The following is a 57,671-nucleotide window of genomic DNA, read 5'->3' on the forward strand; positions in this document are numbered from 1 at the left end:
GCATTGCCTTTGCTAGCATTTTTATTCATGATTTCATAGTAAAAAGGCGTACTTTTAACAGTCGTATATTTTTCGGTAAAATGTAATGGTAATTTTGCAATGGCAGGATCTAAAACTTCCGGCTCATCAATCATCATCATTTTAATAATGTTCATCTCTGGTGTCATTTCATCCACCGTACGATATTTCAAAGGCATGTTCACTAAAGATGCTTCGTGAATCGTATATTTACCAATATTGCGATTGGCAGTGTAAATAGCGGAATCATCAATTGTATGCAAGTGAGCGCCGACTTTACGAGAATACATTTCAATTTCTAAAAAATCCTCATAACTTAAGGTATAGCGTGAAATAATCGTATTATCTTTGGTTGCTTGGACAAGCGAACCGTTGTAGGTAATCACGAAATCATTTTCACCATATAAGGCTAATTCATCCAATTGTTCTTTCACGCCTGGCAAAGGACGGCCTGTACATAAAACAATACGAACGCCTTGATCATTTGCTTTTTGGAGCGCTTCTTTGACCCGTGGGGTAATCTTGTGTTGTGAATTTAGCAATGTTCCGTCGATATCAATAGCAACTAACTTAATTGACATAGAATCCTCCTAGAAAACCTATTTTTTTAAAACTAACGCACCATTATGAATGTAACTTGAAAACTCACGATACGTCTCATCAAATAAATCGTAATGTTTTTTATTTCCTTGGTCAAGCATTTCTTTAGGGAAATAGAAACGTTCATCTCCTTGACTCTGACCAGCAAGTGCTGCAACTAGGGGACTGACCGTTGCCAATTCCACTAATGAGCCATCTTTTTGCATCAATTCAATTTGTGTACGATGACGGTCTTTATTTGGACGATAAAAATCGTAAGGTAAATCATAGCTTGAATTAATGGCAGTATAATATTTAGGGTTGAAACCAACTTTTTCAATCAATTCCCTTAAATAAGCAATCGTTGCTGCGCTCTCTTTTTCGTTCGTAAAGGTGGCTGACTTCAGAGGCTTACGCATAAGGAAACGTTTGGCTAAATCACCTAGAATTGAATCAGGCACATCCATCCATTGTGTAAAGTACGTAGAGAGGACGCCATCATCCAATTTTAAATATTCTTGTAAGGTGAAGTCCCCTTTAAAGAATGGTACAAGCAGAGAGGCTTGTAAATCATAGTCAAATTCAGGGTTTTCAAATAATTCTTTCGCCCGATGCAATAAATGATCAAGAATCACTTCCATCCCACGAGAAACAGGGTGGAAATAGACTTGGACATACATTTGGTAACGACTAACGATATAGTCTTCCACCGCATGCATCCCATTCATAGCAAAGGCAATGCCTCCTTTGTAGGGTCGAATCACACGTAAAATTCTAGTTAAATCGAAGGTTCCGTATTCAGTCCCTGTAAAGTAAGCATCACGTAACAGATAGTCCATACGATCGGCATCAATTTGACTAGAAATCATTTGCACCACTTGAGGATTTGGGTATTGTTTAGTAATAACGCTGGCGACTTTTTCAGGAAAATCTGCCGAAACACGGTTTAAAATTTGATAGACTTCCGTTTCTGGTGAGGTGATGATTTGGACCGTGATTGCTTCATGGTTTGTATCAAAAATATGCTCGAATGTATGTGAATAAGGACCATGACCGACATCATGTAATAAAGCTGCGCAAAGCGTAATCAGGCGCTCGTCGTCATTCCAGCCGTTTTCACCTAATCGTTCCACAGAGTAGTTACGTTGGAAAATCTCACAAATCCGACGTGTAATTTCGTAAACCCCCAAAGAATGGGAAAAACGACTATGTTCGGCACCGTGAAACGTAAAAGAAGAAGTGCCTAGTTGCTTAATGCGACGTAATCGTTGCACTTCAGCAGAATTAATAAGGTCTAAAATCACTTGATGTTGGACATGAATATAATTATGGACGGGATCACGAAAAACTTTTTCGATTGGTAATCGTTGCTCTTTATACGGAATCGTCATACGATCTCTCCTTTAATTAAGGCGTTTCGTTGCGCCATTTTTTCCAGCTGGACAGTTAAATTTGTTTGGAACCATTCCGAGGTTATAATTGGTTCGGTTAAGTTTGGATCAATAGATTTTTCAAATTGTTGAGGTAATGCTTCGATTAAACGGGTTTTTACGGCGTCTATTGTTAATGGAGTCTCAATCAGGGTTTCTAAATTTGCCATCACTGCTGGATCAACGGGTGGATAGCCGTTTTCACCAAATTGTTCTTGTAACCCAGCAAGGTAAAAGTCTCGAACCACTTCTCCACGAGCAAGTTGATTGCCGTTAACGCTGATGTAAATCATGACAGAAATACCGTCTTTGACGCGTCGTTGGGCAATCCCAGCAAACTTTTGACCGTCAATACTTAAATCATAAGTACCGGGACAATAGGATGTAGTAATTTCAAAGGCGTCAATCTCTTTCTCTGGAAAACTCTGACGGAGCCAAGCCCACATTAATTCATAAGCCGCATCGATACTTAATTTGTGTTCAGAATTATTTGGTAAAATAAGTGAAACATTTAAAATACCCGAATCGGCAATCACCCCTAAACCGCCGGCATTGCGAACGACTACAGAATAATCGTTTTCTTGCAGAGAAGTGATGCCTTCTTTTAGATGAGGTACACGGGTATCTTTCATGCCAAGAATCATAGCTTGATCCAATTGCCAGAAATGAATGATTGGTTGGTGCTGCATTCCTGAAAAAGTGGTTAAAACATCGGTCAAGGCAAAAGGTAAAAAATAGTCACTGTTTGTTAAACAACCTGAATCAAGGAGCATAAATGATTCAGTGTGAAGGGGAAAAGTTGTGCTCATAAAAAACGTCCTGTCTATTTATAATTACGTCATTTAATACGTTTATTTTCTTACTCTCTCTTATATTATATACAAAAAACGCAAAAAAGCATGTTATATAAACGAATTCTGAAGGAATTCTCTAAAATAGTAAACGGTTTTCTTATTAAATAGATGAAACAAATGCTTGCAACCCGTGAAAAGAGCTTATACAATAAGAAAAGGTACATAAGCAAGGGAAAATTGACTTTAGTTGACAAATACATTGAAAAAGTCAACAATAAGAAAGTTATATTTTGGAAAAGGAGTGACCATTATGGATTTATCAACAGGCGTTCCTGTATCGATTCAACTAAAAACGATTGTCCAACAAGGCAACGAACAAAAAGATTTTTTCTTTGACTTAGAAGGTCAATTAGTAAAAATGGGTGATACATTATACATTCGTTACAAAGAAGAATTATTAGAGGATACAGAACCAACCCCCGTAACCATTAAAATTGAACCAGACGGGCATGTTCAGTTGATTCGTGCTGGCGAATTACGGATGCGTTTAAGATTTGGCTATCAGGAAAAATTAGATACAAGTTATCGAACCCCTTATGGCTTGCTACAGATTAGTACGTTTACACATAATTTGCGTGTTAGTTTAAAAGATCAACCAATGTCTGGTAAGATTTTAGTTGATTATGATTTATACTCTCAAACAGAGCGAATCGGAGAATATCATTTAGAATTAGAATTTACTGCATAAATATTGCAGAATAGAATTGATTTTTTTTCAATGTTTTTGTATGATAAGGAGTAGACTGTGAAAGGACGTGTACCTCTTGGAAATTAATGTATTTGAAGGGTTAAACAAAAAAGAATTATCCATGATTGAAGTAGCACACGCTATTTTAGAACAACATGCAGATGTAATGGATTTTTCTGATTTAGTTAACCAAATCCAAAATTATCTTGGCAAGTCTGATAGTGAAATTCGTGACCAATTAGCACAATTTTATACAGATTTAAACATCGACGGTAGCTTTATCTCATTGGGAGACAATCGTTGGGGCTTACGTTCATGGTATCCAATCGATTCAATCGATGAAGAAGTTACACATGGCTTGGAAGAAGACGAAGAAGATGCACCACGTCGTAGAAAACGTAAAAAAGTAAATGCCTTCATCACTAATCCAAACGATGAAGATGTAATTGACTATAACGATGACGATCCAGAAGATGCTGAATTAACAAATGATGATGAAGAAGACATCTTGTACGATGATGAAGAAGATGAAGATGAAGAAATCAAAGCATACAACTCTGACTTACAAGAGATTGGTGCAGATTCAGACGATGATGAAGAAGATATTCCGCAAATCGAAGAAGATTTAACGATCATTGATGACGATGATGTTGAAGATGAAGACGATTTTGATGACGAATATTCTGAAGAGTAAGAAACCAAAAAGCTTGATTCCTAAGAAGGAGTCAAGCTTTTTAGTTGAATGCCCAAGAAAAATGAGAAAATAGAAAAAATTATTTTCTTGAATAGAAGTACTTGACCTGATGTCCGTTTGCTTGTATTATACTACTTGGGCACCTTTAAGAAGGTCAGAAGTTTGAACGAACTTACAAGCTCCCTATTCGTAATGGATAGGGAGCTTTTCTATTTTTGTTTCTTTTTTATTTGGAGAAACGTAAGAGTCTCAAAGTTGTTTTACTTCTCTCTACAAAATATTATCAAAGAAAGGGTTTTTAACTATTATGACAAAATACATCTTTGTTACAGGTGGCGTGGTTTCTTCTATCGGAAAAGGGATTGTCGCAGCATCTTTAGGACGATTATTAAAAAATCGTGGATTAAAAGTAACGATTCAAAAATTCGATCCATATATTAATGTGGATCCGGGGACAATGAGTCCTTACCAACATGGAGAGGTTTTTGTCACAGATGATGGTGCCGAAACAGATTTGGACTTAGGTCACTATGAACGTTTTATTGATATTAACTTAAATAAATACTCAAACGTAACCACTGGAAAAATTTATTCAGAAGTCTTACGTAAAGAACGTAAAGGGGAATACTTAGGTGCAACAGTGCAAGTTATTCCACACATTACCAATGAAATCAAAGAAAAAATCATGCGTGCAGCGAAAATGACGGATGCCGATGTGATTATCACAGAAGTAGGTGGTACTGTCGGCGACATCGAATCATTACCTTTCCTAGAAGCATTGCGTCAAATGAAAGCTGATATGGGTAGTGACAATGTAATGTACATCCATACAACCTTGATTCCTTACTTAAAAGCGGCTGGCGAAATGAAAACTAAACCAACACAACATAGTGTCAAAGAATTAAGAAGTTTAGGGATTCAACCAAATATTTTAGTGGTCCGTACGGAATTACCTGTTTCTCAAAACACTAAAAACAAATTAGCACAATTCTGTGATGTTAATCCGGAAGCGGTAATTGAATCTCGTGATGTTGAAACGTTATACTCCATTCCATTAGCACTTCAAGCACAAAACATGGATCAAATTGTTTGTGATCATTTAAAATTGGATGCACCGGCTGCAGACATGACTGAGTGGCGTGCATTAGAAGAGAAAGTTCTTAACTTGAAAAAGAAAACAAAAATTGCGCTGGTTGGTAAATATGTTGAATTACCAGATGCTTATATTTCTGTTGTAGAAGCATTAAAACATGCTGGATTTGATTTTGATTCAGATATCGAAATTGATTGGGTTGATTCACAAGAATTAACTGCTGAAAATGTCGCTGAAAGAATTGGTTCAGCAGATGGTATTTTGGTTCCTGGTGGTTTTGGTGATCGTGGAATTGAAGGGAAAATTGAAGCGATTCGTTTTGCTCGCGAAAATGACGTACCATTCCTTGGCATTTGCTTAGGTATGCAAATGGCCTGTGTAGAATTTGGTCGTAACGTTGTGGGCTTAGAAGATGCTGGTTCTGCAGAAACTAATCCTGACGTGACAAATAACATTATTGATTTAATGGCAGATCAAGAAAACATCGAGAATTTAGGTGGCACACTACGTTTAGGTTTATATCCATGTAAATTGAAAAAAGGAACGAAAACTGCGGCAGCATACGGAAATGAAGATGTTGTCCAAGAACGTCACCGTCATCGTTATGAATTTAACAATAAATACCGTCAATTATTTGAAGAAAATGGCTTAGTTTTCTCTGGAGTTTCACCAGATAATCGTTTAGTTGAGATTGTTGAAATTCCTGAAAAACAATTCTTTGTGGCTTGTCAATTCCACCCAGAATTAATTTCTCGTCCAAATCGTCCACAACGCTTAATCAAAGGATTTGTTGGTGCAGCTTTGGCAAATAAAGAAAGTAAATAAGCAAAAATGGACGAAGTGATTCAGTTCACTTCGTCCATTTTTAATCTAAAAAAGTACGGAGCTCATGATGAGCCCCGTACTTTTTATGCTGCTTTATTTTCATCTGGTTTAGAACTACTTTCAGGTGGTTGCGGTGGTTCTTGTGAACTAGAACTTGATGGTTCAGGTGGTTGTTCCGATGTTGCCGGTTGCTCTGCTGAGGAAGAGCTTGCCGGTTGTTCGGTTGATGGTGGCGCTTCAGAGGAAGAAGGCGCACTTTCTGAACTAGAACTTGATGAACTTTCCGCTTCTTTTGTGGAAGAGGATTCCACCGTACTGCTAGATTCCGGCTGTGGTGCTGAAGAGGTAGTACTTGGTAAAACTTGTACATTTGGTACCTCATAGGCATCTTTCACGTATAATTCATTACCTACCCGCACAACACTGTCTGGCTGCACCCAGTCATCGTTTGAAACATTTTGAGACAAGTAACTCATTATTTCACGATAAACATCCGAGGCAATTCCATAGTATTCTTGATAGATTGGTGTATTTCGATCATTGTATCCAGTCCAAACAGAAACGGCATAGTGTGTTGTATAACCAACAAAGGTACTATCCGGGGCAATTCCTTTTTCTGTTGTCCCCATTCGTGCTAAATCTTCATCAGTATAGTTAGAAGTCCCTGTTTTGGCCGCTTGGATTAAGCCTGGAATGGCGCCGTTAAATCCTGTTCCGCCGTTTAAAACATCTTTTAACATATCCGTCATCATATAGGCGGTAGAGTCTTTCATTGCACGTTTGCCATCAGGTTGATAATCCACGCTAGTTCCATCATTGAAAACGACTTTGTTTACGTAATACGGTTTGTTGTAAATCCCGTTATTGGCGAAAGCCGCATAAGCTGCTGCTAATTTCAATGAGGAAATTCCATATTTATCGCCATCTACATCGCTTGTGTTACTTGAAATGGCATTCGAAGCTTCTAAGTTTTTATAGTCAATTCCTAGCCCTTTAATGAAAGGCATGATGTTTTCTTTACCAACTTCATCAAACGTCTGGACCGCGGTGGTGTTACGAGAACCCATAATCGCACGGCGCATAGTAATGACGCCTTGGTATGTTAAATCAGAGTTGAAGACATCAATGTCGGTACCAGGATATTTCGTTGGTTTATCCACCATGAGGCGACCTGTCGAATAATTTAAATTCTCAATTGCGGGACCATAATCCATGATTGGTTTCACAGTTGAACCAACATCACGTTGGGTGTTAACAGCTAAATTGTTTCCTAATTGTACATCATCAGGAATGTGACGACCACCAATCTGTGCTCGGACTTGTCCAGAGGCAACATCAATAACGGTTGAAGCCACTTGCATTTTATCATCTGGAAACGCAACGTATTGATCACTGTTGACAATATCGTAAAGTTGTTTTTGGGCATTCATATCTAAGTTTGTGTAGATATCTAGTCCGTCTGTGTAAACATTTTTACCAGTTTTTGCTTTCACTTCATTGATTACTTCTTTGACGTAATTATCTACGACTTTTCGATTGTCATCACTGGCTTTTAATGGAACTAAGCCTTCATCGATTGGGGTAGCTTTGGCTTTTTCGTACTCTGCTTTCGAGATTTTTTTATTGTCGTACATTGTGTAGAGTACGACATCCCGGCGTTCTTTAGCAGTATCTGGTTTTGTATAGGGATCGTATGAGTTTGGCGCTTGTGGCATTCCTGCCAGTAGGGCCGTTTGTGGTAAATCAAGTTCAGATAAATGTTTACCATAATAATTTTCAGCCGCTGTTTCCATTCCATAGAAACCATTCGCCATGTAGACTTTGTTAATGTAGTAAGTTAAAATTTCTTCTTTTGATTTTTCACGTTCTAAACGAACAGCCATCCATGCTTCTTGTGCTTTCCGTTTCAAGGTTTGGTCAGATTCTTTTGTAGAGAAGTAGGACAATTTAATTAATTGTTGGGTTAAGGTACTTCCGCCTTGTAATCCACCATTTTTGACATTTGAAAGGGCAGAACCGATAATCCGAATCGGATCCACACCAATGTGTTTATAGAAACGACGGTCTTCGACAGAAACAATGGCATCTTTTAATAATTGAGGCACATCATTTGGTTGAATTAATTCACGCTTTTCTGCGCCTAAATCCTCAAAAATTTCATTATTAATATCGTAAAGCTTCGATGAAACTGTCGCATTCAGTTTGTCATCTTCTAATTTTGGGGCTTGTCGTGCATAGAACCAAAAAAGACCAACGCCTGCTAAAAAAGCGACCATCCCAGCGATAAGTAAGCCAAGAAAGATTTTTAAAACAAGCCGTTTTTTCTTTTTCGGCGGTTGTGTCTTTTTCTTGTAACTCGACTTCGATGAGGTGTTGGATGCATGTCTAGCAGCTCGCGAGCCTGAATTTGCGGTTGGCATAAATAGCAACTCCTTTGTTATACTTTCAAAACTTTATGAATCTAGTGTGTCTGAATATATTGTTCCACTGCGTCGAGATAAGGGATTCGCGGTGCGATTCCAAAAGATAATTCAATTCCTTCTTTCTCGATGAGTGCAAGCGGCATAGATTTTTTTCCAGTAACTGTTTGGTTTTTCCAATGCGTTATTAGATTTTCACCACTAAAAAAGAAGCAGCGTTTTAAGCTTGAAAACCATAATAGCACAAAACAAATCCCTTGTTGTGCTATACATTGTTCCATATGATCAATTTGATGTTGATGAAAATTTTTAAAGGGAAAGGACGTGGTATTTTTCGTTTCTTTCGCTTCAAAATCTATGTAACGGCCTTGATATACACCGTTATAATCAGTCGTTGAAGCTTGTCTAAAGTAGGCCTCCTTAATAACAGCCGCACTTCGTTTGGGATAATCTACTTTAACAATTTGAACAGGAGTGGGTTTCTTATGAACGACTGCTTGCTTATTCAATAGATAATATTGATTGCTTTGATTGATCGCTTCTTCGAAATCCATCCCGCGATTACCAAATTCAACGGGGCGTTTCTTTTTTACTTGTTTTTTTGGTGATTGTGCTTCATGATGATTATAAGGTATTCCGTTAGGATAATGGAACGTCACGTTTATCACACTCCTAGCCTGTATTATACCAAAAAAAAGACCTGAAAGAAAAGGGATGACTTATGGAAATGATAAAAACCCTCTATGTCACCGGTTATCGCAGCTTTGAATTGGGGATATTTCAAGGAAAAGACCCGAAAATCACAGTTATTAAAAATGTCTTAAAAAAAGAGTTAGCCAGTTATATTGAAGCGGGAGTAGAATGGATTTTGATTTCTGGCAATTTAGGTGTTGAACTTTGGACAGCTGAAGTAGTTGGGGAATTAAAAACGGAATATCCAGAAGTCCAGCTAGGTTTGCTTTATCCATTTAAAGACTTTGGCAATAATTGGAATGAACAAAATCGAGAACTGTTAACGAAAGCGGAAAGTTTGGCTGATTATATCAACTCAGTAAGTCACCAGCCCTATCAATCGCCAGCACAATTAAAAATGCATACAAAATTTCTTTTGGAACATTCTGGGGGCAGCTTACTTATTTATGACAAAGAGTACCCTGGCAAAACGGAGTATTTTTTAAAGGATGCACAACATTTTTCGGAACGAGAACCCTATGATATTCGCTTAACTACAATGGATGATTTACAAAACTCGGTGATTGATTAGAGAATCTGTTTGATTTTCTAGCTATTTTTCGTTACAATAGTATTTGTGGAACTATGAAATTTTCTATCGTAAATAAACAAATGAGGTGTAAACATGGCAAATTTAGTATATAGTCCTAAAGACATTTTACAAAAAGAATTTAAAACGAAAATGATGAACGGGTATGACCCAATTGAAGTAGACGAATTTTTAGACAATGTTATTAAAGACTACGAAGCTTATAATAAAGAATTATTAAGCTTGCAAGAAGAAAACAGCCGCTTAATGGCAAAATTAGACCAATTATCAAAAGCCCAACCAACGCCTCGTGTTGCTCAAGAAGTACCAAAAAGTGCAGCAGTGACCAACTTTGATATTTTAAAACGTTTATCAAACTTAGAGCGTGAAGTTTTTGGTAAAAAGTTAGATGAAACACCTTCAACACCTGTAACGCCTTCTGCACCGTCAATGACTGCAGAACCAGCGAACCATGATGTTGATAATGCACAAACACGTCAATTTTAACAAGACAATTTAAGTCAAGTTTTCACGAGGAACAAAAAGCATTTGTTAGAATAGCGGACACTTGTTGTAGTGTGTAAATTTTTGCTGTTCGTCTAAACAGATTTGTAATTTTCGGGTGATCGCGGTTTGCTTTTGCAAGCTGAGGAAAGTCCATGCTCGCACAAGCTGAGATGCTTGTAGTGTTCGTGCTTAGCGAAATCATAAGCTAAGGTACTCTTTTAGAGTAACGGCAGGAAAAATGACTAAGGTTTCGACTATGTCAAAGTATCCTTGAAAGTGCCACAGTGACGAAGCGATGTGGGAAACTCCATCGGTGGAACGCGGTAAACCCCTCGAGCGAGCAACCCAAACAATGGTAGGGGCGCTCTTCTAAAGGAAATGAACGAGTAGAAGAGGCAGAGTTTACTCTGCAGATAGATGATGACCGTCACCAATTTTTCCTGAAGAATTGGTGATACAGAACATGGCTTATAGAAAATTACAAGTAATTCAGGAAGACCTTCCAACGTAGTTGTGAAGGCTTTTTTTACGAAAAGAATAAAAAAATGTTAAAATAAAGAAACTGAGATAAAAGTAGTAAGCTGTCTGTTCTAAAGAGGCCGGGACAGGCCCGTTTAGTTCAGAGAAAGCGGACAATTACAAAAAACAAGCGGAGCAGTAGTCGGCAGGACTGTTAGCTCCAGACAATAAAAAAGAGTCAAGAAGGAGTTTTTATGACGAAAGAAAAAACATTCAAACTTGTTGCAACGGCTGCTAGTGGCTTAGAAGCATTAGTTGGAAAAGAATTGCGTGATTTAGGGATTCCCTGTGAAGTAGAAAATGGTCGGGCCGTCTTTGAAGGCACAGTTGAAACAATTGCTACTGCCAATTTATGGCTACGAACAGCAGATCGGATTAAAATCGTCGTTGGCGAATTTAACGCCTATAGTTTTGATGAATTATTTGAAAAAGTTAAAGCACTTCCTTGGGAAGATTATTTGCCTTTAGATGCAGAATTTCCAGTTGCAGGTAAATCAATTAAGTCAAAATTGTATAGTGTTCCTGATTGCCAAGCCATCACCAAAAAAGCCATTGTTAACCGTTTAAGAGAAGTTTACCATCGTCCAGCGACGGTGCCTTTAACCGAAACAGGAGCTTTGTTTAAATTAGAAGTGGCTCTGCTAAAAGATAAAGTGACGTTGACGTTGGACACGACTGGGCCAAGTTTATTTAAACGGGGCTATCGCATTGAAAAGGGGGGCGCACCTCTTAAGGAAAACATGGCAGCTGCTTTAGTGATGTTGACCAATTGGCGCAAAGATCGTCCTTTTTATGATCCAGTTTGTGGTTCTGGAACAATTTGTATTGAAGCAGCATTAATTGGCCATAACATTGCCCCTGGCTTTAATCGTAGTTTCACTTGTGAAACATGGGATTGGGTTGATCCAGCAATTTTTGAAAAAGTACGTAACGAAGCCGAGGCAAAGGCAGACTACGATGTTGAATTAGATATCTGTGGTTCAGATGTTGATGGGCGAATGATTGAAGTCGCACGAGCGAATGCTGAGGAAGTTGGTTTAGGTGATTCAATTACCTTTAAACAATTGGCATTAAAAGATTTTACAACCGAGAAGGAATATGGTGTAATGGTAGCTAACCCGCCTTATGGTGAGCGTTTAGGAGAAGAGGAAAGTGTTCGTCGTTTGTATAAAGAAATGGGCCATGTTTTCCGTCCGTTAACTACTTGGAGCAAGTATATACTGACGAGTGATCTTGCTTTTGAAGAATATTATGGTGCCAAAGCTACTAAAAAACGGAAGCTTTACAACGGAGCCTTACGAACAGATTTATTCCAATACTGGGGAACACGTCCACCAAGAAAACCACGGGAAGACTAAGAAAGCTGGTGTAAAAAATGAAGGAAGCTGTATTTTTACAAGAAGTGAAAGAAATTCAATTACTAAAAAATGCCTTGACATTATTAGACTGGGATTCATCAACTGGGATGCCAGAAAAAAGTAGTCCTTTTCGAGGAGAAGTAGAAGGGTATTTAACCGGATTATATTTTGAACGAAGTATTGGCCCAGTTATTCAAGAAGCATTGGCCTATTTTGAGACACGCCCTGAAGAATTATCTGAATTAGGGAAACTGGTTTTTGAAAAAGTAAAAGAAGAATATGCTTTGAATAAAAATGTTCCAGCTGAACGTATGCAAGAATATGTTAAAGTATTAAACCAAGCACATACAGATTGGCTAAAAGCACGCGCTGCACAAGATTTCGGCTTGTTAGAAGAAACCTTAACGAAGGTCGTTGCGTTCCAAAAAGAGTTCATTCCTTATTGGCAAAAAGAAGAAAAAACTCCGTATGATGTGTTATTAAATCAATTTGAACCAGGGATGACGGTTGAGAAGCTAGACCAAGTATTCGACCAAGTAAAACAAGGGATTCAAGAGATTCGGACCGTTTTAGCAGAAAAAGGTACGCCGCCTAGAACTGACTTTTTATCTAGAAGAATGACCAAAGAACAACAACGCCGTTTTGTGATTGGTGTGGTTGAACAATTAGGCTATGATTTTTCAAAAGGACGATTAGATGATACAGTTCATCCATTTATGACCGCTCTAAATCGAAATGATGCGCGGATTACTACGCGCTGGGAAGAAAATAATTTCTCAATGGCAACATTTGGTGTGATTCATGAAGCGGGTCATGGGATGTACGAACAAAATTTTGATCCTAAATTTGACTTTACGCCACTAAGCGAAGGTGCCTCTATGGGGATTCACGAATCACAATCGCTCTTTAATGAAATTATCATTGGTAGCAACCGGGCTTTTTGGCAAAAACAATACCCGTTTTTCCAAGAATGCGCAGAAGGTACTTTTGATGATATTGCTTTTGAAGATTTCTATGCTTCTTTAAAAGAAACGAAAGCAAGTTTGATTCGGATTGATTCCGATAGTCTCACCTATCCTTTGCATATCATTATTCGTTATGAAATTGAGAAAATGTTGTTTAATGGTTCTTTGGAAGTCGCTGATTTGCCAAAAGTGTGGAACGAAAAATACCAAGAGTACTTAGGCGTATCACCTGAAAATGACTTAGAAGGTGTCCTTCAAGATGTTCATTGGTCTGGAGGTAGCTTTGGTTATTTCCCATCTTATGCCTTGGGTTATATGTACGCCGCGCAACTATTTCACGCAATGAAACAAGAATTATCTGTTGATGAAATTTTAGCTTCGGAGGATTATTCTGATATCCGTAAATGGTTAACACAACATATTCATCAGTACGGCGCTTCACGTAAACCAAATCAATTAATTTATGATGCAACGGGAGAAGAATTGAATCCTAGTTATTTAATTGATTATATGAAAGCTATTTATTTTGATGTTTATCAAGTGCAATAAGTGAAACAAGCAAGGGGAAGTGGACAACAACAATGTTATCAATTCGTGAATATTTAGAAGCTGGTGAAACAACAATCTCAAACTTACTATTTGATCATTACCAAAAAATTGGTTTAAAAGATGATGAATTTCTCTTTTTGCTGCAACTTTTTCGCTCGCAAAATGCAGGCGATTTATTTCCAGACTTAATGGCGATTGCAGAGACGATGGGCAAAACGCCAGATACGATTTATAAGTTGTTAAATCAATTGGTTTCTCGCGGATTTATTCGAATTGAAACACAACAAAACCAAAAAGGTCAAATGATGGATACGTATGATTTACTGCCTGTTTTTCAAAAGATTCAATTATTTTTACAAACGAGCAAAGAAAAACAAGTTGTCGCAACCCACGAAGATGAAATTAAACAGCTTTACCAAGGCTTTGAAAAAGAATTCGGACGTCCACTTTCACCCATTGAATTAGAAATGATTGGTCAGTGGTTGAACACGGACCATTATTCCCCTGAATTAATCCGGTTAGCGTTGCGAGAAGCCGTTTTAAATCAGGCGTATAGTTTGAAATATATTGATCGTATTTTACTTGCGTGGGAGCGTAAAAATATTACCACCAAAGAACAAGTGGCTGCTGATCAGAAAAAACGAAAAGATTCTATGATTCAAAATGAGATTGAACAACAAGGTCAGACACAAGAATCGTTACCAAAGGTTACATTACACAATTGGTTAAATCCAGAAGACAGTGAATAAAAAGGAGGTGGGCCATGCTATCAAAAGAGAAAACGATGGAAGCTATTGAAATTATGTATGAGATGTTTCCAAATGCAGAATGTGAATTAAAACATAAGAATCCTTTTGAATTATTAATTGCTGTGATTTTAAGTGCGCAAGCAACCGATGTATCGGTAAATAAAGCGACTCCTGGTTTATTCGCAGCTTTTCCAACACCAGAAGCTTTAGCAGCTGCGCCGGTGGAGGAGATTATTGCTAAAATAAAAACCATTGGCTTATATCGCAATAAAGCAAAAAATATTAAAGCGTGCGCACAACAACTTTTAGAACGTTTCAATGGAGAAGTTCCGCAAACCAGAGATGAACTGGTCAGTTTACCTGGCGTGGGGAGAAAAACAGCCAATGTAGTAATGGGAGATGCTTTCGGCGAACCGGCTTTTGCAGTAGATACACATGTGGAACGAGTGTCCAAGCGCCTTAGAATTTGTAAGCTAAATGCGAATGTTACTGAAGTTGAGCAAACCTTAATGCGTAAAGTTCCGAAAGAACTCTGGGTGAAAACGCACCATACCATGATTTTCTTTGGGCGTTATCACTGCCTAGCAAGAGCGCCTAAATGTGAAGCCTGTCCGCTACTCTATATGTGTCAAGAAGGCAAAGAACGGATGAAAGGGAAATAACACATTTTTTCCTAAAAAAGCGAGCCACAAGTCCAACCGACTTGTGGCTCGCTTTCTTTTTTGATGTTTAAGAAACGCAACAAATGATTGCGGTTTCTTAAAAATTGATTTAGTATAGACAGTGTGGTATATACTAGGAAATTTATTTTTTTGAAGAAAGATAGGCGATGAAATGACAGAAAATGCACCCAAATTTAAGCAAATTTCTGCAGAAATTGAAAAGAAAATTCGAGATGGTCTGTATGTAAGTGCACAAAAATTACCTTCAGAGTATGATTTAGCTAAAGAATACAACTGCAGTCGCTTGACCATTCGTAAAGCGATTGATGATTTGATTCGCAAAAATATTTTGGTAAAACGACATGGTAAAGGTAGTTATGTGATGTCACAAGCGAAAATTCAAAGTGGCCGCGCTGGCTTACAAGGTTTTACTGAGGCAGCCAAAGCTTACGGAAAAAAAAGCCAGACAGAAGTCATTTCCTTTGAAGAAGTAGTACATCCCGCTGAGAAAATTCGGGAGGCGCTCCAAGTAGGCAAAAATGAGGCAATTTATGAACTGATTCGCCGCCGAATGTTAGACGGCGAGCCAATGACAGTTGAAAAAATTTATTTGCCACAGGCATACGTACAAGGCCATACGAAGCAAGACTTCGAGGGCTCTCTTTTCTGCTTAATCGAAAAGAACGTCGAGATTGCTTATTCGCATCAAGAAATTGAAGCAATTTTAGTTGAAGCGGAAATTTCAGAATTATTGAATGTTCCTGTGGGCCAACCACTTTTACAAGTCCACTCTATCACCTATGCGCTTGATGCAACCCCCATTTTATATGATGTCTCTTTATATCGAGCAGATCGGTACACATTTAAAAACACACTGACCCGCTATAGCTCGTCTGAAAACAACCAAGTGGAGCTAGGAGGTTCTTGGAACGAATGAAGATCAAAGAAGAAATAGCCGCTCAAAAAGATTTATTTTATGAAGACTTAAACAAAATTATGGCGATTCGAAGTGTGAAAGGGTCGCCTAAAAAAGAGGCCCCTTTTGGCGAAGGACCGAAAAGAGCCTTGGAAGAAACGCTGAAACTGGCAGAGCGTTATGGCTTTCAAACTGGGATTGTCAATGACGCAGTTGGCTATGCGCAATGGGGAACAGCGGAAGAATATCTGGGGATTATTGGTCATTTAGACGTAGTACCAGAAGGTTCTGGCTGGTCAGTGCCGCCCTTTCAATTAACGAAAAAAAATCAACGTTTGTATGGTAGAGGAATTCTAGATAATAAAGGTCCTATATTGGCTTGCCTGTATGGAATGAAATTACTGAAAGAACTTGGTTACCAACCAAAGAAAACCATTCGCTTAATGTTTGGCACGGATGAAGAAAGTGGGAGTGGAGATATCCCCTTATATTTAGAGAAGGAAAACGCACCCGTTTTTGGATTTACTCCAGATTGTAAATATCCAGTAGTTTATGGGGAGCGAGGGATTGTTAATTATGAAATCACAACGACCATCCCAGATGATTCAAGTGAACAAATTGGTCAGATTATGGGTGATCAAGCAAAAGACCACGTACCTGATCAATTAAGTGTGGTGATTGCAGGAAAAACAACAGCAATCACGGGAAAACGCGCCCCTTCCAATGCGCCAGAACTAGGCAAGAACGCGATTACTTTATTGGCACAGAAAATTAGCGAGGAACAGTTAGTCAAAGGAAATTTATTACAGTATTTCGACTGGTTAACCGCTAGTTTTCACGAAAAGCACTATGGCGAAGGAGTAGCTCTGGACTTTAAGGATCAGGATAGTGGGCAATTGATTTTAACGCCCTATGCGTTGGAAAAACGAGGACAGCAGTTGGTGTTATCATTGGCCGTGCGTTATCCTGTTTCTATTACAGAAAACGAAGTAACCACGCAGCTAACGAAGGCACTATTTCCAGAAAGTGAAGTGACCGTCATCCGCCGCCTCCCTAGTACGCTGTTTCCAAAAGATGAGCGCAATGTTCAAAAATTAACCAAGGTTTATGAACAAATTACTGGCTTAGATGGGACGCCAGTCACAACTACCGGTGCTACGTATGCTCGTTTTATGCCGAATATCGTTGCTTTTGGTCCATCATTTCCTGGTCAAAAAGGCATTGCGCATAACCAAGATGAATATATGGATGAAAAAGATTTACTGCTTAATATGGAAATCTATATGCAAGCGATGATTGCATTAACAGAAGCGTAAAACCAATAGAAGATACACGTATGAGAAGGAGCCAATGTGTTTCGTAGAGGTCGCATACGTGTATCTTTTATTTTTCTGTATAAAATTTCGTTTTCAGTATATACAAAACAGTATATACTAGTTTATAATGGTGGAGAAATGTAAGCGTTAACGAAAGGGCGGATGGAAAATGACTTGGGGTGCAATTGCGACATGGCGGATGGCACATGATGGGTTACTAAAAGCTACAGAAGAATTACAACAAGGAGGTGCTGCAGGCACGGCCGTGGAACAATTAATTAAAGAAGTAGAAGACTATCCTTTTTATAAGTCAGTGGGCTACGGCGGTTTACCTAATGAGGAAGGGATTTTAGAAATGGATGCTGCCTATATGGATGGAGACACATTTGCAATTGGTGCTGTGGCAGGAATTACAGATGTTAAAAATCCGATTTCAGTGGCTAAAGCATTAAGTAAAGAGAAGTTTAATAGTTTTCGTGTTGGCGCAGGTGCAACGAAATATTCAATGTTGCACGGTTTTGAAAGAAAGAATATGTTGACAGAACGCGCTAATCAATGGTGGCAAAAGCGTTTAAAAGAAATTCAGGAAAATCAGTTGAACCCCTATGATGGGCATGATACTGTCGGCGCTATTACGTTAGACCAAACAGGATCAATGGCAGCTGGCACTTCCAGTTCGGGACTCTTCATGAAAAAAGCAGGACGTGTTGGTGATTCACCACTGTCAGGTTCTGGTTTTTATGTTGATAGCGAAATTGGTGGTGCTGCGGCTACAGGATTAGGTGAAGATTTAATGAAAGGCTGTCTTTCTTATGAAATCGTCCGTTTAATGGGGGAAGGGCGCTCGCCACAACAAGCATGTGATCAAGCCGTCTATGCTTTTCATGAAAAATTGACCCAACGTTATGGGAAAGCAGGAGCATTTTCACTAGTGGCCATGAACAAACAGGGAGACTGGGGCGTAGCTACGAATGTGGAATTTACTTTTACGGTTGGTACTGATATGCAGCAACCAGAAATCTATATTGCAAATCCAGGCAAGAATCATACCACAGAGATTCAGCCGATTTCACAAGAATGGTTAGCAGCCTATGAAAAAAGAATCAAAGCACCAATTGAATAAATGAGGAGAGTGAAGGAACATGAGTAAAAAACAAATTTATCTTTTTTGTGATGCAGGAATGTCTACAAGTATTATGGTGAATAAAATGATGGAAGTGGTGGAAAAACATCAAATGCCTTTAATGATTACTGCTTTTCCTATTGCAAGAGCACAAGAAGTGGTTGAAGCAGAGAAGCCTGTTGCTATTTTATTAGGACCACAAGTCCGTTTTTTATTAGAAAAAACAAAAGAACAATTTGCTCCTCAAGGGATTCCTGTCGCTGCAATTGCGCCAGAAATTTATGGCATGATGGATGGCGAAAAAGCATTGAAAGAAGCGCTGCGGTTAATTAAGCAAAATAAAAAATAATAGATAGGAGTGACGACCGTGCAAAAATTTTTGGATTGGTTAGAGCGCGTATTGACCCCTTTGGCAAAAGTGATAGGAGAAAATAAGTATTTAGTAGCGATTCGTGATGGCTTCCTTTTATCAACGCCCTTGTTGATTGTTGGTTCGGTCTTCTTATTAATTGCTAATTTTCCTTTGCCGCAATGGGATACTTGGATGTCTCATTTGCTTGGTAAAGACTGGGCGACAATGATGTCTGTTCCAGCTAGTGCTAGTTTTGATGTAATGACTATTCTGGCCGTTGTCGGTATTGCCTATAGTTTAGGGAAACAATTCAATGTGGATGCAATGCAAGCAGGAATTATCGCATTGGTTTCATTTTTTATTGTAACGCCTTATCAAACATTATTTACACCGGAAAATAGTTCAAAGGTTTATGAAGTTACTAGTTTACCTTTAAAATGGATGGGTTCCAGTGGCTTGTTTTTAGGAATGATTGTCGCATTAATTGCGACTCGTTTATTTGTGGCCATTGTTCGTAAAGGGTGGACAATAAAAATGCCAGAAGGAGTGCCACCAACAGTGGTTAAGTCTTTTGAGGCCCTGATTCCGAGTTTTTTAGTTGTTACTCTCATGTTTTTAGTCAATTGGCTGGCTGCTTTAACTCCTTATGGTAATTTACAAGATGTTATTTTTGAATTTCTACAAACGCCCTTATTGAGTCTTGGTAATACCTTAGGTGCGATGAGCATTGCTTATTTATTTTTACACTTCTTTTGGTTCTTTGGCATTAACGGAGGTAGCGTGGTTGGCGCAGTCTTTAATCCTGTTTTGCGGGCATTGTCTGTTGAAAATTTACAAGCATTTAAAGACGGTCATGAAATTCCCAACATCATCACTGGACAATTTCAAGATATGTTTGCAACATTTGGTGGCGCCGGTTCCACACTCTCATTAATCATTGTGATGGTCTTATTCTGTAAAAGTCAACGAATTAAAAAGCTTTCGCAACTTTCACTAATTCCTGGTGTTTTTGGGATTAACGAACCAATCATTTTTGGGTTACCAATTGTTTTAAATCCAATCCTTTTAATTCCATTTGTATTAGTACCTGCGATTAACATTATTATTGCCTATTTTGCTATGGATTGGGGCTTAGTTCCATTGACGAATGGTATTCAATTGCCGTGGACGACCCCACCAATTATCTCAGGATTTTTAGTCAGCGGTTGGCAAGGATCAATTCTGCAAGCTCTCTTATTGGTACTAGGAATGTTCATTTATTATCCTTTTATTCGAGTTATGGATGACCAATATTTACGTGAAGAATGGAAAGCACAAGAAGAAGAGAGTGAAGAAATTGATTTTGATTCCTTTGACTTCGATGATTTATAAATAAGGAGGAAATAGGCGTGAAAAAAATCCTTTTAGTCTTAAACCACAGTTTAGCAGGATTTGGCAGTGATGAACAAGCTCAGCTGAAACCAAGTGGTAAAAAAGCTCCCTTAGGTCCAGGGGTAACATTGCTACCATTTTTACAGAAGCAAGGAGCGGAAATTGTTGCGACACTTTATTGTGGTGACCAATATTATTTGGAAAACGAGGAAGAGGTAGCAAAGAAATTTATTGGCTTTGCAAAAAAGTTTCATGCCGATGCGGTTCTTTGCGGACCAGCCATGCATTATCCTAATTTTGGAGAAATGGCTGCTCGTCTAGCTTGTAAGTTTAATGCTGCGGGCATTCCTGCAATTGCAGCGATGGCAGAAGAAAATCCAGCAGTTAGTCACTATTATCAGCAAGTGCCAATTGTGAAGATGCCCAAAAAGGGTGGCATTGGTTTAAATAATTCGTTTAAACAAATGGCGCAATTGGTCGTGGCAAAAGCAAATGGAAAAGAAACCAAACAGTTAGAAGAAACAAGTTGTTTTTAATTGATGATAATCTAAAGAGAAATCCAGAATGAACGCATGATTGTGTTCGTTTTGGATTTTTTGCTTTTGTTTAGCGAATGTATGTTCTATAATAGGGAGGCAGATAGGTGGGATTACGTGAAATCAACGAGAAAAATTGCGGTGCGTCAAGTGGTCGAATTTATTTTAAGGCGGGGAAGTATCGATTCTCGCCATGTGAGTGAACATACACCACAAGAAGGTAGTCGCCTTCATCGAATGCTGCAAAAGGAAGCGGGGAGCCTTTATCAAAAGGAAGTATCTTTAAAAATTGAGGTGCCTTTAAATGGCCATAATTATTGTGTAGAAGGTCGTGCAGACGGCATTTTTGTGAAAGAAACTGGGCAAGTGGTCATTGATGAAATTAAAACATCCGAACCAGCGTTTGAAGAATTGCCGCCAGAAAAGGTCGAATTGTTTTGGTATCAAGCGATGTGTTATGGTCACATGTATTGCCAACAAGAACAACTTTCTGAAATAACGCTGCAACTCACTTATTATCAGACCACCACAAAACAAATCACACGACAAGAACGCCATTTTACAGAAGCTGCATTAGCGGAGTTTTTTACTGATTTGATGAGGCGCTATGAACAGTGGGTAATTTTTAAAGAAGAATGGCGTATTTTGAGAAATAAATCATTAAAAAATCTTAGTTTTCCTTACGGGGAGTATCGCAAAGGGCAACGAGAATTGGCGGTAGCCGTCTATAAAACAATTCTTAGTAAACAGCGGCTCTTCGTGGAAGCACCAACTGGAACAGGCAAGACAATGTCCACTCTTTTTCCAGCGATGAAAGCAATTGGTGAAGAAGAAGGCGAACGGATTTTTTATTTAACAGCTAAGACCATCACGCGGCAAGTGGCTGAAGATGCCGTCAAAGCGCTGTCCGAAAAACAAGCGCAAACTAAGAGTATTACGTTAACAGCAAAAGATAAAATTTGTTTTTTAACTGAACGAAATTGTACACCAGAACATTGCCCGTTTGCTGACGGCTATTATGATCGTTTAAATGAGGGACTGTGGGATTTATTGCAACATGAAAATCATTTAACGAGAGAGGTTATTGAACGGTATGGACAAAAGCACCAATTGTGTCCATTCGAGTTGTCGCTAGATGCAAGTCTTTGGTGTGATTTAATTATTGGCGATTACAATTATCTATTTGATCCAACGGTTTATTTACGGCGCTTCTTTGAAGAACCCCAAAGTGCAGAAGAGAATATTTTTTTAGTGGATGAAACCCATAATTTGGTTAATCGTTCACGGGAGATGTATTCGGCCGCTATTTCTAGGAATGCGGTTTCGCAAATTCAAAAAAGATTGCAAAAAGAATCTGTTCAATTAAAAAGAGCTTGTCAAAAAGTCTTAACTACGTTTGATGATATTGAAGCAATCTGTGAAGAAAAAGACACGGATTTTTTTGCCCAACGTGCGCCAATTGATTCATTAGTTAAACAGATACATCGATTAACAGAAGTAATTGCAGAATGGTTGCCAGAAAATCAACACATTGAGGAATTGGCGTCGATTCTCAGTTTTTATTTTGATTGTTTAAGTTATCTTCGAATCAGCGAGTATTACGACAACGGCTTTTATACGTCTATTTCTTTGCGAAACTATGACTGCGTTGTGAAACAATTTTGTGTCGATCCGGCTTATTTATTGTCACAACGATTAGATAAAGGGAAAGCGAGTATCTTATTTTCGGCAAGTTTAACACCTCTGAATTATTATCAAGAAGTGCTTGGTGGAGGTGAAGAAAGCCTACGTTATCGGATTCCGTATCCTTTTCCAGAAGAAAATCAATTGTTGATGATCGGTAGTCATCTTCAAACAACCTATAAAAACCGTGAAAAAAGTTATCCACAGATTAGTGAACTTTTAGGGAAGTTAAGTGAAACAAAAACAGGCAACTATTTAATTTTCTTTCCTTCCTACGCCTATATGGATGATGTCTATCAAGTATTTAGCCAACGTTACCCGCAAGTAAAAACTCAAATTCAGGGAACGGACTTAAACGAAAAAGAGCGAGAAGCATTTTTAGCTGAATTTAAAGAGAATCCTCAAGAAACTTTCATCGGTTTTTGTGTTTTAGGTGGTATATTTTCAGAAGGAATTGACTTGAAAGGTACCCGATTGATTGGTACGATAATTGTTAGTGTCGGGCTACCACAAATGAACCCAGAGCAAGAACTGATTCGCACGTTTTATCAAGAAGAGCGAGGGCAAGGGTTTCAATTTGCGTATCAAATTCCTGGCATGAATAAAGTCTTGCAAGCGGCTGGACGTGTCATTAGAGATGCGCAAGATAAAGGCTTTGTGTTGTTATTAGACGAACGATTTGAATTACCAAGTGTCCAGCGTTTCTTTCCGCCGCATTGGTTGGCGCATCGAAAGGCAAACACCAATGAACAACTCATTCAACAAGTGAAACAATTTTGGTTAAAAAATAAAGAAAACAAAGGAGGAAACAAATGAAGACCATTTTAGTCCTTCATACAGGTGGGACCATTTCCATGTCGAAAGTAGCAGGAGGAAGTGTTGCCCCGAATGAAAAAAATCCGTTGATGGAACAAGAAGCATTATTTTCTGGCAAGGTTCATTTAGTTGTCGAAGATATTTTTAATATTCCCTCACCACACATGACCTTAGAACGGATGTTTCAATTAAAAGAACGGATTCAAAAAGCTTATTCTGAACCAATTGATGGCGTGGTTATTACGCATGGAACAGATACATTAGAAGAAACTGCTTATTTTTTAGATATAACCTTAGAGAAAAAAATCCCCATTGTTTTAACAGGAGCAATGCGGTCAAGTAACGAAATCGGTAGTGATGGCTTGTATAATTTCATCAGTGCTATTTGGACTGCTTGTTCAGACGAATCGTACGATAAAGGTGTTTTAGTCGTGATGAATGATGAAATTCATACGGCGCGTTATGTGACAAAAACACATACAACGAACGTAGCAACGTTTCGGACGCCAACTTTTGGACCAATTGGAACCATTGCGAAAGAACGTGCTTTTTTTGCGAAAGAGGTCTTACCGCAAGAAGTTTGCGATGTTTCTTCTGTGAAAGGAAATGTTCACGTAGTGAAGGCCTATGCGGGGATGGGTGAACGAATGTTTGAATTATTAAACACCCCAGAAACGGATGGGTTAGTAATTGAAGCGTTAGGTGCGGGTAATTTACCGCCAGAAACGCTCCCAGCATTACAAAAAATGCTAGATAACGGGATTCCAGTCGTTTTAGTTTCTCGTTGTTCCAATGGCATCGCTGAAGATATCTATGATTATGCTGGTGGTGGCGTTGGCTTGAAAAAAATGGGGGTCGTTTTTGCTCGTGGTTTAAACGGACCGAAAGCGCGGATTCGTTTAATTGTTGGTTTAAACAGCGAAAAAAATCCTGCAGAGTTAAAAGAATTTTTGGAACAGTAACTAATTTTAAGGAGAAAATAAATGAAGCTGTTTGAACGCATTCATCAAGATACTGAAATTCGACAAATTTATGATGCAATTGGTCAAATGGAAGATGAAGAAGCTGGGTGGGCATACCATAATTGGTTTCATGTAAACAATGTCGTAGCCATGACGGAAATGATTTTGAAACAACTTGCTGTTTCAGAGGAGTATTTAGAAGCGGCAAAAATTGCGGCACTGCTCCATGATGTGGGTGCGCTACAAGGAAAAGCAGGACATGCACTTCGTGGGAAACAATTTGCAGAAGCATATTTTCGTAAGCAAAAGATTTGTTTGCCTTATCAAGAAGAAATTTTATCTTCTATAGAAAATCATAGTAACGGCTTTGATTCAGAAGAGTTAATGACGCTAGCGCTAATCATTAGTGATAAATTAGATATTACAGCCTCTCGTGTTGCAAAGGCTGGTTATTTCGTACCGGGAATGCGGCAATTTCAATTTTTAAAGAAAATTGAAATTATGCTTTCAGAACAAGAGGTTTGTGTCTCGTTTACGGCAGAAGAAGAACTGGATTTAGAAGAATTAAATGCGTTTTATTTTATGCCAAAGGTTTTCAAAGCAATTGCCGCTTTTTCAGGGAAAATCCAACGCCGACCAATCGTTTTATTGAATAATCAAGAATGGCCGGTACCAAAACAAAAAAATCCTTCAACTGTTCATTAACAGTCGAAGGATTTTTTTAGCGATAATTATTAAACTCAAGAGCCATTGGTAAATCTAATTCTCGTAAAAGAGCCATGACTTTTTGTAAATCATCCCGACTTTTTCCAGTTACCCGAATTTTGTCTTCTTGGATTTGTGACTTAACTTTAATCCCAGAGTTTTTGATAGCTGTGTTGATTTTTTTTGCATTTTCTTTATCAATACCACTGATTAAATCACCATATTGGCGAGCAGTACCGCCTAAGGCTTTTTCACTTTCTGAGAAATGAATATTTTTAATCGGAACATTGCGTTTGACTAATTTTCCAAATAAAATATCCTTCACTTGCTCGACTTTATAATCATCTTCAGCTACGACTACTAGTTTATCGTTTTCCAATTTAATATCAGCAATTGACCCTTTAAAGTCAAAACGATTTTTCAATTCTTTCAAGGCAATTTGAATTGCGTTTTTGACTTCCTCCATATTGACCTCTGAAACTACATCAAAACTTGCTTCTTTTGCAGCCATGTAAAAACCTCCTAAAATATTCTTTGCTTCATCATATCATGAAATAGTAAAAAAGGTTAGGCTAGAATCATTTTGAATAGAGAAATAAGAAGATCAATTTTTAGGGATATCTTCCCGCATTCTTTCATGGAAACGTTGCAAAAAAAATTTTCAATGTTCGCTTTTAGCCCCTTTTCTTTTAGGATAGAACCTGTTATTCTAAGTCAGAAGAATAGCGAAGGAGCGAAGAAAAATGAGTCGATTGGTTAGTACTTACCAAAGAAATGAATCGATAAAAAAAATAGCAGTGATGGCGATAACCGCTTTGACTTCTGCGGTCGGTTTGAATTTCTTTTTGATTCCGGCAAAAGTTTTTTCGGCAGGGATGAACGGAATTGCGCAAATCATTGCTACATTATTATATACAAATTTAGGAATCCATATTAATACAGGGATCTTCATTTTATTTTTAAACATTCCCGTCTTCATTCTAGGGTTTGTAAAATTAGGGAAACAATCAACGATTCTTAGTTTCATCAATGTTATTGGCATTTCCGTTGTCACTATGTTTGTGCCAATCGTAACAGTCACAACGAATCCTTTGATGAACGCAATTATGGGTGGTGTCTTAGTCGGCGTTGGCGCAGGGCTTTCATTGAAAATGGGCTTTAACACTGGCGGCATGGACATTATTTCACTGATTCTTTCAAAAACAACAGGGAAAACAGTTGGTAATTTTATGTTCTTATTAAATGGTATTATTGTGCTGTTGGCTGGTTTTGTATTTAACTGGGAAAGTGCGTTGTATACTATTATTTCTATTTACTGTTTGAGTCAGGTGGTCGACATGATTCATACCAGTCACCAAAAAGTCACAGCAATGATTGTCACCACGAGACCAGAAGCCGTTGCCTTAGAAGTTTCTCAACAAATCGCTCGTGGCATGACCTTGTTGCCTTCAATCGGCGGCTATTCAGGTGCAGAAGGTCGGATGATTATGATGGTCATTACTCGCTACGAACTCTATGATTTAGAACAAGCAGTTTACAGTATCGATGAGAATGCCTTTGTAAATATTTTACCAACACAATCGGTTTTAGGGCGTTTTGCCAATGAAGATGAACAACGGATTTTTCATAGTACAGGAACATTTCCTGAACTTCAATCCTACAAGGTGAAACGTTATCCACCAAAGAAAAAATTAAAATAGCAAGTCGGCCTTCAGATCCCAAAGCGTTAACGGGAAAACTGGAGGTTTTTTTATAAAAATGAAGGTTATGTGAAAGAATAGACAAAAATTTTCTGAAAAAGGGAATTTTACTAGAAAAGTGTCAGGAATTCTGCTAAAATAGAACCGTTGGTTAGGGAACACCTAACAAATAAAGTTTTTAAAAACTTAGGAGGAATTTTTTATGCCAGTAGTATCAGGAGCAGAATTCTTAAAAGCAGCACGTAAAGGCGGCTATGCAGTAGGTGGCTATAACACAAATAACTTAGAATGGACACAAGCGATTTTAGAAGCAGCAGAAGCTAAAAAAGCACCAGTTCTAATCCAAACATCAATGGGCGCTGCTAAATACATGGGTGGCTACAAAGTAGCTAAAGACATGATTACTAATTTAGTAGACTCAATGAATATCACAGTTCCAGTAGCAATTCACTTAGACCACGGTGACTACGAAGCTGCTTTAGAATGTATCGAAGTTGGCTATACTTCAATCATGTTTGATGGTTCTCACTTACCATTCGAAGAAAACTTAAAATTAGCGAAAGATGTAGTTGAAAAAGCTCACGCTAAAGGTATTTCTGTTGAATGTGAAGTTGGTTCAATCGGTGGTGAAGAAGACGGAATCATCGGTACTGGCGAATTAGCTGATATCGAAGAATGTAAACAAATGGTTGCTACAGGTATTGACTACTTAGCATGTGGTATCGGTAACATCCATGGTCAATATCCAGAAAACTGGAAAGGTTTAGCATTTGATCACTTACAAGCAATTGCTGAAGCTGTCGGTTCTGATGTACCTCTAGTATTACACGGAGGTTCTGGTATTCCTCAAGAACAAATTGAAAAAGCAATTTCAATGGGTATCTCAAAAGTTAACGTAAATACAGAATTCCAATTATCATTCGCTAAAGCAACGCGCGAATATATTGAAGCTGGTAAAGATTTAGAAGGTAAAGGATTTGACCCTCGTAAATTATTAGCACCAGGTAAAGCTGCAATCATCAAAGATGCAGAAGAACACATTGATTGGTTCGGTTCAGCTAACAAAGCTTAATCAACTAGTTACGTTAAAGACAGCCACAGCACGTGGCTGTCTTTTTTATTTTTTGTTATTTTTTCATTCTATTAAAATACCTGAGAAGTTTTCTTTTTTCTTAAGCTTGATTATGATAGAATGATTGGGTAGTTTATTTAGAAAACGTATATTACAGATAGGTGAGAATATAAATGAAAAAAATCGTAATCAATGGGAATCGTCCATTAAAGGGCGAAGTAACCATTAGCGGCGCCAAAAATAGTGTGGTCGCTTTAATTCCAGCTGCTATTTTAGCAGATTCGCCCGTGACTTTAGATGGCGTTCCTGACATTCAGGATGTTCACTCATTAATTGAAATTTTAGAAATTATGGGTGCTAAAATTACTTTTGAAAATAATACATTAATTATTGACCCAACAGAAGTTGTTTCTGTGCCTATGCCAAAAGGAAAAATCAATAGCTTACGTGCGTCCTATTATTTTATGGGCTCACTTCTTGGTCGATTTGGGGAAGGCGTTGTCGGCTTACCTGGCGGTTGTTACTTAGGACCTCGTCCAATTGATTTACATATCAAAGGATTTGAAGCATTAGGCGCTCATGTAACCAACGAACATGGGGCGATGTACTTGAGAACAGACGAAGCTGGCTTACAAGGAACCCGAATTTTTATGGATATGGTATCTATTGGCGCTACAATCAATGTCATGTTAGCCGCAGTTAAAGCCAAAGGCAAAACGATTATTGAAAATGCTGCGCGTGAGCCAGAAATTATTGATATTGCTACATTATTAAATAACATGGGTGCAAAAGTCCGAGGAGCTGGAACGGACGTTATTCGGATTGAAGGTGTCGAAGAATTACATGGTTGTCGTCACTCGATTATTCCAGATCGAATTGAAGCTGGGACTTATTTAGCTATGGCAGCAGCTATGGGTGAAGGAATCAAAGTTCGAAATGTTATTTATGAGCATTTAGAAAGCTTCATTGCGAAATTGCAAGAAATGGGCGTTAAGATGACAATTGAAGAAGACATGATTGAAGTTCATCCATCACATGATCTGAAAATGACAACGGTGAAAACCTATCCGTATCCTGGTTTTGCCACAGACTTGCAACAACCGTTAACGCCATTACTTTTAAAAGCGCAAGGAACTGGTGAAATTATTGATACGATTTATGCTCAACGAAATAAGCATATCCCTGAGTTAGTGCGGATGGGGGCCGATGCTTCGGTTGAAGGCAATATGATTATTTTAAATGGTCCAAATCAATTACATGGTGCAGAAGTAGTCGCCTCTGATTTACGGGCAGGCGCTTGCCTAGTCACTGCCGGCTTGATGGCTGAAGGTACGACCACTATTTATAATGTAGAATATATTTTACGTGGGTACGACCACATTATCGAAAAGTTAACTGCTTTAGGCGCTGATATTCAAATGCTAGAAACCGAAGAACAAGAAGGTCCGTTTGAGGTGGATCAATGAGCGACTATTTAACAATGGCTGAATTGGAAAACAGTACGTTAAAAGATATTTATGCGTACGCGAAAGAGTTTAAAATTCCTTATTATAGCCAAATGAACAAAAAAGAATTGTCTTTAGCTGTGATTCGTGCACAAGCTGAGAAGCAAGGTTTTTTCTTCATGGAAGGAATTTTAGATATTGTTTCTCAGGATGGCTATGGCTTTTTGCGGCCAATTAATTATGGACCAAGTGCAGAAGACATTTATATTTCTTCTTCTCAAATTCGTCGTTTCGGATTGAGAAATGGGGACAAAGTAGCTGGCAAGGCGCGTCCGCCAAAGGAATCAGAACGTTACTATGGACTCATGCATGTTGAAAGTGTCAATGGGAAAGATCCTGAAGAAGCGAAAGAGCGGCCACATTTTCCAGCGCTAACACCGTTGTATCCTGAAAAACAATTAACGTTAGAAACAACGGCTGGCAGATTATCAACACGAATGATTGATGTATTTGCACCAATTGGTTTTGGGCAACGTGGTTTAATTGTAGCGCCGCCAAAAGCCGGGAAAACAAGTGTTTTAAAGGAAATTGCTAATGGGATTACAGAAAATCATCCTGATGTGGAATTGATTCTGTTGTTAATTGACGAGCGTCCTGAAGAAGTGACTGATTTAGAGCGAAGCGTTAAAGGCGATGTGGTTTCTTCAACTTTTGATCAACAACCACAAAATCATACGCGAGTTGCTGAATTGGTTCTGGATCGAGCAATGCGCTTAGTTGAAGACAAACGGGACGTAGTTATTTTAATGGACAGCATCACTCGTTTAGCAAGGGCCTATAATTTAGTGGTCCCGCCTAGTGGTCGAACCTTAAGTGGCGGAATAGATCCAGCTGCATTTTTCAAACCTAAACGATTTTTTGGTGCTGCCAGAAATATCGAAGAAAGGGGCAGTTTAACTATTTTAGCCACGGCATTGGTGGATACAGGTAGCCGAATGGATGATGTCATCTACGAAGAATTCAAAGGCACAGGCAACATGGAGCTCCATTTATCTCGTGAATTAGCAGAGCGCCGTATTTTCCCAGCAATTGATATTAAAAAATCAAGTACGCGAAAAGAAGAGTTGCTGATGACACCAGAACAACTAGAAGAAACGTGGAAATTGAGAAATAATATGTCAGGAGACTCGCTGGAATATACGGATCAATTCATAAAAATGTTAAAACGGACCCAAAATAATCAACAATTATTTGAAGTTTTCCATGATGTTTCGTTTGGCAAACAAATTAAAAGAAATCCAAAAAGATAATTGCATACCAACTGAAAACATGGTAAGATAGCATTGTTGTATACCGACAAAATAACTCTGATACAGCAAATGGATCAGGGCAAAGGAGCGAAAAAAACGTATGAAACAAGATATCCATCCAAATTACCAACCAGTAGTATTCATGGATTCAACAACAGGTTTCAAATTCCTTTCAGGTTCAACTAAAGGATCTTCAGAAACTGTTGAATGGGAAGATGGCAACACTTATCCATTATTACGTGTTGAGGTTACTTCAGACTCACACCCATTCTACACTGGTCGTCAAAAATTCACACAAGCCGACGGACGTGTGGACCGTTTCAACAAAAAATACGGTCTCAAAGACGAAAACGCAAATCCAGACGCATAGTCTTTCAAAACATTGTTATGACAAGGTTTATAGAGGTTTTCCACTGTGGTGGGAAACCTCTATTTTTGCGTTAAATATGTAGTTTTAATTCAGAGAAAAGAAATAAAGTAACTTAACAATCTTTTCTTCTTTCTTTTCAAGATTATCCTTCCCAAAGGACAAAGATTGATCAGCATTGTTTCGCTGGTTTGTTAGACTAGTAGGTACATTCAGCTTTATAAAGGAGATCTTGAAGAAATGAGTAGAAAAAAAGTCGGTGTTTTCTGTCTATTTCTGTTTTTCACATTTTTTATTATTGTTCCAAAAGTAGAAGCTACAGAAGAAATGAAGACTAAATTTACAGTAACGCCTGTTTTACCAGAAAATCAAGTGTCAGGAACATCTAGTTATTATGATTTAATTCTGGCACCAAAGCAATCTTCCACTATTGTCTTAGACATAAAAAATAAGACAGACGAAAAATTGTCCATCGTATTGACTCTAGCAAATGCATCAACAAATGATAATGGGTTGATTGTGTACAATGATTTTGATAAACCACTTGATTCATCGTTAAAGGTTCCGCTGACAGACTTGGTTACTTTAGAAAATGAGGAAGTGAGTGTGCCGCCTCATCAAACAGTATCAGCAAAGATGAAGGTGAAGGGACTTGATCAGCCTATCAAAGGAGTTGTTTTAGGCGGGGTTTACGCGCATCTCAAAGATGAAAAAGAGGAAGAGACCCAAACAACGGGCTTAACTAGTCGCTACGGGTTTAATGTTGCGATTGCCATGAGGAGTGCTGAGAATGCTCCTTTAACAGAGGTGAACCAACTGAAATTAACGAAAGTAACACCTACAATTGCTTTAGGGGCCAAATCACTAAAGGCGGTCATTCAAAATCCATATGCTGCTATTTTTCCAGAAGTTCGTTTAGAAGGTCAAGTGATAAAAAAAGGATCCTCTAAAAAAATTGCACAACGGACACTAAAAAATGTTCGCTTTGCCCCAAATAGTTCCATGAATTTTCATCTTGATTTGGGCAAACAACCGCTAGATGCTGGGACTTATATATTTACAGGACGTGCTATTTTACAACAAGATGAACAACAGTCTTGGCCTTTTCAACAAGAATTTACGATTAACACTCGTGAAGCAAAAAAATTGAATCAAGAAGCTACGGTCAAATGGGTCCTACCTACATGGTGGTTACCGACTTTCTACACGTTGTTAGTAATCACAATTGGGGCAATTTATAGTGTCATTTGGCGCAATAATTATCAAAAAACAAGCGAAAAGGAGAGTGAGAATAATGGCTAGTTGGTTTTGGTTGTCTGGCGGTTTAGCGGTCATTTGTTTTATGTTTTTCCTCTTTTCTTTGCTGACTAGTATGAGTTTTATTCAGCATGCAAAAGAGCCCAGAAGTATTCTAAAAGAAACACTTTTGAGTTGGTTAATGCTTTTACTTAGTGGTGGCTGGATTACAATCGGACTATTGTTATATTTTTCGCTAAAGAATCAATAAACAAAAAACGAGCATTCATTGTTAGATAACCGTGAATGCTCGTTTTTTGTTTTAGGAAAATGCTCTTTAGCAACTTGCCAGATTTCATTGGGCAACCTGACTGAAATTGTTAAATTGTTCTGTCGAAACGAAAAAAAAGTGGTAAACTAAACGTGTATGTTAGTTATTTAATCAAAAGTAATGTATCCGCTTACTTATAAAATGGAAACGAAGGAGCATATTGCAATGACAAAAAAACTTTTAGGAAGTATCGAAGCCGGTGGCACAAAATTTGTATGTGGCGTTGGGACAGATGATTTGACCATTGTGGAACGTGTCAGTTTTCCCACAACAACCCCAGAAGAAACAATGAAAAAAGTAATAGAATTTTTCCAACAATATCCTTTAAAAGCGATTGGGATTGGTTCGTTTGGTCCGATTGATATTCACGTTGATTCTCCTACGTATGGTTATATCACTTCTACACCAAAATTAGCTTGGCGTAACTTTGACTTGTTAGGAACTATGAAACAACATTTTGATGTGCCAATGGCTTGGACAACGGATGTGAATGCTGCGGCATATGGTGAGTATGTTGCTGGAAATGGGCAACATACATCTAGTTGTGTATATTATACAATTGGAACTGGTGTTGGCGCTGGAGCGATTCAAAACGGTGAGTTTATTGAAGGCTTTAGCCACCCAGAAATGGGGCATGCGTTAGTCCGTCGTCATCCTGAAGATACGTATGCAGGAAATTGTCCTTATCATGGAGATTGTTTAGAAGGGATTGCAGCAGGACCAGCAGTTGAAGGTCGTTCTGGTAAAAAAGGTCATTTATTGGAAGAGGATCACCAAACTTGGGAACTAGAAGCTTATTATTTAGCGCAAGCGGCGTACAATACGACTTTATTATTAGCGCCAGAAGTGATTATTTTAGGTGGCGGCGTCATGAAACAACGTCATTTGATGCCGAAAGTTCGTGAAAAATTTGCTGAATTAGTCAATGGATACGTGGAAACACCGCCTTTAGAAAAATACTTGGTGACGCCTCTTTTAGAAGATAATCCAGGAACAATTGGTTGCTTTGCCTTGGCAAAAAAAGCTTTAATAGCTCAAAAATAACCATTTATTCGCAGTTCATGCATTATATTTGAAGGAAATGGCTAAGAATGATACTCTTATTATGTAATTAATTATTTAGGAGGGATTAGCATGGCAGATTTAAAAGGACGTTTTGACGATGCAAAAGATAAAGTAGAAGGTACTGCAAAAGAAGCGCAAGGCAAAGTTACGGATGATAAAGGCAAAGAACTTGAAGGAAAAGCTCAATCAACCTTTGCTGACGTAAAAGACAAAGCACGTGATGCCGGCGACGACCTTAAAGAAGGCGCTGAAAAATTAACTGATAAAGTTAAAGAAGGCTTTGAAGACTTAAAAGACAAATTTAGTAAAGATAAATAAAAATTAACAAAAGAGCGTGGGCTTACGTTATTTCAACGTAAGCCCACGCTCTTTTGTTTAGACATCAAATCCTTGTTTTTGCAAGAAAATTTTTACTTCTGGGCGACGATTATAAGAAAAATAGGACAAAGACTTCTGTGACCAATCCGCTGTTTGGGCGTTACTTGAGCGGCTGGCATAATAATCTTTTAATAATTCATCATATGTGTGTATATCTGTCAATTTGTCTGATTGGTAGTGATTTTCGCTTAAAATATTTTCAAAAGGCATCCGTGGTTTTACACCATTTAACGTTTCTGGTACACCGATTGTTAATCCGAAAAGTGGTACAGTTAATTCAGGCAAAGATAAGCGTTTGGCTACTGTGTCTAAGTCATTTCGAATGCCGCCAATATAACAAATCCCTAAATCCATAGATTCAGCCGCAATGGCCATGTTTTGCGCAGCAATCGTTGTATCAACGGCAGCTACTAATAATGATTCTGGTGTCTTTAAGGGTTCCAATGATTGCCCCTCTTTTGACAAAATCGTTGCATGACGATACAAATCAGCAACAAAAACATAGAACACACCAGTGTTAACGACATAGTCTTCACAATTCGCTAAACGTCCCAATTCTCTGCGTAGCTCAGGATCTTTGATTTCTATAATTGTATAAGCTTGTAAAAAATTGGAGCTTGATCCTGCTTGAGCTGCAGTAATTAACTGTTGTTTCTGCTTGTCCGTTAACGCTTGCTTTTTAAAATGACGAACGGAACGGTGACTTAGTAATTGTTCGATTGTTTGATTCATAAAAAACCTCCGTTTAAATTAAGAAAGAGAACAGAAAAACCCACAGCTTAATAGTGGGTTTCTCTGTCGTTAATTGCTAAAGATTACAGAATACGTTCAAATGGATCTAAACTAATTCCTTGGTCTAAGACAATTTTTGCATATTCTTTCGCTGCAAATAAAGAATGATCTTTGTAGTTTCCACACTCTTTTGCAGAGACTGCTGGAACAACTTCTGTATTGATTACTTTGTTTAAAACGTTGACTAATGCATCACGGATTTCTTGTGGTGAATGTTGATCCCACATAATCATATAAAAACCAGTGCGGCAACCCATTGGCGAAATGTCAATGATTCCTTTTAATTCATCACGCATGTTAACTGCTAATAAATGTTCCAACGTGTGTAATGCGCCTGTTGGTAGGGCATCTTTGTTTGGTTGTAAGAAACGTAAGTCATATTTTTCGACTAACGCATCACCATTTTGTTCTGTGCCAGCAAGGCGAACATATGGTGCTTTTACTGTGTTGTGATCTAATTCAAAACTTTCTACGCGTGCCATGAAATTTCGCTCCCTTTATAATTAAATTCGTTTTAACTATAACAAATTTAAGTCAAAAGTCAATGGATAGTCCTTTGATGGGTAATAGTTTTAAAATATCATGGGAAAATAAAAAAATCATTTTTTTGACTATGTAGGTTTTTTCAATACTATGGTAAAATAGGACAAGTAGCTTTTACAAGAAGGTAAGAGGGGAGTATGAAAATATGGGAAAAGAATATCATGTTGCCGTGGTAGGAGCAACAGGTGCTGTCGGGACAAGAATGATTGAATTGTTAGCAGAAACAAGTTTGCCAATTGCCAGTGTGAGGTTATTGGCGTCTAAGCGTTCTGCTGGACAAGAGATTCAGTTTAAAGGACAACCTCTTATCGTGGAAGAATTAGTCCCGGAATCATTTGAAGGAATCGATTTAGCATTATTTAGTGCTGGTGGGGGTATTTCCGAAAAGTTTGCACCAGAAGCAGTTAAGCGCGGAGCTGTCGTTGTTGACAACACTAGCCATTTTAGAATGGCAAAAGATGTTCCTTTAGTTGTTCCAGAAGTGAATCCGGAAGCCTTGAAAAATCATCAGGGAATTATCGCAAATCCCAATTGTTCTACGATTCAAATGATGGTGGCCTTGGAACCAATTCGGCAAGCGTTTGGCTTAGAACGAATCATCGTTTCAACGTATCAAGCTGTGAGTGGCGCAGGTATCCGTGCAATTAATGAGCTAAAAGAACAAGCCGAAGATTTTTTAGAGGGAAAACCTGTCAGCGAATGGTCAGCTGAAATTTTGCCAGCTGGCAGTGACAAAAAACATTATCCAATTGCTTTTAATGCGTTACCTCAAATCGATGTTTTTTCAGAAGCAGGGTATACCTACGAAGAATGGAAAATGATGAATGAAACAAAAAAAATCATGGGAGACAACAAGCTAAAAGTCGTTGCCACCTGTGTCCGTATTCCGGTAATTTCAGGACATTCTGAATCTGTTTATATAGAAGTGAAACAAGCAGATGCATCGGTCTCAGCCATCCAAGAATTAATGGCGCAAGCTCCAGGTGTAATTTTGCAAGATGAGCCAAGTGAACAACTATATCCACAAGCGCTAAATAGCGTCAACCAGAAAGAAACATTTGTCGGCCGTATTCGTCAAGACGTTGACGTGAAGAACGGTTTCCATTTATGGATTGTGTCAGACAACCTATTAAAAGGAGCTGCTTGGAACTCGGTCCAAATTGCTGAAACGCTACACGAAATGAATTTGCTTCGTGTACCTGAAAACGACTAGAAGGTTTGTATTGTATACTCGGGAGGGAATAGGATGGATTTAACGAATGCAACAATTATTACGGCAATGGTTACGCCGTTTCAAGAATCGGGAGAAATAGATTTTGATAAACTACCGCAATTGGTAGACTATTTATTGGCCAATCATACAGAAGGCGTTATTTTAGCAGGAACAACTGGTGAATCACCCACGTTAACTCATGAAGAAGAATTACAATTATTCCAGCGAATTATTGAACTGATCGATGGACGTATTCCGATTATTTGTGGTGTAGGTACGAATGATACACGTGACTCAGTCGCTTTTGTGAAAGAGTTAGCGACAATCGCTGGTATCGATGCTGTTTTGGCGGTTGTTCCTTATTATAATAAACCAAATCAAGAAGGTATGTATCAACATTTTAAAACCATCGCAGAAGCAAGTGAACTGCCAATTATTTTGTACAATGTTCCTGGTAGAACGGCTGCATGTCTAGAAGTGGAAACTACTTTGCGCTTAGCACAATTGGAAAAAATTGTGGCAATTAAAGAATGTGCAGGGTTAGATGCAATTACTGAGTTGATTGAAAGAGCGCCAAAAGACTTTCTAGTGTATACTGGAGAAGACGGGTTGGCTTTTGCCACCAAGGCACTTGGCGGACAAGGGGTTATTTCGGTAGCCAGTCATGTCTTCGGTTCGTCAATGTATGAGATGTATCAAGCGCTGGAGCAGGGGAACTTGCCGGAAGCGGCTAAAATTCAACGACAGTTATTACCAAAAATGAACGCATTGTTTTCAGTGCCTTCACCGGCACCCGTGAAAGCGGCCTTAAATCATTTAGGTATTCCTGTTGGAAATTTACGTTTACCTCTAGTTGCTTGTACACCAGAAGAAGAGCAAAGAATTATTCGCACGTTAGAGATTTAAAGAACGTGTAATCATAGAGAGGTGAAAAGAGTGAGTACAATAAAAATCGTTCCATTAGGCGGCGTTCGTGAAAATGGAAAAAATATGTACGTTGCTGAAGTGGAAGATGAAATTTTTGTACTGGATTGTGGATTACAATATCCAGAGAACGAACTTTTAGGAATTGACGTTGTCATTCCGGATTTTACGTATTTAGAAGAAAATAGTGAACGAATTGCAGGGGTCTTTTTAACACATGGCCATGCAGATGCAATTGGGGCCTTACCGTATTTGCTTTCAAAAATTCAAGTGCCTGTTTTTGGGACAGAATTAACGATTGAACTAGCAAAACTAAGTGTCAACAGTCATGCGGAAACGAAGAAATTTAAAGATTTCCATGTGATTGACCCGCATACAGAAATTGATTTTGGTCAAGCAACGGTGAGCTTCTTTAAAACAACGCACACCATTCCAGATTCGATTGGTGTTAGCATCAAAACAAAAGAAGGCAACATTGTTTATACTGGTGATTTTAAATTTGATCAAAGTGCGATTGAGATGTATCAAACCGATTATGGCCGTTTGGCTGAAATTGGGAAAGAGGGCGTCTTGGCGTTACTTAGTGATTCATCAAATGCTGAAAACCCAGTCCAAGTTGCTTCCGAAGCCCAAATCGCTGATGAAGTGTTCGATACGATTCGCTATTGGGAAGGACGAATCATCGTGGCATGTGTGGCAAGTAATTTGCAACGGGTTCAACAAGTATTGAATGCAGCGGATCGTTCTGGTCGTAAAGTCGTTTTGACAGGCCAAGATTTTGAACGGATTATTCGGACGGCGATGAAATTGGAAAAATTACAATTGCCAAGCGAAGATCTATTAGTGAAACCAAAAGAAATGAAAAAATATGCACCTGAACAGTTATTAATTTTAGAAACAGGCCGGATGGGAGAACCGATTAAGTCACTTCAAAAAATGGCTAATAATACACATGGTGTCGTTCGAATTGAAGAAGGCGATTTAGTTTATATTACGACAACGCCGACAACGGCCATGGAAACAACGGTTGCCAAAACAGAGGATATTGTCTATCGGGCCGGTGCTACGGTGAAGCAAATTTCCGACAATTTACGTGTGTCTGGTCACGCTAATCCGAATGACTTGCAATTGATGCTGAACTTAATGAAACCAAAATATTTCATTCCTGTCCAAGGTGAATACCGCCAGTTAGCTGCGCATGCGGACTTAGCACACGAAATTGGCATGCCTTATAAAGATATCTTTATTACAGGTCGTGGGGACATTCTAGAGTATACAAAAGGTAGAATGTCGGTAGCTGGCAGCACAACGGCCGAAAATATTATGATTGACGGGATTGGTGTCGGCGATATTGGTAATATCGTTTTACGGGATCGTCGTATTCTTTCCGAAGATGGTATTTTTGTGGCTGTTGTGACAATTAATCGTCGAGAAAAACGAATTGTTTCCCCAGCTAAAATTACTTCTAGAGGTTTTGTTTACGTTAAAACAAGTAAAGACCTAATGAAAGAAAGTAGCAATATTGTTACAGAAATTGTTGAAAAGCATTTAGAAAGTGACGATTTCGAATGGAGCAAACTGAAACAAGAAATCCGCGAAAACTTAAGCCGTTATTTATTTGAACAAACCAAACGTCGTCCTGTGATCTTACCAGTTATCATGGAAGCGACGCAACGCAAGCGTCCCAAAAATAACGCATAGTTCGTCCTGATAAAAGCAGGTGATTTTAGGAGAAATTCTTCTAAAGTCATCTGTTCTTTTTTGTAACTTTCTTCTATAAATATGGTACTATTAATCAGAGCGCTGAATAAAGGAGGCGATTTTAGTGGAAGAGATTGTGTTGTTCCATACCAATGATCTTCATTCTCACTTTGAAAATTGGCCCAAAATACGGCGTCTGGTTAAAGCCAAACGTTCGCTGTACCAAAAAGAGGGCAAAACAGTCGTAACCATTGATTTAGGTGACTTTTCAGATCGGTGTCATCCTTTGACCGAAGCAACAGATGGTCGAGCAAATGTAGCTATAATGAATACATTAGCGTATGACCTGGTTACAATTGGAAATAATGAAGGAATCGGCAATTCAAAGAAACAATTAGAGCATTTATATGATCAGGCAACATTTGAAGTGGTCTTAGCTAATTTAGAAGATCCAAAAACCCAAACGTTACCAGATTTTTGTCAAGCATATAAAATTATGACAACTAAAGAAGGCACGAAGTTAGGGTTTATTGGCTTAACCGCACCATTTCCTTTAACGTATAATCCCAATGGCTGGACAATCAAACAAGTGGAAGCAGTCCTTCCTCAACTGATTACAGAAGTTGCGCCTCAATGTGATGTTCTCATTTTGCTTAGTCACTTGGGGATAGATACTGATTTTATGATTGCGGCGAATTATCCTGAAATTCAAGTGATCTTAGGTTCCCATACACATCATTTATTTAAAGATGGTGAAAAAATTAATCATGTGCAACTAGCAGCTGCTGGCAAATATGGACAGTATATTGGTGAAGTGCATCTGTTTGTGGATGCCGACACGAAGCAAGTCACAAGTTATGCGAAAACGATTGAAACAGCAAGTTTAGAAGAGCAAGCAACTGATGCCAAGGAAATTGCGGGTTACTTAACGGAAGGTCATCGACTATTGGAAGCGCAGCAAATTGCACAAATCCCTGAAACATTGTCAACGGACTTACGGCAACCGCATGCCTTTATAACTGTTGCCTTGAAGGCGTTAAAAGAAGCGGGGCAGACCGAAGCGGCTGTGTTGAACAACGGGTTATTTTTAGCAGATTTACCAGAAGGAATAATCAATGCAGACCAATTACATGAGGCCTTGCCTCATCCAATGCATTTAATCAAGGTTACCTTGAAAGGGTCAGACATGAGCCGCTTGATTCGTGAAATGGAAAAAAGTCGTCAATTTCTGCGGAAATTTCCGATTCGCGGGATGGGCTTCCGCGGGAAAATTTTTGGCGAATTATGTTATGATGGGATTCGTTTTGAGCAAAATAGCCAGACCGTTTTTTGGCAAGGGAAACCTATTCAGCCAGAGCAGAAGTATACGCTGACAACAGTGGATCACTTTCAATTTGTTCCGTTTTTCCCAACGATTGAGTTAGTTGGAGAAGTCGAATTTTTATTTCCAGACGTTTTAAGAACTGTCGTGGCGAACTATCTGCATGACCACTATCCAATCAAATAAAAACAAGGTATAATAAAAACTAGGTGGTGAAAAAATGACAGACAAAAAGACAACCGAAAAAAAAGAAACAGAAACTGCTGCAACCTTTACAGAAGAACTAACAGCAGTTCTTGAAGAAATAAAAGAAGAACCTGTAAAAGAAAAGAAAAAAGGGGAAATTGTCACCATTGTGAATGAAACAGATATTCAAATTGGTGAAAGAGAGTACCGAATTGTTAAAAATCATCGTGATGCCTTTGATCCTGAACGCTTAGGTGAACGGTTTAGTGAAGTATTAGCGCGTTATGATTATATCGTAGGAGACTGGGGCTATGAACAGTTACGCTTGCGTGGCTTTTTTGATACTTCTAATCGTCGGGCAGCGCCGGATCAACGCATTGATACACTAGAAGACTATTTGTATGAATATTGTAATTTTGGCTGTGCCTATTTTGTAATTGAACGAACAGGGGAACGTAAAGAAAAAACAACGCATCGTCGTCGTCGCCATAAAAAGAATAATCGTTCTAACGCGTTTGTCGAGGAAAAGAGTGCGCCCGCTAATAAAAATAGCAAGCCAGTGATTCGTACGCGAAAAGAAGAAAATAAAAAAACGACTACACCCAAACAGCCTAGTTCCAAAAAATCTGGCAAAGGCTTTACGATTCGTCAACGTGAGGAGTAAACAGAGTGAAAAAAGACTATCAAGGATATTTAATTGATTTAGATGGAACGATTTATTTAGGAAAAGAACCAATTCCAGCCGGAAAACGTTTTGTCGAGCAGTTACAGGAAAAAGATTTGCCTTTTTTATTTGTAACGAATAATACCACTAAATCTCCTGAAACAGTGGCACAACGTTTAGCAAATGAATTTGATATTCATGTCCCAGCATCCCTTGTTTATACAGCGACTTTAGCGACGATTGATTACATGAAAGAAACCAATCGAGGCAAGAAAGTCTTTGTCATCGGCGAGGCTGGTTTAATTGACTTAATTTTAGAAGCAGGTTTTGAATGGGATGAAACAAATCCTGATTATGTTGTCGTGGGACTTGATACAGAATTATCTTACGAAAAAGTGGTTTTAGCTACCTTAGCCATTCAAAAAGGGGCGTTGTTTATTGGGACCAATCCAGATAAGAACATTCCGACAGAAAGAGGCTTATTACCTGGCGCAGGTTCAGTTGTGACGTTTGTGGAGACAGCTACTCAAACGAAACCAGTTTATATAGGCAAACCAAAAGCGATTATCATGGAACGAGCGATTGCGCATTTAGGCGTGGAAAAAGAGCAAGTAATTATGGTTGGAGATAATTATGAAACCGATATTCAATCAGGGATTCAAAATGGTATTGATAGCTTGTTAGTTACATCAGGTTTTACCCCTAAGTCAGCTGTTCCAACTTTGCCAACGCCACCAACCTATGTTGTTGATTCCTTAGATGAATGGACTTTTTGAGTATGATGAGGTCGAAATTGCGTTTAAGGGAAACACTTGGACTCATTTGTTTGTTTTTAACGATTGTGGCTTTAAGTATCACGATCACGATTAATTTTCGTCCATTGTATCTTTTTGATATCCAACACTTAAATATTTTAAAAGACGTAGAGGTTGATCGTGTGACCTTGATTAAAAATTACGATCATTTAATGATGTACTTAAACAATCCTTTTGAAAAAACATTAGTATTTCCTGATTTTCCAATGTCTGATAGCGCGGCTTTTCATTTTTATGAAGTGAAAAAATTGTTTTTATTGTGCTATGGCGTATTACTAGTTACGCTGTTGCCTAGTGTCCTTTATTTAAAATATTTGGTGAAAAATCAGCGTTTATGGACATTGATACGGCCATTTCAGTGGGGAATGTTTTTGCCTGTGCTTTTTGGCTTTTTCATGCTGATTGGCTTTGATCAATTTTTTATTGCGTTTCATGGATTATTTTTTAACAACGATGCTTGGTTATTTAATCCGCTGACTGATCCGATTATCAATGCCTTACCTGAAGCCTACTTTATGCATTGTTTTATCTTGTTTTTTGTTTTATTAGAAGGCCTGTTTTTGATAGGTGTTTTAATCGGAAAACGTTCTTTAAAAAAATAAAGAGAGAAAAGTGAACAATTCCAAAATTGCTCGCTTTTCTTTTTTATTCAATCTAGTTTTAAAAACTAGATTGAATAATTGTCAAAAGTATGATATTCTTTTTTAGAAATGGTTAGGAGGGTTTTTATGGACGAGATAGAAAAATCACTACAAGATTGGGGCCAACAATTGGAAAACGTTCATTTGCCAAGATGGCATGAGTTACCAGATATTGAATTATATATGGATCAAGTGATTACTCTGATAGAAAAATACTTATCCCCATTGATTACACTGGAAAAACATACTTTGTTAACGTCCTCAATGGTTAATAATTATGTCAAACACGGGTTAATCCCGGCCCCAGTGAAAAAGCGCTACAATCAAAAGCATTTAGCGTTTTTAATTGCGATTACGTTGTTGAAACAAGTGTTAACATTGCCAGAAATTAAGCAAGGCATTTTATTCCAAGGAGCTACGGTTGGTATTCGTGAAGCGTACAATTTATTTTGTCAAGAACAGGAACGAGCGATTTATGTGATTGCTGCTCAAGCGCAAGAAAAAGAAGTTCAGGCCAAATCACAAGAACCTATGGGGATTGAATATTTGGCTGTAAAAGCAGCGACAATGTCTTTTGCTACTAAAATGTTTAGTGAAAAAGTGATTGAATTGGAACAAGAATACTTAAAAGAAATGGATGAGATGACACATGAATAAAGAAAAGATCGCACTACTGGTTGATTCTGGGACAGATGTTCCAGAGGCATTAGTCAAACAATACGGCATGTATGTCTTGCCTTTACAGATTATTTATCCTGAAAAAACCTATACAGATAAGGTAGATATTACACCAGAAGAAGTGTATCAACGTTTAGAGAAAGAAATCCCTAGTACTTCATTACCAGATGGCGCAACAATCCAAGCTATTTTTGACAAAATTAAAGAAGCAGGTTACGAAAAAGTCTTAGCGGTGACCATTTCTAGTGGTTTAAGTGGAACGTATAATGTGGTTCGCTTGCTTGGAGAACAAACCGAAGGACTAGATGTATTTGTTTTAGATACAAAGAACATTGGTATCGGGGCTGGCATTCAAGCGATTCGAGCAGCAGAATTAATTGAAACAGGATTAGGATGGCAAGAATTACAACAAAAATTAACAGAAGAAGTAGCCAACGCAAAAGTATTTTTTAATGTAGCCACTTTAGAATATCTACAAAAAGGTGGACGAATTGGTTTAGTCACTTCTATTTTAGGGAATGCGCTAAAATTAAACCCCATTATTTCTTGTAATGAAGAAGGCATTTACTATACGGTGGCTAAGTCTCGCGGCCGTAAAAAAAGTCTTGATAAAACGTTTGAGTTGGTGACGAACTTTATAGGTGAGGCACCCCGTTTCCGTTTGGCAGTCGCTCACGGTGCGGCAGAGGAAGAAGCAAAAGCAATGATGGAACGCTTGAAAGCGGCTTTTCCACAAGCAGAAGAAATTTACTTTGGAACGATTAGTCCGGCATTAGTTGTTCATACAGGACCAGGACTTTTAGGTGTTGGTATACAGTTATTAAATGATTAATTAAATGAAAAATCTCCTCAAATTTTTTTGAGGGGATTTTTCATTTAAGATTTCTCTTTTTCATAGAAATATCATTTTGCTGAAAAAACAACGAAAATTATATTGAAAATTTCACGAATGTGTTACAATTTGTCTACAAAGGGGGAATTTTTTGTGAAAAAAGCAATAGCAGAATGTTTAGGAACATTTATTCTTGTCTTTTTTGGGACAGGAACAGCCGTTCTAGGAAATGGTATGGAAGGGATTGGAACAACGGGGATTGCCTTAGCATTTGGGTTAACAATCGTTGCTGCTGCCTATAGTATTGGCACAATTTCAGGTGCACATCTAAATCCAGCTGTTTCTATAGGAATGTGGCTTAATAAACGAATGACAACAATGGAACTAATCTACTATGTAGTGGGACAAATTGTTGGTGGCTTGATTGCCTCATTTGCATTATTAAGCATTCTAAAAGGTGCTGGTAAAAGTATTGAGAACTTAGGTCAAAATGGCGTAGGGGAATTAAGTGTTGCTGGTGCATTGACAGTCGAAATTATTTTAACATTTATTTTTGTTTTAGTTGTCATGACAGTTACAAGTGCTAAGAAAGGCAATGCTTCATTAGCAGGAATCGTAATTGGGTTAACACTAACAATGATTCACTTAGTCGGTATTCCTTTGACAGGAACTTCTGTCAACCCAGCTCGTAGCATCGCGCCAGCCGTTTTTGCGGGTGGTTCAGCGTTATCTGAGTTGTGGATTTTTATCGTTGCGCCATTAATTGGTGGATTATTAGCCGCTCTTGTAGCAAAATTCATCTTAGATACGGAAGAATAGATTAGCGGAAGAAGAATCTTTGATAACAAGCGTCAATTGTTGTCAGAGATTCTTTTTTTGTTATACTAGGAGAACCTGAAGGCGCATTTTTAGCTAAAGATGAAAACATCATCAAAATAAGGTATAATAGGAAAGTATCAAATAAGATTAGAAGGAAAAAGAGGTGTCTCTTTGTGAAGAAAATTTTAGTAGTTGATGACGAGAAGCCAATTTCAGAGATCGTTAAATATAATTTGGTTAAAGAAGGATATGAAGTATTTACTGCTTATGATGGAGAAGAAGCACTTGAAAAAGTGGAAGAAGTGGAACCAGACTTAATTATTTTAGACTTAATGCTCCCTAAAATGGATGGCTTAGAAGTCGCGCGAGAAGTGCGCAAAACACATGATATGCCAATCATTATGGTGACTGCCAAAGATTCTGAAATTGATAAGGTTTTAGGATTAGAATTAGGAGCCGATGACTATGTAACGAAACCATTTTCAAATCGTGAATTAGTTGCTCGTGTAAAAGCCAATTTACGGCGAGGTGCAACCAATGCGAAAGAAGCCGAGGTGACAACACAATCTGAATTAACGATTGGTGATTTAACCATTCATCCTGATGCATACATGGTCTCAAAACGGGGTGAAAAAATTGAATTAACCCACCGTGAATTTGAGTTACTTTATTACTTAGCAAAACATATCGGACAAGTGATGACTCGTGAACATTTATTACAAACCGTTTGGGGTTATGATTATTTTGGGGATGTGCGGACAGTGGACGTAACCGTGCGTCGTTTAAGAGAAAAAATTGAAGATAGTCCAAGTCATCCAACGTATTTAGTTACTCGTCGTGGGGTTGGTTATTATCTAAGAAATCCTGAACAGGAGTAATCAGGTATGAAGAAAAAAGTTCACTTTTTTCAATCTGTTAATTTTAAGATTGCGTTATCATTTATTCTGCTGTTACTGATTGCGATTCAAATCATTGGTGGCTATTTCATTCGTGAATTGGAAGCCACTACAATTTCCGATTTTAAAAAAAATATGGATTCCCAAGTTGTCCAATTGTCAAACACGTTAAGTACGCAGATGAGCAATAAAGATCTCGAACGTAGTGATGTTGATGCAAATTTAAAAAAAGCATTATCTGATTTTTCAAATGCAGATATTTCTGAAGCGAGAATTGTCGATGATAAAGGGATTATTCGGGCAACCAATGATTTAAATCAACAAAATATTATTGGGAAAAAGAATGATTATCGTGATTTAAATGACTTTACGAGTAAAAAATATCAAGCTTTAGATAATGATAAACGCGTGTATGTGAATGTCCAGCCGATTCAATCGCCTACTGGAGAAACAGTGATTGGTGTCCTTTATGTGAAAAGTAATTTAGAAAATAAATACCAAGAAATTACCAACACAGCAAGTATCTTTTTCACTGCTTCTATTATTGCCGCAGCAATCTCGATTATTGTGACCTTACTGATTGCACGATCAATCACGAAGCCGATTGGTGAAATGCGTGAGCAAGCCATTCGAATCGCTCGTGGTGATTACGCTGGAAAAGTAGAAGTCCATGGAAAAGATGAATTAGGCCAATTAGCAGAAACATTTAATCAATTATCAGAACGGATTGAAGAAGCACAAGAAACAATGGAAGCAGAAAGAAATCGTTTAGATAGTGTCTTAACGCATATGACAGATGGTGTCATTGCGACGGATCGCCGCGGAAAGGTGATTACGATTAATGAAATGGCCCTTTCATTATTAAATGTAAAAAATGAAAATGTGATTGGGACCTCGTTATTAGAGTTGTTAGATATTGAAGAAGATTACACATTGCGGAAGCTGTTAGAAGAGCCAGATGAACTGCTGATTGATCGCTCAACGTCTGATCGTGAAGAAGACCAAATGATTATCCGGGTAGACTTTACGATGATTCGTCGGGAATCAGGATTTATTACTGGCTTAGTTTGCGTACTGCATGACGTCACAGAACAGGAAAAAAACGAACGGGAAAGACGGGAATTTGTTTCCAATGTTTCTCATGAGTTGCGAACGCCTTTGACAAGTATGCGTAGTTATATAGAGGCTTTGAGTGAAGGAGCTTGGGAAAACCCTGAGATTGCGCCGAATTTCTTAAAAGTCACGTTAGAAGAAACCGACCGGATGATTCGTATGATTAATGATTTGTTAAATTTATCTCGGATGGACTCTGGGAATACACATCTTCAATTAGAGTATGTGAATTTTAACGAATTGATTAATTTTGTCTTGGATCGCTTTGATATGATGATTGAAAATGAGCAAAAAAATTACAAAATTCGCCGTGAATTTACTAAACGCGATTTATGGGTAGAGTTAGATACAGACAAAGTAATTCAGGTTTTAGACAACATTTTGAACAATGCGATTAAGTATTCGCCAGATGGCGGCGTCATTACCTGCCGACTAGTTGAAACACATAATAATGTCGTCTTTAGTATCTCGGACCAAGGTTTGGGCATCCCTAAAAAAGATCTCGGAAAAGTCTTCGAGCGTTTTTATCGTGTGGATAAAGCACGTGCACGAGCACAAGGTGGGACTGGTTTAGGTTTAGCAATTTCTAAAGAAGTAATTCGGGCCCATAACGGGAGTATTTGGGTGGAAAGTACAGAAGGTGAAGGATCGACTTTCTATATTTCACTACCATATGAACCTTATGAAGAGGATTGGTGGGAATGATGAAATTATCAGAATGGATTACAAGAATTGGCTTGATTTTGATGGTCATTTTAAGTATATATTTTTCAGTCAATATCTGGCTGAATTCTGCCAAAAAAATACCAGAAATGAAGTCGGGAAGCCAAGTCACAACAGCTGTCAATGAAAAAGCCATTGGCGATGTCTATTTACCTTTGCAATTGATTCGAATAACTGATGGAAAAGCGATGCAAAGTAATCGTGAAACATTAATTAGTAATGTTCAAAATGATATTAAAATGGCTACGTTTGGTAAATTGACACAAGTTGTGACAAAAAATGCAGAGCAACTTAAGCGCTACAACCAAATGGAACAAGGCATTGAACTTCTTTATCAAGGTCCCTTTTTAATCTCGGACTATGCTTCGATTTATAATCTATCCATTAATTTTACTAACTTTAATGAGTTGACGGACCAGTATTTTACGAAAATTCAATTGGATTTTAACGAAAATAAGATACGTTTTTTAGATTATGACCAAGCCAACGTCTATGAAGCGCCCATGACTGTCAATAAGGCGCGCTTAATGGGAATTATCAATAAAGAGGGATTGCAATATCAAGACGTTTCCGAAAATACGCTAACCAAACAAGGACAATGTTATTTAACCAATGATATGAAGTTGAAAAAGTACAGTTATATCTTAGCTTCGCAACCAGTTACTCGTTTTAGGAATGCTTTTTTCAATGAAACGGAAGATATCCAAACCAATGAAGACAGTCAAGACTTAACCTACACGAGTAAAGAAGAACGATTGTTTGCAGAAGAAAAACTGGGGAAAATCGATTTTAAAGGGACCTTGCCAGAAGAGAATAAACGGGACTCAATCTATAATCAAAGCTTTGCTTATGTAAAACGTTTAGGAACCAATATGGGGAATTTACGTTACTTTGATCGAACGAAAGATAGTGTCAATTATCGGACTTTTGTGGAAGGTTTCCCAGTGTTCAGTAATGATTTAAAAGGCCAAGTGGATATTCGCATCACGAACAATGATGGTGCTGCGCCAAGCGTAACCATTAACACAAGTGTGAATACGATCCAAGTGCCGATCCCTTCAGAAGAAGAAGTGACGCTGGAAAGCACGGAAAAATTGATTAAGCGTTTAGAAACGGCTGGTGCTAAAAAGGAAAAAATTCAATCGGCTGTTATCGGTTATACGTGGCAGACAATTGAAGAAGTCAAACAAGTCGTTGATTTAAGTCCGGAATGGTATGTCCTTTATAACAACAATTGGTACACTGCAACGGACTTGGTAAAACAATTACCAAGCTTGGAGGTGGGCTAATGGATTTTAAACGAATTGAGTGGATTTTCTTCTTAGCATTTTTAGGATTAAATATCTTTTTATTTGGAATTTATCGGGAAGGTCAACAAGAGGAGAGCAACGTCTCTTCTTCCAGCCAAACAGAATCGATTGAAAGTCGGTTGGAAAAAGATAACATCTCGTATAAAGGGACACTTTCTTCAGAACGATTGGAAGGCTATTATTTAAGTGGCGAACAAACCAATTTTTCTGCTGCTTTAAAAATCCAACGTGAAAAGAATAAAAACTTTTTGAGAAATGGGCTGCAAATTGCGGATAATACTTTAACGAGTGTGCCTAGTAAAAACTATTTTATTGATCCTAAGAAAATTGATAAAGATTTAAGTACCTTTTTAAATGAAAAAAATGCTTTATTATTCGGAGACGAATATCAATACTTACCAGAATTTTCTCATTTAAAAGAGCCGACGGCAGAAATTGTGGCTGCACAATCGTATAAAGGAATTCCCTTTAGAGATGACACGGCAAAATTAAGTATTTTAGCAGATACGTCAGGTGAATTATGGAAAATTAGTAAATATTCGCAAACGCACATTGAAAATATTGAAGAGTTACGAGACAAAACGGATTTATATTCCAATCGTGATGCGATAGACACGCTCTATATGAATAACCGGATTCCTAGTAATTCTAAAATAACATTCATTAAATTGGCCTATTCAAGAATTTATAAAATTCGTGAGAAAAATGTATACGTTCCAGTCTGGTTTGTAGGAATTTCTACTGGTGAAGATTCAGTTGAAATTGAACAGGTGAATGCCGTAAGTAATACCATCATCACAAATAATACTGTGCCAAAGGTGGAAAAACATTAAGGTCCGTTGTATAATGAAACACGTTAATGTTGTAATGTAGAAGGGAAGAGTTTTAAATGGATTCAGAGTTTGCTTTTAATATCAGTGTTCTTGCCAGTGGCAGTACAGGCAATTCCCTTTTTATTGAAACCAACCAAAAGAAAGTATTAGTAGATGCGGGTTTAAGTGGCAAAAAAATCACTTCACTGTTAGCAGAAGTCAATCGTAAACCAGAAGATTTAGATGCGATTTTAGTTACACATGAACATCGGGATCACATTCATGGCGTTGGCGTGTTAGCGCGAAAATATAAGTTAGATGTCTATGCTAATGAAAAAACGTGGCAAGCGATGGATCCCATGATTGGCAAAGTCGATGTCGCTCAAAAACATATTTTTGAAATGGGCAAAGTTTTGACCTTGGGAGATATGGACATTGAAAGTTTTGGTGTCTCACATGATGCGATTGCGCCTCAATTTTATCGTTTTCATCGCAATAATCGTTCCTTTGTTGTTCTAACGGATACAGGTTATTGTAGCGATCATATTCGTGGTACGATTGAAAATGCAGATGCTTATTTAGTCGAAAGCAATCATGAAATTGAAATTTTGCGAGCAGGACCTTATCCATGGAGTCTTAAACAACGGATTTTAGGAGATAAAGGCCATTTATCCAATGATGATGGTGCTCTTGTGATGGCGGATGTGTTAGGTGATAAAACAAAACGCATTTATTTAGGTCATCTTAGCAAAGAAAATAATACGAAACTTCATGCGCGAATGGCAATGGAGTCTACTTTGAAGCAAAAGGATTTAGGCGTCGGTGAAGCATTTAAGGTATATGATACAGACCCCGATTCAGCCTCAGAGTTATTTCAAATTTAGAATAATGGTGGTTTATCAGTTTTTGAGCGTGGAGCAAAAATCCAAAGTGATTTTTGTCCCATGCTCATTTTTTGTTCTTTTATCCAGCTGGTTTGACAGAGACATCGGTGATAATACTTTTAAACTCTTAGTTAATTTTTTGACAAATACTTGTGTTTGTCTGGTGTTAGGAGTATAGTTAACTAGATTTTTACTAGTGGGAGGTCTATAATGTTTCAATTTTTACCAAACTCTGTTTTACAAATGAGCACTATTTTTCTTTCGATTATTATCGAAGCATTGCCTTTTGTCATGTTAGGTTGCTTGATTTCAGGCGCTTTACATGTTTTTTTAACACCAGAACGAGTAAAAAAAGTGTTACCTAAAAATAAATTTTTATCAATTTGTGTAGGGAGTTTCCTAGGGTTTTTCTTCCCTTCTTGTGAATGCGGGATCGTCCCAATTGTGCATCAATTTGTTAAAAAAGATGTACCAACACATACCGCTTTTGCTTTTATGTTAACGGCACCAATCATTAATCCAATTGTGCTATTCTCAACATACGTAGCCTTTAGTGGCGCAACAAAATTTGTGATTTGGCGAGTTTTAGGTAGTATGATTGTCGCGTGGGTTATCGGCATTTGGTTAGCTTATTTTCGAAAAGAATCAATTTTAACAGAAAAAGAGTTGGCGCAGATTAAAGAAGAGCAGGTTGCTCATACGCATGAACACGTTGATGAAGCTCGTTCATTTTGGAAAAACGGCTGGTCAGCGTTAACCCATAGTATTGATGAATTTTTTGATACGGGTCGTTATTTAATTTTTGGTTCCTTGTTGGCAGCAATCATGCAAACCTATATTCCAACTGGTGCACTTATGCAACTGGGCCATTCAAAGATTTTAGCGATTCTAGTCATGCTAGTCATCGCTGCTACTTTATCACTTTGTTCAGAAGCAGATGCATTTATTGGTTCTTCTCTTTTGAGTTTGTTTGGCACAGGACCAATTGTCGCCTTCTTAGTTTTTGGTCCAATGGTAGATATTAAAAATTTATTGATGATGAAACGTTATTTTAAGATGTCATTCATTGTACAATTTGTTTTGATAGTGGCGCTTGTCGTAACTATTTATGCGGCAGTAGTTTAGAAAGGAGGCCTACAATCGATGATACGATTTATTATTTTAATTGGATATATGGGGTTGATGATGTATCTTCAAATTTCAGGTGAACTGAACCAATATATCAATATTCATTATAATTACTTAGCTGTTTTATCAATGGTTTTAGCTTTTATTATGGCGATTGTCCAATTGATTTTGTGGAACCAAGCAGATCCATCAATGCAAAAAAAACATGAAGACATGCACCAACATGGGGGACATGAACATCATGGCCATCAGCATAATTTGGAAAAACCCAGCCAAAGAGGGCTTGCCTATTTACTACTTTCTTTACCGTTGATTGTTGGCTTATTATTTCCGACAGTTAGTTTAGACACAACAATTGTTGAAGCAAAAGGATTTAACTTTCCAGTAAGTAAAGAATCAGTAGGGGATCCTGATATGCAAACGCAATATTTGAAACCTGATACAAGTATGTATTTCAATAAGACGGATTATGACAAGCAGATGGCAAAAGCCATGAAACAATATGATGGACAATCTGTGATTTCAATTACGGATGAAAACTATTTGGAAATTATGGAATTAATCTATAATTATCCAAGTCAATTTGCAGGGAAAAGGATTTCTTATAAAGGCTTTGTCTATAATTCAAAACGAGAAGAAAGTGTTGACCAATTTGTCTTCCGTTTTGGGATTATTCATTGTGTCGCTGATTCTGGCGTTTTTGGCTTGTTGGTTCATTTTCCTGAACATACGCAATTTCAAAACAATGATTGGGTAACGATTACCGGAACGGTTGAGTTATCCTATTATCCACCGTTTAAACGGCAAATACCAACTGTGCAAGTGGAGAAAGTCAAAGCAGATCAAGCACCAAAAAATCAATATGTCTATCGTTCCTTTTAAAAAAAGTTGGTTGCTTCCTTATCAAATGGAAGCAACCAACTTTTTTGCTGTCTATTTTTTAATTTTGTTGCGCTTACGACGAATAAAACCCAAAGATTCTCTTTTTTCCCGAAAGCTGCGGATATTCTGATTGAAAACCTCAGAAGCGACTAAGCCTAACGCAATTGCCCCAGCAATCATTACAGCTTGCACGGTAAAATAGGCGCCTTTTTCATAATTGCCAATTACGATATTCCGAACAGCTTGATAAGCTAAGCCACCAGGTACCAATGGAACAATACCAGGAATATTAAAAATCGTGACAGGCATTTTCAATATTTTTGAGAATAGGTAGCTTACTGCCGCAACACCGACAGCACCGATAAGGGAACCTAATGCTGCATTTCCACTAAAAACTTCAACGATTACCCAATAAAGCATCCAGCTTACACTACCAGTTAGACCACAAGCCACCAGTGATCGTCGGGGAACATTAATAATAATTGCAAACGCCGCAGAAGCTAAAAAACTAAAGATAAATTGTACCAAAACGATTCCTAGCAAGTAAGTCACTCCTTTTAATAGAAAAGTTGAAAGACAAAAGCAATGCCAAAACCAATCATTCCTGAAGTCATTAATGCTTCAGTCCCACGAGAAACACCCGATAAGTAGTGTCCAGCTAGCAAATCGCGAAGAGCATTGGTAATTTGCACACCAGGCACTAAAGGCATGACACAACCAATGATGATTAAATCTTGTGATTGTCCGAGTCCCAATTTGACTGAAAGAATAGCGGCTGCACCAATAAACAGCGAAGCTAAAAATTCAGATAAAAATTTAATCTTGAGAAACTTTAAACTAAAATAATAAAGACTATAGCCGCAACCACCAATCAGAAAAGTCAAGAATAAATCGGACCAGACGCCACCAAAAAGAATCATAATTGTAGCGCTGACAACGGCCGCACTAACAATGCGTGCGCTAATTGGAAAATGGCGGTGTTCACTATCTATCACTTTTAGTTTATTCAGTAATTCCTCTAAAGAAAAATCACCAGCCACATAAGCACGAGACAGCTGATTCACACGAGAGATTTTTTCTAAATCAATGCCACGTTTCATTACTTGAACCATACGAATCGTGGAGGTTCCATCTATGCCAACAAATAACCCGGTTTGTGTCACATAGCTAACCATTCGATAGTTGCCAGAAGCAAGCGCAATTCGGCTCATTGTATCTTCAACACGGTACATTTCTGCATCGCTTTCTATCATAATTTTACCAGCTAACAAACAGGTTTCTAAAAGTAAATCCAAATGAGCAGGAGTCATTGAGCAAGCCTCACTTTATGTATTTTCTTCTAGTGTACTACAAACGAACCAAAAAGAGGAAATAAATAACAGCTGCAATCAAAAATTTACATCGTAAACAGATTGTTAGCGAATTGTAACATTAAAAGGCTGATATTATTTAATCATAGATATTTAAAAGTTTTCAAAAGAAAAACGTCGATTTTTTCGCAAAATGAATTGGAGGGAAAGGTGATATTCTGGCGATTTAGCAGAGCTTTATTCTTGTTTTATAAAGTTGTGTATTTGTTTTTATAATTTTAAAATTATCGATGGCTGTCATTTTTTTACGAAGCCTTTATTAATAAAAGACTAAGAAATAACAAAAAAGAGAGAAGGAGAAGAAATTTTGTTTGTAGTTTCGGTTCTTTTCTAGTAAAATGAAATTGTATAAAAGTAGAAGTGAGGTGTAGTAAAATGGGTTTTACAGACGAAACAGTACGCTTTGATTTTGATGATAATCGAAAAAAAGCAATCAGTGAAACGTTAGAAACCGTATATCGGGCATTAGAAGAAAAGGGATACAATCCTATTAACCAAATAGTAGGGTATTTACTTTCTGGGGACCCGGCTTACATTCCTCGTTATCAAGATGCTCGAAACTTAATTCGTCGTCATGAACGTGATGAAATCATGGAAGAATTAACCAAATATTACTTAGCGAACCACGGAATCGATATCAAATGAGGATCATGGGGCTAGATGTAGGTTCACGGACAGTCGGTGTGGCTGTTAGTGATTTATTAGGTTGGACAGCACAAGGCATCGAAATTATTCGCATCAATGAAGAGGAAGAGAACTTCGGTTTTGAGCGATTAGGTGAATTGGTGAAAGAATACGAAGTCACAAAATTTGTCGTAGGTTTACCGAAAAACATGAATAATTCCATCGGTCCTAGAGCTGAAGCATCCATGGCATATGGTGATAAGATTCAAGAATTATTTCAATTACCTGTTGACTATCAAGATGAACGATTAACAACTGTCCAAGCAGAGCGTTTCTTGGTGGAGCAAGCAGATGCTTCAAGAGCCAAAAGAAAGAAAGTCATTGATAAACTAGCGGCAGTAATGATTCTACAAAATTATTTAGATGCACATAGCCGATAATTATCGAGCTTTGAATACATCAAGGGAGAGAAGAAGAATGACAGAACACAACCACGATCATGATCACGAAGGACATGAACACATTACTTTAGTAGACGAACAAGGAAATGAAACATTATACGAGATCCTACTAACTGTTGACGGTCAAGAAGAATTCGGTAAAAATTATGTTTTATTATATCCAGCAGGAATTCCTGAGGATGAAGATGTTGAATTGCAAGCTTACTCATATGTGGAAAACGCAGAAGGTACAGAAGGCGATTTACAGCAAATTGAAACAGACGCTGAATGGGATATGATTGAAGAAGTTTTCAATACATTCATGGCTGAAGAAGAAGAGTAAAACTGTAACGAGAGAAGCGCTACTTCTCCTATTGAGAAGTAGCTTTCTTAATAATAATTGTTATAATGTACATGTTGTTTCTATCATAAGATACTATCACTATCATTGAGTGTGGTGGATAAAGAAGGACAGCATTGTCTAGTTTTACAAGATGTTGTAAAAACGTAACATCCTTGTAATGACGTTAATTTGGCAACTATCTAGCATAATTTATAATTTGTGTTATACTAAGTGTGAGGTTTTAGAAATACTGTTAATTTTATAATATTAAATAAAAAAATGGCTCCACCTACTGGCATAGGTAGAGCCGTCAGAAATTCAGTTAAACAAACACGTAATTATTGGTGTGGTGCATTGCCACGAACTGAAATTCCAGTTAATAAAGCAAGTAAATCAAACATATATTTCACCTCCTTTATTATGATAGCTTCATTATAACATTATCTGTAAAATGATGGTATGTTTAATACAAAAAAAATAGAAAGATTGGAGTTTTGACTGTGAGAGTAGCGGGAGAAAAAATCAAAACAGCGCGTAAAAAGAAAAAATTATCGCAAGCTGAATTGGCAAAAGGAATTTGTACACAAGCAACAATTAGTAACATTGAAAACAAAAATGTGTGTGACAGTTTAGACATTTTCTCATCTGTATGTCTACGTTTAGACTTACAAGTAGAAGAATGTATCGAAGGTTCTAGTGAGAAAAAACTCGAAAGCTTATTAAATAAAGTAGAAGAATTATGCTTTTACTTTAAGCACGATGAAGCCTATGATTTGTTGAAAGACTATCCAGATGATATCGAAAGTTCAAACAGAATTTTAGAAACAAAATTTTTCTATTATAAAGGAATTACGAGTTTATTAGGTAAGAAAAATAATAGCGAAGCATTGTTCTATTTACATCGTGGTTCTGAAATTAGTCGTGATATTAATATTTATAATATTTTGAGTATGAATGCGATCGGTATTTTATATGAATTAGAAGATGATATTGAAAAAGCAAAAGTTTATTACGATAAATCTTTACAATTGCTAAGCGAATTCAAATTAGATTATCCATTAGAGCAATGCCGTATTTATTATAATACCGCAAAATTCTATTCATTAATTAAAGACTATGCAAAGAGTATTGAATTAAGTGATAAAGGAATCGAAATTAATCGGACGCACAGTTCTATTTACTCTTTAGATTGCTTATTATACGAAAAAGCGTTTAATAAACAAATGCTAGGACTAGATGCTGTTGAAGATTATCGTATTGCATACTACTTTACACGTTTCTTTGAAAATAAAAAATTACTTACTTATATTGAAAAAGATATGCAAGAGTTTAATATCAGTTTTAAATAATAAATTATTGTTTCAGATTTTAAAAAGAACAACCTAACTCAAGAGGAGTTAGGTTGTTCTTTTTTCTCTTTTTAATTTGTTTCTTTGACAGCGTTACGGACGCTTTCGGCGACGACTTTTGCGACTCCTTCTTGGAATGGATCGGGAATAATATTGGTCGGCGTGAGTTCGTTATCGGGAATTAATTTTGCAATACCTTTGGCAGCGGCAATTTGCATTTCAATCGTAATCTTTTTCGCCCGAGCATCTAAGGCACCGCGGAAGATACCAGGGAAGGCCAACACATTATTAATTTGATTCGGAAAGTCACTACGACCAGTTCCGACAATATAAGCGCCTGCCGCTAAAGCTTCATCAGGAAAAATTTCAGGAACTGGGTTAGCCATTGCAAAAATAACTGGCTGCTCATTCATCTGTTGAATCCACTGGGGTTTTAAAACACCTGGTGCTGAAACACCAACAAAGACATCAGCGCCTTCAAGAGCAGTAGCTAAATCACCAGTACGATGTTCCCGATTGGTTAGCTTCGCAATTTCTGCATGGTGTGGTGGCAGAGCTGTATCTGTTTCGCTTAGAATCCCTGTACGGTCAACAATGATAATATGTTTTACGCCAGCAGCTAAAAATTTTCTTGTAATTGAAAGACCAGCGGAGCCACCGCCGTTGATTACCACATGAATGTCCTCTATTTTCTTGTTGATTAATTTTAAGCTGTTGTACAAAGCCGCTAGAACAACAATCGCTGTCCCGTGTTGATCATCATGGAAAACGGGAATATCTAGTTCATCGATTAAACGCTGTTCAATTTCAAAA

General features: G+C 37.8%; 59 protein-coding genes and 1 other RNA gene (2 of these 60 only partly in view). 49 read left to right on the forward strand and 11 right to left on the reverse strand.

The window, feature by feature from the left end; genetic code table 11:
* The 3 genes in view from yidA to IGL17_RS04975 are tightly spaced (at most 18 nt apart) and all read right to left on the reverse strand, a layout consistent with a single transcriptional unit that may run on beyond the window.
* Positions 1–599: the 5' portion of a sugar-phosphatase gene (yidA, locus tag IGL17_RS04965; protein WP_002361624.1), read on the reverse strand. Its footprint begins 214 nt before the window's first position; the window shows 599 of its 813 coding nt (coding positions 1–599); the start codon lies at positions 597–599; its stop codon lies off the left edge, out of view.
* Between the two features lie 18 nt (positions 600–617).
* Positions 618–1,988 (reverse strand): dNTPase, encoded by a 1,371-nt coding sequence (locus IGL17_RS04970; RefSeq protein ID WP_002357999.1) that lies wholly within the window; start codon positions 1,986–1,988, stop codon positions 618–620.
* The gene (locus IGL17_RS04975) at positions 1,985–2,800 is read right to left on the reverse strand and encodes a lipoate--protein ligase family protein (protein ID WP_002397799.1); all 816 of its coding nucleotides are present in this window, start codon (positions 2,798–2,800) and stop codon (positions 1,985–1,987) included. The genes IGL17_RS04970 and IGL17_RS04975 overlap by 4 nt, the downstream gene beginning before the upstream one ends.
* Before the next feature lie 331 nt (positions 2,801–3,131).
* On the opposite strand from IGL17_RS04975, the gene IGL17_RS04980 reads away from it, so the two are divergent.
* From IGL17_RS04980 to IGL17_RS04990, 3 genes are all read left to right on the forward strand, one after another.
* Positions 3,132–3,569, forward strand: a complete 438-nt coding sequence (locus IGL17_RS04980) for a DUF1934 domain-containing protein (RefSeq protein ID WP_002382132.1) — start codon at positions 3,132–3,134, stop codon at positions 3,567–3,569.
* 76 nt (positions 3,570–3,645) lie between these two features.
* Positions 3,646–4,263, forward strand: coding sequence for a DNA-directed RNA polymerase subunit delta (gene rpoE, locus IGL17_RS04985; RefSeq protein WP_002357996.1), 618 nt, complete (start codon positions 3,646–3,648; stop codon positions 4,261–4,263).
* 307 nt (positions 4,264–4,570) lie between these two features.
* Positions 4,571–6,181 carry a CTP synthase gene (locus IGL17_RS04990; protein WP_002357995.1) on the forward strand — a complete coding sequence of 537 codons (1,611 nt, stop codon included), beginning with the start codon at positions 4,571–4,573 and terminating at the stop codon, positions 6,179–6,181.
* Positions 6,182–6,264: 83 nt separating this feature from the next.
* Here the strand turns inward: IGL17_RS04990 and IGL17_RS04995 are convergent, their stop codons facing one another.
* Entirely contained in the window at positions 6,265–8,601 is a 2,337-nt protein-coding gene (locus IGL17_RS04995; RefSeq protein ID WP_002360569.1) for a PBP1A family penicillin-binding protein, read from the reverse strand.
* 41 nt (positions 8,602–8,642) lie between these two features.
* Entirely contained in the window at positions 8,643–9,260 is a 618-nt protein-coding gene (recU, locus tag IGL17_RS05000; protein ID WP_010816424.1) for a Holliday junction resolvase RecU, read from the reverse strand.
* Positions 9,261–9,322: 62 nt separating this feature from the next.
* Here recU and IGL17_RS05005 point away from each other — a divergent pair, with 62 nt between their 5' ends.
* The 16 genes from IGL17_RS05005 (at position 9,323) to IGL17_RS05080 (ending at position 24,951) form a co-directional block, all read left to right on the forward strand.
* The gene (locus IGL17_RS05005) at positions 9,323–9,865 is read left to right on the forward strand and encodes a DUF1273 domain-containing protein (RefSeq protein WP_016617867.1); all 543 of its coding nucleotides are present in this window, start codon (positions 9,323–9,325) and stop codon (positions 9,863–9,865) included.
* 93 nt (positions 9,866–9,958) lie between these two features.
* On the forward strand, positions 9,959–10,369 hold the full coding sequence (gene gpsB, locus IGL17_RS05010; RefSeq protein WP_002357990.1) for a cell division regulator GpsB: 411 nt from the start codon (positions 9,959–9,961) through the stop codon (positions 10,367–10,369).
* A 107-nt stretch (positions 10,370–10,476) separates the two neighbouring features.
* Positions 10,477–10,845, forward strand: an RNA gene (gene rnpB / locus IGL17_RS05015) — RNase P RNA component class B.
* 237 nt (positions 10,846–11,082) lie between these two features.
* Positions 11,083–12,246, forward strand: coding sequence for a THUMP domain-containing class I SAM-dependent RNA methyltransferase (locus IGL17_RS05020; RefSeq protein WP_002357989.1), 1,164 nt, complete (start codon positions 11,083–11,085; stop codon positions 12,244–12,246).
* 17 nt (positions 12,247–12,263) lie between these two features.
* Positions 12,264–13,760, forward strand: coding sequence for a carboxypeptidase M32 (locus IGL17_RS05025; RefSeq protein ID WP_078126812.1), 1,497 nt, complete (start codon positions 12,264–12,266; stop codon positions 13,758–13,760).
* Positions 13,761–13,792: 32 nt separating this feature from the next.
* Positions 13,793–14,509, forward strand: coding sequence for a DnaD domain protein (locus tag IGL17_RS05030; RefSeq protein WP_016617869.1), 717 nt, complete (start codon positions 13,793–13,795; stop codon positions 14,507–14,509).
* 14 nt (positions 14,510–14,523) lie between these two features.
* Positions 14,524–15,171 carry an endonuclease III gene (gene nth / locus IGL17_RS05035; protein WP_002357985.1) on the forward strand — a complete coding sequence of 216 codons (648 nt, stop codon included), beginning with the start codon at positions 14,524–14,526 and terminating at the stop codon, positions 15,169–15,171.
* Positions 15,172–15,343: 172 nt separating this feature from the next.
* The gene (locus IGL17_RS05040) at positions 15,344–16,108 is read left to right on the forward strand and encodes a GntR family transcriptional regulator, LSA1692 subfamily (protein ID WP_016617870.1); all 765 of its coding nucleotides are present in this window, start codon (positions 15,344–15,346) and stop codon (positions 16,106–16,108) included.
* Positions 16,105–17,403, forward strand: coding sequence for a Sapep family Mn(2+)-dependent dipeptidase (locus tag IGL17_RS05045; protein ID WP_016617871.1), 1,299 nt, complete (start codon positions 16,105–16,107; stop codon positions 17,401–17,403). Before IGL17_RS05040 ends, IGL17_RS05045 begins: the two co-directional genes overlap by 4 nt.
* 169 nt (positions 17,404–17,572) lie before the next feature.
* Positions 17,573–18,526, forward strand: a complete 954-nt coding sequence (locus tag IGL17_RS05050; protein WP_002361636.1) for a N(4)-(beta-N-acetylglucosaminyl)-L-asparaginase — start codon at positions 17,573–17,575, stop codon at positions 18,524–18,526.
* Between the two features lie 19 nt (positions 18,527–18,545).
* Positions 18,546–18,875, forward strand: a complete 330-nt coding sequence (locus tag IGL17_RS05055) for a PTS sugar transporter subunit IIB (protein ID WP_002357981.1) — start codon at positions 18,546–18,548, stop codon at positions 18,873–18,875.
* 18 nt (positions 18,876–18,893) lie between these two features.
* Positions 18,894–20,249, forward strand: a complete 1,356-nt coding sequence (gene celB, locus IGL17_RS05060) for a PTS cellobiose transporter subunit IIC (RefSeq protein WP_002384702.1) — start codon at positions 18,894–18,896, stop codon at positions 20,247–20,249.
* 17 nt (positions 20,250–20,266) lie between these two features.
* Positions 20,267–20,785: a GrdB-related putative oxidoreductase gene (locus tag IGL17_RS05065; RefSeq protein ID WP_002361637.1), complete on the forward strand. Its 519-nt coding sequence runs from the start codon at positions 20,267–20,269 to the stop codon at positions 20,783–20,785.
* Positions 20,786–20,821: 36 nt separating this feature from the next.
* Positions 20,822–23,284: a helicase C-terminal domain-containing protein gene (locus IGL17_RS05070; RefSeq protein WP_016617872.1), complete on the forward strand. Its 2,463-nt coding sequence runs from the start codon at positions 20,822–20,824 to the stop codon at positions 23,282–23,284.
* Positions 23,281–24,246 carry an asparaginase gene (locus IGL17_RS05075; protein WP_002357976.1) on the forward strand — a complete coding sequence of 322 codons (966 nt, stop codon included), beginning with the start codon at positions 23,281–23,283 and terminating at the stop codon, positions 24,244–24,246. Before IGL17_RS05070 ends, IGL17_RS05075 begins: the two co-directional genes overlap by 4 nt.
* Positions 24,247–24,267: 21 nt before the next feature.
* Positions 24,268–24,951, forward strand: coding sequence for an HD domain-containing protein (locus IGL17_RS05080; protein ID WP_010775743.1), 684 nt, complete (start codon positions 24,268–24,270; stop codon positions 24,949–24,951).
* A gap of 16 nt (positions 24,952–24,967) precedes the next feature.
* Here the strand turns inward: IGL17_RS05080 and IGL17_RS05085 are convergent, their stop codons facing one another.
* Positions 24,968–25,462 carry a YajQ family cyclic di-GMP-binding protein gene (locus IGL17_RS05085; protein ID WP_002357974.1) on the reverse strand — a complete coding sequence of 165 codons (495 nt, stop codon included), beginning with the start codon at positions 25,460–25,462 and terminating at the stop codon, positions 24,968–24,970.
* Between the two features lie 232 nt (positions 25,463–25,694).
* Here IGL17_RS05085 and IGL17_RS05090 point away from each other — a divergent pair, with 232 nt between their 5' ends.
* The 9 genes from IGL17_RS05090 to IGL17_RS05130 all read left to right on the forward strand — a co-directional run bounded on the left by IGL17_RS05090 (position 25,695) and on the right by IGL17_RS05130 (position 33,795).
* The gene (locus tag IGL17_RS05090; RefSeq protein ID WP_002381974.1) at positions 25,695–26,651 is read left to right on the forward strand and encodes a YitT family protein; all 957 of its coding nucleotides are present in this window, start codon (positions 25,695–25,697) and stop codon (positions 26,649–26,651) included.
* 202 nt (positions 26,652–26,853) lie between these two features.
* On the forward strand, positions 26,854–27,723 hold the full coding sequence (locus IGL17_RS05095; RefSeq protein ID WP_002357972.1) for a class II fructose-bisphosphate aldolase: 870 nt from the start codon (positions 26,854–26,856) through the stop codon (positions 27,721–27,723).
* Positions 27,724–27,896: 173 nt separating this feature from the next.
* Positions 27,897–29,189: a UDP-N-acetylglucosamine 1-carboxyvinyltransferase gene (locus tag IGL17_RS05100; RefSeq protein WP_002357969.1), complete on the forward strand. Its 1,293-nt coding sequence runs from the start codon at positions 27,897–27,899 to the stop codon at positions 29,187–29,189.
* A complete protein-coding gene (rho, locus tag IGL17_RS05105) occupies positions 29,186–30,478 on the forward strand; it encodes a transcription termination factor Rho (protein WP_016617873.1) in 1,293 nt (430 codons plus the stop codon). Before IGL17_RS05100 ends, rho begins: the two co-directional genes overlap by 4 nt.
* A gap of 100 nt (positions 30,479–30,578) precedes the next feature.
* The gene (locus IGL17_RS05110; RefSeq protein WP_002357967.1) at positions 30,579–30,848 is read left to right on the forward strand and encodes a type B 50S ribosomal protein L31; all 270 of its coding nucleotides are present in this window, start codon (positions 30,579–30,581) and stop codon (positions 30,846–30,848) included.
* Positions 30,849–31,085: 237 nt separating this feature from the next.
* Positions 31,086–32,147: a DUF916 and DUF3324 domain-containing protein gene (locus IGL17_RS05115; RefSeq protein ID WP_016617874.1), complete on the forward strand. Its 1,062-nt coding sequence runs from the start codon at positions 31,086–31,088 to the stop codon at positions 32,145–32,147.
* Positions 32,140–32,352, forward strand: coding sequence for a hypothetical protein (locus IGL17_RS05120; RefSeq protein WP_002357965.1), 213 nt, complete (start codon positions 32,140–32,142; stop codon positions 32,350–32,352). Before IGL17_RS05115 ends, IGL17_RS05120 begins: the two co-directional genes overlap by 8 nt.
* Before the next feature lie 225 nt (positions 32,353–32,577).
* Positions 32,578–33,456, forward strand: coding sequence for a fructokinase ScrK (gene scrK, locus IGL17_RS05125; protein WP_078126810.1), 879 nt, complete (start codon positions 32,578–32,580; stop codon positions 33,454–33,456).
* Between the two features lie 90 nt (positions 33,457–33,546).
* A complete protein-coding gene (locus IGL17_RS05130; protein WP_002357962.1) occupies positions 33,547–33,795 on the forward strand; it encodes a YtxH domain-containing protein in 249 nt (82 codons plus the stop codon).
* Between the two features lie 57 nt (positions 33,796–33,852).
* Here the strand turns inward: IGL17_RS05130 and nfsA are convergent, their stop codons facing one another.
* Positions 33,853–34,587: an oxygen-insensitive NADPH nitroreductase gene (gene nfsA, locus IGL17_RS05135; RefSeq protein ID WP_002375151.1), complete on the reverse strand. Its 735-nt coding sequence runs from the start codon at positions 34,585–34,587 to the stop codon at positions 33,853–33,855.
* An 83-nt stretch (positions 34,588–34,670) separates the two neighbouring features.
* Positions 34,671–35,129 carry an S-ribosylhomocysteine lyase gene (locus tag IGL17_RS05140; protein WP_002357960.1) on the reverse strand — a complete coding sequence of 153 codons (459 nt, stop codon included), beginning with the start codon at positions 35,127–35,129 and terminating at the stop codon, positions 34,671–34,673.
* Positions 35,130–35,335: 206 nt separating this feature from the next.
* Between IGL17_RS05140 and IGL17_RS05145 the strand changes: the two genes are divergently transcribed.
* The 17 genes from IGL17_RS05145 to IGL17_RS05225 all read left to right on the forward strand — a co-directional run bounded on the left by IGL17_RS05145 (position 35,336) and on the right by IGL17_RS05225 (position 52,732).
* Positions 35,336–36,403, forward strand: coding sequence for an aspartate-semialdehyde dehydrogenase (locus tag IGL17_RS05145; protein WP_010823592.1), 1,068 nt, complete (start codon positions 35,336–35,338; stop codon positions 36,401–36,403).
* A 33-nt stretch (positions 36,404–36,436) separates the two neighbouring features.
* Positions 36,437–37,309: a 4-hydroxy-tetrahydrodipicolinate synthase gene (dapA, locus tag IGL17_RS05150; RefSeq protein ID WP_002361644.1), complete on the forward strand. Its 873-nt coding sequence runs from the start codon at positions 36,437–36,439 to the stop codon at positions 37,307–37,309.
* Between the two features lie 30 nt (positions 37,310–37,339).
* Positions 37,340–39,028: a ribonuclease J gene (locus IGL17_RS05155; protein ID WP_002375145.1), complete on the forward strand. Its 1,689-nt coding sequence runs from the start codon at positions 37,340–37,342 to the stop codon at positions 39,026–39,028.
* Positions 39,029–39,152: 124 nt separating this feature from the next.
* The gene (locus tag IGL17_RS05160; RefSeq protein WP_438760036.1) at positions 39,153–40,535 is read left to right on the forward strand and encodes a bifunctional metallophosphatase/5'-nucleotidase; all 1,383 of its coding nucleotides are present in this window, start codon (positions 39,153–39,155) and stop codon (positions 40,533–40,535) included.
* Positions 40,536–40,569: 34 nt separating this feature from the next.
* The gene (locus IGL17_RS05165) at positions 40,570–41,199 is read left to right on the forward strand and encodes a YutD family protein (protein WP_002377795.1); all 630 of its coding nucleotides are present in this window, start codon (positions 40,570–40,572) and stop codon (positions 41,197–41,199) included.
* Between the two features lie 5 nt (positions 41,200–41,204).
* Positions 41,205–41,975, forward strand: a complete 771-nt coding sequence (locus IGL17_RS05170) for a TIGR01457 family HAD-type hydrolase (RefSeq protein WP_002357953.1) — start codon at positions 41,205–41,207, stop codon at positions 41,973–41,975.
* On the forward strand, positions 41,963–42,616 hold the full coding sequence (locus IGL17_RS05175) for a TIGR01906 family membrane protein (protein ID WP_002390100.1): 654 nt from the start codon (positions 41,963–41,965) through the stop codon (positions 42,614–42,616). Before IGL17_RS05170 ends, IGL17_RS05175 begins: the two co-directional genes overlap by 13 nt.
* 126 nt (positions 42,617–42,742) lie before the next feature.
* Positions 42,743–43,312 (forward strand): DUF1836 domain-containing protein, encoded by a 570-nt coding sequence (locus tag IGL17_RS05180; protein WP_002361647.1) that lies wholly within the window; start codon positions 42,743–42,745, stop codon positions 43,310–43,312.
* Positions 43,305–44,165: a DegV family protein gene (locus IGL17_RS05185; protein ID WP_002357950.1), complete on the forward strand. Its 861-nt coding sequence runs from the start codon at positions 43,305–43,307 to the stop codon at positions 44,163–44,165. The genes IGL17_RS05180 and IGL17_RS05185 overlap by 8 nt, the downstream gene beginning before the upstream one ends.
* Before the next feature lie 117 nt (positions 44,166–44,282).
* Complete coding sequence (locus IGL17_RS05190) at positions 44,283–44,984, forward strand: MIP/aquaporin family protein (RefSeq protein WP_016617877.1); 702 nt, start codon at positions 44,283–44,285, stop codon at positions 44,982–44,984.
* A gap of 173 nt (positions 44,985–45,157) precedes the next feature.
* Positions 45,158–45,862, forward strand: a complete 705-nt coding sequence (gene yycF, locus IGL17_RS05195) for a response regulator YycF (RefSeq protein WP_002357947.1) — start codon at positions 45,158–45,160, stop codon at positions 45,860–45,862.
* A 6-nt stretch (positions 45,863–45,868) separates the two neighbouring features.
* A complete protein-coding gene (gene walK, locus IGL17_RS05200; protein WP_002357946.1) occupies positions 45,869–47,698 on the forward strand; it encodes a cell wall metabolism sensor histidine kinase WalK in 1,830 nt (609 codons plus the stop codon).
* Positions 47,695–49,005: a YycH family regulatory protein gene (locus IGL17_RS05205; protein WP_016617878.1), complete on the forward strand. Its 1,311-nt coding sequence runs from the start codon at positions 47,695–47,697 to the stop codon at positions 49,003–49,005. The genes walK and IGL17_RS05205 overlap by 4 nt, the downstream gene beginning before the upstream one ends.
* Complete coding sequence (locus tag IGL17_RS05210) at positions 49,005–49,859, forward strand: two-component system regulatory protein YycI (RefSeq protein ID WP_002365516.1); 855 nt, start codon at positions 49,005–49,007, stop codon at positions 49,857–49,859. The genes IGL17_RS05205 and IGL17_RS05210 overlap by 1 nt, the downstream gene beginning before the upstream one ends.
* 56 nt (positions 49,860–49,915) lie before the next feature.
* Positions 49,916–50,722, forward strand: coding sequence for an MBL fold metallo-hydrolase (locus tag IGL17_RS05215; protein ID WP_002357943.1), 807 nt, complete (start codon positions 49,916–49,918; stop codon positions 50,720–50,722).
* A 210-nt stretch (positions 50,723–50,932) separates the two neighbouring features.
* The gene (locus tag IGL17_RS05220) at positions 50,933–51,847 is read left to right on the forward strand and encodes a permease (RefSeq protein WP_002357942.1); all 915 of its coding nucleotides are present in this window, start codon (positions 50,933–50,935) and stop codon (positions 51,845–51,847) included.
* Between the two features lie 18 nt (positions 51,848–51,865).
* Positions 51,866–52,732, forward strand: a complete 867-nt coding sequence (locus IGL17_RS05225; protein WP_002357940.1) for a TIGR03943 family putative permease subunit — start codon at positions 51,866–51,868, stop codon at positions 52,730–52,732.
* 51 nt (positions 52,733–52,783) lie between these two features.
* Here IGL17_RS05225 and IGL17_RS05230 read toward each other — a convergent pair whose 3' ends face one another.
* Positions 52,784–53,284, reverse strand: coding sequence for a threonine/serine exporter family protein (locus IGL17_RS05230; protein ID WP_002382172.1), 501 nt, complete (start codon positions 53,282–53,284; stop codon positions 52,784–52,786).
* Between the two features lie 5 nt (positions 53,285–53,289).
* A complete protein-coding gene (locus tag IGL17_RS05235) occupies positions 53,290–54,042 on the reverse strand; it encodes a threonine/serine exporter family protein (protein WP_002357938.1) in 753 nt (250 codons plus the stop codon).
* Positions 54,043–54,477: 435 nt separating this feature from the next.
* On the opposite strand from IGL17_RS05235, the gene ireB reads away from it, so the two are divergent.
* The 4 genes from ireB to IGL17_RS05255 all read left to right on the forward strand — a co-directional run bounded on the left by ireB (position 54,478) and on the right by IGL17_RS05255 (position 56,858).
* On the forward strand, positions 54,478–54,747 hold the full coding sequence (gene ireB / locus IGL17_RS05240; protein WP_002357937.1) for a regulatory phosphoprotein IreB: 270 nt from the start codon (positions 54,478–54,480) through the stop codon (positions 54,745–54,747).
* Complete coding sequence (ruvX, locus tag IGL17_RS05245; RefSeq protein WP_002357936.1) at positions 54,744–55,166, forward strand: Holliday junction resolvase RuvX; 423 nt, start codon at positions 54,744–54,746, stop codon at positions 55,164–55,166. Before ireB ends, ruvX begins: the two co-directional genes overlap by 4 nt.
* A 37-nt stretch (positions 55,167–55,203) precedes the next feature.
* Positions 55,204–55,509 carry a DUF1292 domain-containing protein gene (locus IGL17_RS05250; protein ID WP_002357933.1) on the forward strand — a complete coding sequence of 102 codons (306 nt, stop codon included), beginning with the start codon at positions 55,204–55,206 and terminating at the stop codon, positions 55,507–55,509.
* 500 nt (positions 55,510–56,009) lie between these two features.
* Positions 56,010–56,858, forward strand: a complete 849-nt coding sequence (locus IGL17_RS05255; protein ID WP_002385984.1) for a helix-turn-helix domain-containing protein — start codon at positions 56,010–56,012, stop codon at positions 56,856–56,858.
* Between the two features lie 71 nt (positions 56,859–56,929).
* Here the strand turns inward: IGL17_RS05255 and IGL17_RS05260 are convergent, their stop codons facing one another.
* Positions 56,930–57,671: the 3' portion of an NAD(P)-dependent malic enzyme gene (locus IGL17_RS05260; RefSeq protein ID WP_002382174.1), read on the reverse strand. It continues 428 nt past the right edge of the window; only the last 742 of its 1,170 coding nucleotides appear in the window; its start codon lies beyond the right edge, outside the window; its stop codon occupies positions 56,930–56,932.

It is taken from the genome of Enterococcus sp. AZ088, from assembly GCF_051714845.1.
Taxonomy (GTDB): domain Bacteria; phylum Bacillota; class Bacilli; order Lactobacillales; family Enterococcaceae; genus Enterococcus; species Enterococcus faecalis.

What these genes read in the sequence shown, in the direction of transcription:
- IGL17_RS04970 (WP_002357999.1), bottom strand. Translation starts at nt 1,988, where the DNA reads ATGACGATTCCGTATAAAGAGCAACGATTACCAATCGAAAAAGTTTTT.
- IGL17_RS04975 (WP_002397799.1), bottom strand. Translation starts at nt 2,800, where the DNA reads ATGCTCCTTGATTCAGGTTGTTTAACAAACAGTGACTATTTTTTACCT.
- IGL17_RS04980 (WP_002382132.1), top strand. Translation starts at nt 3,132, where the DNA reads ATGGATTTATCAACAGGCGTTCCTGTATCGATTCAACTAAAAACGATT.
- IGL17_RS04990 (WP_002357995.1), top strand. Translation starts at nt 4,571, where the DNA reads ATGACAAAATACATCTTTGTTACAGGTGGCGTGGTTTCTTCTATCGGA.
- IGL17_RS04995 (WP_002360569.1), bottom strand. Translation starts at nt 8,601, where the DNA reads ATGCCAACCGCAAATTCAGGCTCGCGAGCTGCTAGACATGCATCCAAC.
- IGL17_RS05005 (WP_016617867.1), top strand. Translation starts at nt 9,323, where the DNA reads ATGGAAATGATAAAAACCCTCTATGTCACCGGTTATCGCAGCTTTGAA.
- gpsB (WP_002357990.1), top strand. Translation starts at nt 9,959, where the DNA reads ATGGCAAATTTAGTATATAGTCCTAAAGACATTTTACAAAAAGAATTT.
- IGL17_RS05020 (WP_002357989.1), top strand. Translation starts at nt 11,083, where the DNA reads ATGACGAAAGAAAAAACATTCAAACTTGTTGCAACGGCTGCTAGTGGC.
- IGL17_RS05025 (WP_078126812.1), top strand. Translation starts at nt 12,264, where the DNA reads ATGAAGGAAGCTGTATTTTTACAAGAAGTGAAAGAAATTCAATTACTA.
- IGL17_RS05030 (WP_016617869.1), top strand. Translation starts at nt 13,793, where the DNA reads ATGTTATCAATTCGTGAATATTTAGAAGCTGGTGAAACAACAATCTCA.
- nth (WP_002357985.1), top strand. Translation starts at nt 14,524, where the DNA reads ATGCTATCAAAAGAGAAAACGATGGAAGCTATTGAAATTATGTATGAG.
- IGL17_RS05040 (WP_016617870.1), top strand. Translation starts at nt 15,344, where the DNA reads ATGACAGAAAATGCACCCAAATTTAAGCAAATTTCTGCAGAAATTGAA.
- IGL17_RS05045 (WP_016617871.1), top strand. Translation starts at nt 16,105, where the DNA reads ATGAAGATCAAAGAAGAAATAGCCGCTCAAAAAGATTTATTTTATGAA.
- IGL17_RS05050 (WP_002361636.1), top strand. Translation starts at nt 17,573, where the DNA reads ATGACTTGGGGTGCAATTGCGACATGGCGGATGGCACATGATGGGTTA.
- IGL17_RS05055 (WP_002357981.1), top strand. Translation starts at nt 18,546, where the DNA reads ATGAGTAAAAAACAAATTTATCTTTTTTGTGATGCAGGAATGTCTACA.
- IGL17_RS05070 (WP_016617872.1), top strand. Translation starts at nt 20,822, where the DNA reads ATGATTGTGTTCGTTTTGGATTTTTTGCTTTTGTTTAGCGAATGTATG.
- IGL17_RS05075 (WP_002357976.1), top strand. Translation starts at nt 23,281, where the DNA reads ATGAAGACCATTTTAGTCCTTCATACAGGTGGGACCATTTCCATGTCG.
- IGL17_RS05080 (WP_010775743.1), top strand. Translation starts at nt 24,268, where the DNA reads ATGAAGCTGTTTGAACGCATTCATCAAGATACTGAAATTCGACAAATT.
- IGL17_RS05085 (WP_002357974.1), bottom strand. Translation starts at nt 25,462, where the DNA reads ATGGCTGCAAAAGAAGCAAGTTTTGATGTAGTTTCAGAGGTCAATATG.
- IGL17_RS05090 (WP_002381974.1), top strand. Translation starts at nt 25,695, where the DNA reads ATGAGTCGATTGGTTAGTACTTACCAAAGAAATGAATCGATAAAAAAA.
- IGL17_RS05095 (WP_002357972.1), top strand. Translation starts at nt 26,854, where the DNA reads ATGCCAGTAGTATCAGGAGCAGAATTCTTAAAAGCAGCACGTAAAGGC.
- IGL17_RS05100 (WP_002357969.1), top strand. Translation starts at nt 27,897, where the DNA reads ATGAAAAAAATCGTAATCAATGGGAATCGTCCATTAAAGGGCGAAGTA.
- rho (WP_016617873.1), top strand. Translation starts at nt 29,186, where the DNA reads ATGAGCGACTATTTAACAATGGCTGAATTGGAAAACAGTACGTTAAAA.
- IGL17_RS05110 (WP_002357967.1), top strand. Translation starts at nt 30,579, where the DNA reads ATGAAACAAGATATCCATCCAAATTACCAACCAGTAGTATTCATGGAT.
- IGL17_RS05115 (WP_016617874.1), top strand. Translation starts at nt 31,086, where the DNA reads ATGAGTAGAAAAAAAGTCGGTGTTTTCTGTCTATTTCTGTTTTTCACA.
- IGL17_RS05120 (WP_002357965.1), top strand. Translation starts at nt 32,140, where the DNA reads ATGGCTAGTTGGTTTTGGTTGTCTGGCGGTTTAGCGGTCATTTGTTTT.
- scrK (WP_078126810.1), top strand. Translation starts at nt 32,578, where the DNA reads ATGACAAAAAAACTTTTAGGAAGTATCGAAGCCGGTGGCACAAAATTT.
- IGL17_RS05130 (WP_002357962.1), top strand. Translation starts at nt 33,547, where the DNA reads ATGGCAGATTTAAAAGGACGTTTTGACGATGCAAAAGATAAAGTAGAA.
- nfsA (WP_002375151.1), bottom strand. Translation starts at nt 34,587, where the DNA reads ATGAATCAAACAATCGAACAATTACTAAGTCACCGTTCCGTTCGTCAT.
- IGL17_RS05140 (WP_002357960.1), bottom strand. Translation starts at nt 35,129, where the DNA reads ATGGCACGCGTAGAAAGTTTTGAATTAGATCACAACACAGTAAAAGCA.
- IGL17_RS05145 (WP_010823592.1), top strand. Translation starts at nt 35,336, where the DNA reads ATGGGAAAAGAATATCATGTTGCCGTGGTAGGAGCAACAGGTGCTGTC.
- dapA (WP_002361644.1), top strand. Translation starts at nt 36,437, where the DNA reads ATGGATTTAACGAATGCAACAATTATTACGGCAATGGTTACGCCGTTT.
- IGL17_RS05165 (WP_002377795.1), top strand. Translation starts at nt 40,570, where the DNA reads ATGACAGACAAAAAGACAACCGAAAAAAAAGAAACAGAAACTGCTGCA.
- IGL17_RS05175 (WP_002390100.1), top strand. Translation starts at nt 41,963, where the DNA reads ATGGACTTTTTGAGTATGATGAGGTCGAAATTGCGTTTAAGGGAAACA.
- IGL17_RS05180 (WP_002361647.1), top strand. Translation starts at nt 42,743, where the DNA reads ATGGACGAGATAGAAAAATCACTACAAGATTGGGGCCAACAATTGGAA.
- IGL17_RS05185 (WP_002357950.1), top strand. Translation starts at nt 43,305, where the DNA reads ATGAATAAAGAAAAGATCGCACTACTGGTTGATTCTGGGACAGATGTT.
- IGL17_RS05190 (WP_016617877.1), top strand. Translation starts at nt 44,283, where the DNA reads ATGTGTTACAATTTGTCTACAAAGGGGGAATTTTTTGTGAAAAAAGCA.
- walK (WP_002357946.1), top strand. Translation starts at nt 45,869, where the DNA reads ATGAAGAAAAAAGTTCACTTTTTTCAATCTGTTAATTTTAAGATTGCG.
- IGL17_RS05205 (WP_016617878.1), top strand. Translation starts at nt 47,695, where the DNA reads ATGATGAAATTATCAGAATGGATTACAAGAATTGGCTTGATTTTGATG.
- IGL17_RS05210 (WP_002365516.1), top strand. Translation starts at nt 49,005, where the DNA reads ATGGATTTTAAACGAATTGAGTGGATTTTCTTCTTAGCATTTTTAGGA.
- IGL17_RS05215 (WP_002357943.1), top strand. Translation starts at nt 49,916, where the DNA reads ATGGATTCAGAGTTTGCTTTTAATATCAGTGTTCTTGCCAGTGGCAGT.
- IGL17_RS05220 (WP_002357942.1), top strand. Translation starts at nt 50,933, where the DNA reads ATGTTTCAATTTTTACCAAACTCTGTTTTACAAATGAGCACTATTTTT.
- IGL17_RS05225 (WP_002357940.1), top strand. Translation starts at nt 51,866, where the DNA reads ATGATACGATTTATTATTTTAATTGGATATATGGGGTTGATGATGTAT.
- IGL17_RS05235 (WP_002357938.1), bottom strand. Translation starts at nt 54,042, where the DNA reads ATGACTCCTGCTCATTTGGATTTACTTTTAGAAACCTGTTTGTTAGCT.
- ireB (WP_002357937.1), top strand. Translation starts at nt 54,478, where the DNA reads ATGGGTTTTACAGACGAAACAGTACGCTTTGATTTTGATGATAATCGA.
- ruvX (WP_002357936.1), top strand. Translation starts at nt 54,744, where the DNA reads ATGAGGATCATGGGGCTAGATGTAGGTTCACGGACAGTCGGTGTGGCT.
- IGL17_RS05250 (WP_002357933.1), top strand. Translation starts at nt 55,204, where the DNA reads ATGACAGAACACAACCACGATCATGATCACGAAGGACATGAACACATT.